Raw genomic sequence first — 57,671 nt, 5'->3', positions numbered from 1 at the left:
AATTGACTTTGTTCTGGATTCAGAATGCCTACTTTTTCATTTTCTAATAATTTCAAACTCATTTTTATCGCTGAAATTGGCGTTTTTAATTCATGCGAAATCGTGGCGATAAAGTTGGTTTTGGCTTCATCTAATTCGTGAAAACGAGTAATGTTTTTCAGCAAAATTACTTTTCCTAATATTTTCTGGTTACTTTCTACTGTTAAAGTCTCTTTTGTAAAATAGCTTTCACGTTCGTCGGCGTAGATTTTTATTTCTTTATTTTGGTCTTTTTCATTCAAAAGTGTTCTCAGTAAATCGTTGTACAAAGCTACGTCTGGGGCGTATTTTCCAATCAAATCTTCTGATTTTACATTCAACATTTTAATCGCTACGATATTAACGAAAAGTATTTTGCTTTTTTCGTCCAAACCAATTACAGCATCGTTTAGATTGTTGATAATGGCTTCAATTCTACTCTTTTCAAAAAGTATTTTTGCCAGATTTGAATGTTCGTACTCGTTCAATTTTTCCGCCATTGAATTAAATGCCGAAGCCAATTCGCCAAATTCATCTTCCGAAGAAAAATGCAAGCGTTGTTCATAATTTTTATTGGTAATTGCTTGAATACCTTTTGTCAGTTCTTTGATAGGATTGGCAATGTAAGAGGGGAAATTGACGATAAAAGTAAAAGTCAATAACATACAAACGATAGCAACCATTTTTAAATAATTACTGGCATTTTCTGCAGTTTTCAAAGCCAAAGCATTTTTTCTGACAATACCTTGTTGGTTTAAATCGGCAATGTTCAATAAAGCTTGATTCAGTTTGGTAAAATGGGTTTCGGAACTATCTTTTTTAAATTCAAAATAGGCTTTCTGTAGATTTTGCGTAGCTTCAAGCTCGCCCACTTCCGTAATGTTGTGGGCTTGTTTATCTAACAAAATTTCAAAGGATTTTTGCTTGGCTGTATCAGCCGACCAAGTATTGAGTGTTTCTTCCATACCCTGCACATATCCCAAGGACTCAATATTATCTTTCAAGATTTTGCTGGAATCTGCCTGTAATTGATTCAGATAATACGTTCCCATCCCGCCCAACAAGACGATGACAGAAAAAAGGAAGAATAATCCCAGTTGAAGTTTTGCTTTGATTTTCATGGTAATTAGCTGTGAGTTGTGAGCAATGAGCTTTCAGCTTTTTTGATTGCCTGCCAATGAAATAATAGACAACCATTAATGAGTAATCTATTTAACTTAAAATCACAATATCAATATCCGAAGACGAAAGTTTTTTAAGTAATTGATTAAATAAATTTGTTGCCAAGATAATTCTGAATAAACTAAAATGTGGTTTTCCGATACAAATTGTTGTGATTTCGTACTTTTCAGCGATTTCTACAATACTTTTTGCGACCGAATCACTTGGTATTCTGATGACCTCTGCTCCTAATTCTGTGGCTAATTTCAAATTATTAATTAAATGTCTTTGTGTTGCCAAATTGATTTTATCTCCCGATTCAGAAGGCGTTTGCACGTACAATACAAACCATTTTGAATCATAATGCGAAGCCAACCGAGCCGTTTTGCGAATGATATTTTTAGAAGTATTGGCATTAGAACTGATACAAGCCAAAAATCTTTCATGCGTAAATTTACTGTTTGATACTTCGTTGAATACTTTTCTTTCTACTTGATGAGCTACTTCTTTCAAAGCTAATTCTCTTAACTGCAATAATTTAGCTGGTTGAAAAAAATTATTCAGGGCAGTTTCTACTTTTTTCAAATCGTAGATTTTCCCTTCTTTCAAACGAACAATTAGCTCATCAGCTGTTAAGTCGATGTTTACTACTTCATCAGCTTGTTGCAAAACCCAATCGGGTACTCTTTCGGCTACTTCTACATTGGTAATTTGTTTTACTTCATCGTTTAGGCTCTCAAGATGTTGAATATTGACGGCAGAAATCACATTGATGCCTGCATTCAAAATGTCCATGACATCCTGCCAACGCTTTTCGTTTTTAGAGCCTTCAATATTAGTATGAGCGAGTTCATCGACAATAGCAATTTCTGGACGTTGGTTGATGACCGCCTGTACGTCCATTTCTTCTAATTCTTTGCCTTTATAAAAAAGTTTTCGGCGAGGAATCACAGGAATACCTTCCAACAAAGCATGGGTTTCGGCTCGGTTGTGGGTTTCGATATAAGCAATTTTTATATTGACATTGTTTCTGAGCAAAGTGTGGGCTTCTTGCAACATCCTAAATGTTTTGCCCACGCCAGCACTCATACCAATATAAATTTTAAACTTCCCCCTTTTGGAGCTTTTGATTAAATCTAAAAAATATTGAGCCGAATGTTCCATGTGTTTTTAGCAATGAGTTATGAGCTACGAGCTTTCAGCCTTGAGCTTTGAGCAACGAGCTATGAGTATTGAGCTATAAAATATTGGGATACTTATTTAATAGTAAAGTAAAGCTGAAGGCTCACTGCTCATAGCTCGTAGCTCAAAGCTGAATAGCCATTGAAGTATTCAGCGAGAAATTATTGTTCACCGCTTTTCCTTCTTTGCTGAAAATTGCGTCTTTACTTTCTAATAATTTTCCTTCCACTCGCCAGAGTACTTGGTCACTTACTTTATAGTCGATATTCAATGAATAACCTTTTGTTTGAAAGCCATTTGGCGTATTGCTGGCGATAATTACCCCATTTTTATCTTGATAATACTCCCAACGCACCGCTCCTGACCATTTTGTGTTTGTGGTATATTTTAAAATTGCCACAGGACTATACCAAGTATTGTACTCAGACGAAGCCACCGCTTTTTGTTCTAAACCATAATCAAATCCTGCAATCAAACCCAATGTTGAAGACAGTTGAAAAATGCCATAAAGATTTGAAAAATATCGCTCTTGCTTTTGACTACTTGGTTTGTCATTTCCGATAAAAGTACTCCAATTCAGTGTGGTTTTTTCATTAGGTTTAAATTGAACTTGCGTTCCCAAAGCCATTGTTTGGTTTCCATCTGGTCGTTTGATTCGCTGCCAACCGTTCAATGCCAAAGCTGAAAGCGTCCAACGATTGTCTGCATTGATATAGGTAATTTTCGCTCCAGACTCATAATAGGGTGAGTTTTCCGCTAAAATACTTCTGGTGAGCGTCCAACAATCTTTTGAAATGGCACTTTCAAAACCAATGTGCGAAGGCATAATACCTGCATCCAACCAAAGGTTTTGTTTATTTGAAAGTTTCACTCCTACATTCGCTTCAAAAACGTGTTGCATCAATGAAGATTCGCTTGCCAAATTGTACTGGGCATAAGTACCAGCCATCAAAGCCAAATTCGCTCGTGTATTTGCTGAAAGATAAGTGCCTTTAATAAAACCGAGATTGAGGTTGAACTCATTATGTCGGTTATGATTATACATAAAACTCGGACGCTCGTGGCTGGCAGGTTGGTTGAAATCATAGACATAATACGTTTCCAAATAGCCCGACCAAGTGATACTTGGTTTACTTTCAGTTTGTCCAAAAATACTTGTTTGAAAAACGAACAAGGCAATCAATGTTAAATAAATGGTTTTCATGAGATTGTGTGAGCTGTTAGCTTTGAGCTATGAGCTTTGAGCTTTGAGCAACAAGCTATAATAATTTATTCAAATTTTTGGGAATACTACTTACTACTCATGGCATGACTTTGAGCTTTGAGCTATGAGCTGTAATAATTTATTCAAATTTTTGGGAATATTACCCCCTACTGATGGCATGACTTCTAGTCATGCCATCAATAAAAAAAGCTTAAAGCTCATAGCTCACTGCTTAAGACTCAAAGCTTCTAAAGCAATATTCAATTTCAGCACATTTACTTTTTCTGTTCCGAACAAGCCTAAAAGTGGTTCTTCGGTTTGGGCATTCACTAAAGTGATTAATTTTGCTTTTGATACATTCATGATTTTAGCAATTCTGTCAACTTGTACCAAAGCAGCTTTTGGCGAAATATGTGGGTCAAGTCCACTACCAGAAGCAGTTACTAATTCAGAAGGAATTTCTGCTTTGGGTACTGTTGGATTATGTACTAAAAAGGTATCAATACGAGCTTGTACTTGAGCCAAATAATCAGGGTTGGTAGTTCCTTTGTTTGAGCCACCAGAACCAGCAGCATTATAATTCACTGCCGAAGGACGACCATTAAAATACTGGTCTTGGTCGAATTTCTGACCAATGTTGGCTGCTCCAACAACCTTACCTTTGTATTCAACAAAAGTAACTTTTCCTTTATCGGGAGCGAGTTGAGCAAATCCCAACACGATTAAAGGATACACAAAAGCAAATAGCAATACACACAATAAAGTGAGTTTAAGTGCTGGAAAAAATTGAGTTTTCATCTTCTTGTCTGTTATCGGTTAACCGTTAATTGTTATCTGTTAATAGTTAACCGTATATTACTTTAATAAACTTTCTTAATTTGGGAACTTTTTAGCTCAAAAAGAACTCCTTGATAACCGATAACCGATAACCGATAACCGATAACCGATAACCGATAACCGATAACCGATAACCGATAACCGATAACCGATAACCGATTTAGAAAAACATTCCCACCGCCAAATCAAGTACTTTGATGCCCATAAAAGGAATAATCACACCACCGAGTCCGTAAATCAATAAATTTCTTCTTAATAAAGCACTTGCTCCGATAGGCTTATAGTCAACCCCTCTTAAAGCCAAAGGAATCAAAGCTGGAATGATAAGAGCATTGAAAATCACAGCCGATAAAATAGCACTTTCTGGCGAATGCAAGTGCATAATATTCAAGCCTTGCAAACTTGGAATACTGGCAATAAACAAGGCTGGCACAATAGCAAAGTACTTAGCTACGTCGTTGGCGATAGAAAAAGTAGTGAGCGTGCCACGAGTCATTAATAATTGTTTACCGATTTCCACAATCTCAATCAATTTCGTTGGGTCATTGTCCAAATCCACCATATTTCCCGCTTCTTTGGCGGCCACAGTTCCAGAGTTCATGGCTACGCCTACATCTGACTGAGCCAAAGCTGGGGCATCGTTTGTGCCGTCGCCCATCATCGCTACTAATTTTCCACTGGCTTGTTCGGCTTTGATATAATTCATTTTATCTTCGGGTTTTGCCTCAGCAATAAAATCATCTACACCTGCTTTTTCGGCAATATACTTGGCTGTCAGAGGATTATCGCCCGTTACCATTACCGTTTTAATGCCCATTTTTCTCAAACGTTCAAAACGTTCTTGAATGCCTACTTTGATAATATCTTGCAATTCGATAACACCCAACACTTCTTCATTTTGAGTTACCACCAAAGGAGTACCACCATTACTGGCAATAAATTTCACTTTGTCTGCAATTTCGGTTGGGAAAGTATTGCCTGCACTTTCTGCAAGGTTTTTCATCGAATCAAAAGCACCTTTACGAATACGAATACCATTTGCTAAATTCACACCAGACGAACGAGTTTCTGCCGTGAATTTTATCAGTTCAACATCATTTTGTAGTACTGGAATCTTCAATCCGTGACTACCTGCCAACTCAATAATAGACTTACCTTCGGGTGTATCATCTGCTAAAGAACTTAATACTACGGCATTCATAAAAGTCATATTATCAGTGCCATTGGCTGCATAAAAATTGGTTGCTTTTCGGTTTCCAATCGTAATTGTTCCTGTTTTATCCAACAACAATACATCAATATCGCCTGCTGTTTCTACGGCTTTTCCTGATTTAGTAATTACGTTAGCACGCAAAGCTCTGTCCATCCCAGCAATACCGATTGCAGATAATAAACCGCCAATTGTGGTAGGAATCAAGCAGACAAAAAGTGAGATAAAAGCGGCAATCGTAATCGGCGTATTAGCGTAATCTGCAAAAGGTTTAAGGGCTACGCAAACGATGATAAAAATTAAAGTAAAACCTGCCAAGAGTATCGTCAGGGCGATTTCATTCGGCGTTTTTTGGCGAGAAGCTCCTTCTACCAAAGCAATCATTTTATCTAAAAAACTCTCACCGGGTTCGGTCGTAACGATTACTTTGATTTTATCAGAAAGTACTTTTGTACCGCCCGTTACTGAAGATTTATCGCCGCCCGACTCACGAATGACTGGAGCAGATTCTCCCGTAATCGCAGATTCGTCAATCGTCGCCAAACCTTCGATAATTTCGCCATCAGTAGGGATTGTGTCGCCTGCTTCGCAGATGAATACATCTCCTTTACGGAGTTGGGCAGAATTTACGATTTGAATTTCGTTCAAATACATTTCACCTACTTGTTTGATAAGCTTTGCAGGTGTTTCTTCACGAGTTTTACGCAAAGAATCTGCTTGAGCTTTGCCTCTGGCTTCGGCGATGGCTTCGGCAAAATTGGCAAACAATAGCGTGAAAAATAAGATGATTAAAACCGTTAGATTATAAGCGAATGAGCCTTGGTCTGTATGATTGATGCTATAAATCGTAACGAATAACATCACAAGCGTTCCTAATTCAACCGTGAACATCACTGGGTTTCGGAACATTATTTTTGGATTTAGTTTTACAAACGAAGCAGCGAAGGCTTCTTTCACTAAATCCGCTTGGAAAAGCGAAGTTGGTTGGGTTTTCATAAGAGTAAGCTTTAAGCTGTGAGCCTTGAGCTATCAGCTTTGAGTTTTGATATGAGAAATGAGCTACGAGCTTTGAGCAATGAGCTTTGAGTGTTTATTTAAAAAAATCTCACAGCTCGTAGCTCAAAGCTTACAGCTGTAAGCTGAAAAATATTCCGCAATCGGTCCTAATGTCAGTGCTGGGAAGAATGACAGGGCTGCTACGATAAAAATTACGGCAAAGACCATCAAACCAAAAGTACCTGTGTCGGTTTTTAAAGTACCTGCACTTTCAGGAATGTACTTTTTATTGGCTAAAATTCCTGCAATGGCTACTGGCCCGATGATTGGTAAAAATCTACTGAGAACCATCACGATACCGCAACTAATATTCCACCAAAGCGTATTGTCGCCCAAGCCTTCAAAGCCCGAACCGTTGTTGGCTGCCGAAGAAGTATATTCATACAACATTTCTGAAAATCCGTGAAAAGAAGGATTATTTAACCAACCAATCTCTGGATTTTTTACAAAAATGAAAGACGATAAAGCCGTAGCTCCCAAAATCATCAGCGGATGCAGTAGAGCGATAATCGTAGCAATTTTCATTTCTCTTGCTTCGATTTTTTTACCCAAAAACTCAGGTGTTCGTCCGACCATTAAGCCAGAAATAAATACGGCTATGATGATAAAAACATAGAAGTTCAAGAAGCCAACGCCTACTCCGCCATAAAGTGCATTAATCATCATGCCCAAGAGCGTAAACATTCCCGTGAGTGGCGTGAAGCTATCGTGCATGGCGTTTACAGAACCATTTGAAGTAACCGTAGTGGATATACCCCAGTAGGCAGAAGCGGCAGAACCAAAACGTACTTCTTTGCCTTCCATGCTACCAAGCTGTTGCGTAATTCCCATACGCTCAATGGCGGTGTTGCCATTCATTTCTAAATAAATAGAAGGTATCAAGAACAAAAGGAAACCTAAAGTCATTACGCCAAAAATGGTGTAGGCTAATTTTTTACGTTTCAGATAATAGCCCAAAGCAAAAACCATCGCTATCGGAATCAATAAAATACTGCCTACTTCTACAATATTGGTTAGGTAATTGGGATTTTCGAGTGGGTGAGCAGAGTTTACGCCAAAGTAACCACCGCCATTTGTCCCGATTTGTTTAATGCCAATCATAGCAGCGGCTGGGCCACGAGAAACCTGTACGGTATCACCTTGCATAGAAACAAAAGAAGCTTTTCCTTCTACGTTCATAGGCGTTCCGTTGAACAAAGTAACCAAGGCAACGACTAATGAGAGTGGCAATAAAATACGAGTACAAGATTTCAAGAAGTAATTGTAAAAGTTACCTAATTTGTCGGTGGTGCGTTCTTTCATGGCATTAAAAACCATCGCACAAACCGCCATTCCTGCTCCTGCGGAGATAAATTGAAATAATGTCAAACAAGCAATTTGTCCTAAGTACGACATTCCACTTTCGCCAGAGTAATGTTGCAAATTGGTATTCGATAAAAAGGAAATAGCAGTATTAAAAGCTAAATCTGCCGACATCGAAGGGTTTCCGTCTGGATTCCACGGCAACCAACCTTGGTTCATCAAAATAAACATTGCCCAGAAAAACCAGAGTAAATTGATGGTTAGCAAAGCTGTAAGATGTTGCTTCCAAGTCATTTCCTGCTTGGGATTGATGCCCGAAATTTGGAAGAAAAGTTTTTCGATAGGATTAAAAACGGCATCCAGAAAAGTAGCTTCTCCACCGAAAACTTTGGCGATATATTTCCCCAACGGAATAGCACAAACGACGGTGAGGATAAACGTGAGGATTACTCCTAAAATTTCAGTATTCATTTTTTAGAATTTTTCAGGTTTTAACAAAACATAACACAAGTAGCCAAACACGGCAATAGATAGAGCAAAGAGGGCTGTCATCATGGTTATAAAAGAATCATTCGATTCGTTGAAGGTTAAATGTTTTCAAAAAAATCAATGGCTTTAAAAAAGAAAGCAAAGCACAAAAGCCCAGCGAGTAAAAGAAGGATTGTTATCATCGTTTTAATTTTTTGTTCGATGACCTTGTGCCAAAATATAAGCCAAGAAAAAAGAAAAGGGTGTTACTTATTGAAAATCAATGCACTAGAGATTTGAGCACATTTTGGAGCAATATAAAACCCTTCCATTTTGGAAGGGTTTTTATCAGAATGGAAAGGATGGGATTTGAGATTTTATTGATTTTTTCAATAGGGTCGGGTTTAAACCCGACCCTATTGAAAGTATTATCTTACCTCACAATTTCAGAGTCTTAGTTCACATAAACTGTATTGTAACTCACTTCTTGTGAGTTACAATACAGAAAAAGCGAGTATCAATACAGATAAACCGACCTGCAATACAAGGTTTGTGTCTGCTAATAGAGTTTTTGTGAGTACCAGCTCACAAAAACTGAATGCTTACTCACAGAAATGGAGCTACAATACAGAAATTGTGAGTTACAGCTCGCTTTTTCTGTATTGAAGCTCTTTAATGATGAGAATATACACTCCTGACTATTTTACAAGGTCGAACGCATTTTTTGCCAAATGGCAAATCCCGAAAAGATAACTTTGACTAACTTGCTACAATGAAAGAATTGATAGCATACATATTACGATTTGGGAATTTAAACCCACAACAAATTGACTTCGTGGCTGAGAAAGCAAAGGAAATAGTGATTCATAAAGATGAATATTTTTCAGAAGCAGGTAAAACGTCTCGACAAGTCGGCTTTATTGTAGAGGGCATTACCCGTGTTTGCTATTACAACAATAAAGGCGAAGAAATTACTAAATATTTCATTGAAGAAAACAATCTTGTAGTTGACTTAGAGAGCTTTGACAATGAAATCCCTTCAACGGCTTATGTGCAAGCCATTACTGATTGCAGATTGATTGTTTTTTCAAAAAAAGATTGGCAAGAATTGCTCAATACCATTGTTGGTTGGGATGCCATTGTACATAAAATTATTTCAAAAGCACTAATGCTAAAAGTAGAAAGAAGAAGCCCTTTAGTTTCGGAAGATGCTACAACACGCTACTTGAAGTTTATAGAAATATATCCTACTGTTGTTAACCGTATTCCGCTTTCTTATATCGCTTCATATTTAGGCATTACGCAATCGTCATTGAGCAGAATTAGAAAAAACATTCGCTAAATCGCTTTTTGCCAAATGGCAAATGATTTCATTTTTAAACGAGGCAACTTGCATCATCAATTTAAAAACAAGAAAAATGAAATCAGTATTAATTACAGGAGCCAACAGAAGTATTGGTTTAGAAACAGCAAAACAACTTTCACAAAAAGGATTATTCGTTTATTTAGGTACTCGTGACCTTGCAAAAGGAGAAGCTGTTGTAACAGCATTAAATGAAGAGGGGTTTCAAAATATCAAAGCGATTGCAATTGATGTTACTAATCTTGATTCCATTTTGTCTGCCAAAAATAGTATCGAAAACGAACAAGGTAAATTAGACATTTTGATAAATAATGCAGGAATAAGCGGAGATTTCCCTCAAAATGCTTCAGATACATCTGTTGAAGATATTCAAAAAGTATTTGATACCAATTTTTTTGGAGTTATCAGAGTTACACAAATCTTTTTAGCATTGCTTAAAAAGTCTGATAGTCCACGCATCAGCAATATTACTTCAGGACTTGGCTCTTTGACATTACATAGCGATCCGAATTGGAAATATTACCCTTTTAAATCGGCAAGTTACGGAACATCAAAAACTGCTTTAAACGCTTTTACTGTGGTATTGGCTTATGAACTAAAAGATTTGCCATTCAAAGTAAATGCGATTGACCCAGGTTATACGGCAACCGATTTTAACCACTATAGTGGCCCAGGAACAATAGAAAGTGCGGCTACTTTTATCGTTAAACATACACTAACGGACGAGAATGCTCCGACAGGGCAGTTTTTCAGTAATGATATTGAGGATGAAACGGGAGTAAGTCCTTGGTAAAACCTATTTTTTTCATTAGGGCGATACTTAAGCCCTAATGAAAAAAAGTCACTTTTTAGCTGTCAAATACTTTCTGATAGGTTTGTCCACAAATTGCATTATCACGATTGCAAAAAGTACTAAGCCACAAGTTCCGAGTACAATTACCCAAGTAATTTGATTGATGTCTGGCTTAAAATGAGCTAAATAACTGGCAAAAACCCATATAAAAGCATAGTGGGTCATGTAAAGTGGATAAGAAAGTTCTCCTGCGAACTGACAAAACTTTTGTGTGAAAGCCGATAACTTCGTTCCCGCTCCTAAGGCAATCAATAGTGGGAAATAAAACCCTACTATTAAAAATTCTATTAGCCAATTATTGGCAAAAACGGGCATCATCAAAGCCGCTAATATCATCAGTGTTAAACCGATAAATCCTAATTTATTCTGAATAATCCATTTACTTCTATTGACTAATAATCCTGCTAAAAAGGAATATGCCAAGCGTACTCCACCGTCCCAAAAATTGTTTTTACTCCAGCCCCCCATCAAATTTCCAGCACGATAACTGACTATTCCAAGGGTTATTGCGGCTAAAATAACAAGAATACTTAATAAATGACGACTGATTTTATGCAGGAAAAAAGCGTACAAAATATTGGCAACATATTCCCAGAATAGCGACCAAGCAGGGGCATTAAAACCGAATAGATTAAAGTAACGGTCTTCCATCAACGGAAGTGGAATCACCAACATTGAGCCAATGGCTAACAATACAATATTGACCCAAGTATAATTAGAAGCAACACTGGTCCAAGGACTCCAAAGAAAACCGATAACACCCAGCAAAGTTCCTATCACGACCAAAGGATGTAAACGAATTAGTCGAGTTTTGAAGAAAGCTAAAGTTCCCATCTGCTTTATTCTATCATCATAAGCATAAGCGATAACAAATCCTGAAAGGCAAAAGAAAAAATCTACAGCTAAAAAGCCATGACCAATAAAATTTTTACTATAATCGGGATATACACATTCTGTAAAATGAAATATTACCACGCACAAAGCAGCAACTCCTCTCAATCCATCTAATATTTCAAAATGAGGTTTATTTTTAATCATTGTTTGTTGACTTAGCCTTTAAAAGAGATTATCGGAAATATATTACTCTAATCTCTTCTATTGTTTCTTCTAAATTAATTCAAGACGCAATATAAGCCCAACTTTTACTTTATTGTGTGGGTTTCTATAAGCTTTTAATAGCTGTTTGATTTTTCTGTTGTCGAGTTGGAAATTCGACTTATGGATTGAGTTTTTTGTAAGTTCTTCAACCCGACCTAAATAATCCCATATTCCTCAATCTTACGATAAAGCGTTGTCAAGCCAATATTCAAAAGTCTGGCGGTTTCTGTTTTGTTGCCTTTGGTATGTTGAAGTACTTTTTGGATGTGTTGCTTTTCGATGCTTTGTAAATCGAATGAATTGAGATTTTTTGAAGATAAATTTTCAGCAGGAAATTGAATCGCAATCGGTAAACTTTCTACGGTTAAATGTCCGTTTTCGTTGAGAATAATGGTTCGTTCAATCACATTTCTGAGTTCACGGATATTCCCTTGCCATTCGTAATTAGTCAATTTTGTAAGGAAATCTTCTTGTAAATCAGCTATTGAAATATTGAATTTTTTAGCGAAATCTTTGGCGAAAAAACGAGCGAGTACTTCAATATCAGTCTTGCGTTCACGCAAAGGCGGTAAAGCAATCTGAAAAACAGAAAGTCTATAAAACAAATCCGAGCGGAAATGTCCTTCGTTGGCTTCTTTGCTTAAATCACGATTTGTTGCCGAAATAATCCGCACATCTACTTTTATCAACTTGGTATCGCCAACTTTGATAAATGTTCCAGTTTCTAATACTCTTAATAATTTAGCTTGCAAATCCAGCGACATTTCTCCTATTTCATCCAAGAAAATCGTTCCGCCGTCTGCTTCTTCAAACAAACCTTTTTTATCTTTGGTCGCCCCAGTAAAAGCACCCGCTTTGTGTCCGAACAATTCCGATTCCAGAATTTCTCTTGAAAAAGTAGCACAATTTACTGCTACAAAGTTTTGAGAAGCCCTTTTACTTTCTTGATGAATGGCGTTGGCAAACACTTCTTTTCCAGTGCCCGTTTCGCCTGTTAGCAGAACGGTGGTGTCGGTTTTAGCTACTTTTTGAGCTAAACTGATTACTTCTTTAATCTGTTTAGATTTCCCCAAAACCTTTTCAAAACCATGATTTTTTGGCTGAATACTCTGCGTTTGATTTTGCACTTTATCCATTGCTAAACTTAGCATGGGTAATATTTTTTCGTTGTCGTCGCCTTTTACCAAATAATCAAAAGCACCATTTTTCATGGCTTTGATGCCGTCTTGAATTGTTCCATAGGCGGTCATTACAATAATCTCAAGACTTGGATATTTCTCTTTGAACTTTTGGGTAAAGTCCACGCCATTGCCGTCGGGCAATTTTACATCAGAAAGTACTACTTGAATCGCTTGATTTTCAAGGATTTTCCACGCAGATTTTAAGTCGCCAACTTCCCAAACCGTATAATCTTCCAACTCAATAATTCGCTTGAGTAATCCTCTTAATTGTTTTTCATCATCAATAATCAGTACTGTTCCTTTCATCTTGAATTAATTTCTACAGCCATGTAGGCTTTATCTTCGGCTAAATTAGTAGATGTTTTAAGAATTATTGCATTTCAACTCATCATCTTCCATATGACAAATTTCAATACCATGCCTTATCTGGTTTTAAGACAGCAATTCAGTATTTCAATTATTAATAAAGTAATGAAATATGTAAATTTGACAAGAAATGAGTCGCTTATTCAAATGACTCATACTTGAGTTCAGTTTTTCAATAAATTACTGAGTACAACAGATTTAAAAAATTATGCAAAAAATCTACTTATCCTTGGCATTTTTGGCAACTGCCTTATTAACTGCTGCTTATTTGCCTGAGCAGGATAATCCTTCCAATGAAAATACTGGTTGGACAGAGTATTTGGGAGGACCCGAACGGAATCATTACTCTAGCCTCACACAAATCAACAAGACCAATCTTAATCAATTAAAAGTTGCTTGGGAATACCATACATTGGATTCTGGACAAGTTCAGTGCAATCCGATTATTGTAAATGGAATACTTTATGCAGTAACAGCAACGAATAAACTTTTTGCGTTGGATGCTGCCACAGGCAAAGAATTATGGACATTTACCAATACTGGAAGCACCGCTTTAAATACTAATCGTGGCGTTACTTATTGGGAAAGTAAGGATAAAAACGATGCCGATGTTCCAAGAATCATCTTTGCACTAGGCTCTTTTTTATATGCTGTTGATGCCAAAACAGGAGAGAAAATCAACACCTTTGGCGACAATGGAAAAGTAAGTTTGAAAGAAGGTTTGGGCAGTACTGCCGTCAATAAATTTGTGATTTCAAATACGCCTGGCACTTTGTATGAAGATAATATTGTCATGCCTTTGCGCCTTTCGGAAGGAGCAGATGCCGCTTTGGGAAACGTTCAGGCGTTTAATGTTCGTACAGGAAAACTCTCTTGGGTTTTTCATACGATTCCGCATCCAAACGAATTTGGTTACAATACTTGGCCAAAGAATACTTACAAAAATACTGAAATTGGCGGAGCAAATAATTGGTCGGGCATGGCTATCGACCGTAAAAGAGGAATTTTATTTGTACCAACAGGTTCGGCAGCTTCTGATTTTTATGGAGGAAATCGTAAAGGACAAAACCTTTTTGCCAACTGTTTAATTGCTCTCGACGCAAAAACGGGGAAAAGACTTTGGCATTTTCAGTTCGTTCATCATGATATTTGGGATAAAGACTTACCAGCGCCTCCGAACTTGGTGACAATTAAACGCAATGGAAAAAGCATTGATGCAGTAGCACAAGTAACCAAAACAGGACACGTTTTTGTGTTTGATAGAGTAACAGGAAAACCTTTATTTCCTATCAAAGAAACCCCTTTTCCAAAATCAAGTATTCCTGAAGAAAGTGCTTGGGCAACACAGCCAATTCCAAGTTTGCCTGCTCCTTTTGCTCGACAAACAATTACTGAAGCAGACGTAAATCCATATTCTGATGAGAAAGAAACATTACTTAAAACCATCAAACCGGCTCAAAAAGGAGTATTTCAGCCACTTGGCTTAAAAGAAACTTTGGTATATCCGGGTGCAGACGGCGGTGCAGAATGGGGTGGTGCAGCGGTTGACCCTGATGGAATTATGTATGTAAATGCCAACGAAATGGCTTGGCTATTTAGCTTAAAACCAACGCCAAAAGCTGATGAATTAGCCCATTTAAGCAAAGGACAAAAACTTTATGCAAGTACTTGTATGGTTTGTCATGGCAAAGACCTCAAGGGAAATCCTAGCAGTGGCTATCCGTCTTTAGTGAATATTTCTGACAGAAAAGACCGTGAGTATGTTTCAAAAGTTGTTGCTTCGGGCAAAGGAATGATGCCCGGTTTTGGACATTTATCAAATACCGACCGACAAGCGCTAGTTTCATTTTTATTTGGTGATGAAAAAGTAGAAGCAAGTGCTGAAAGTACTAAAGGAAAAACGCCTTTTATTCCCTATCAATTTAATGGTTATCATAAATTCATCGATTCAAAAGGTTATCCCGGTATTCGTCCGCCTTGGGGAACACTTACTGCCATCGACTTAAACACAGGTAAACATCTTTGGCAAAAACCATTTGGCGAATACCCAGAATTGAAAGCGAAAGGTATTCCAACAACGGGTTCAGAAAACTATGGCGGACCTGTGGTTACAGCTAGTAGTTTACTTTTTATTGCTGCAACGAAGGATGGAATGTTTAGAATTTTTGACAAGAAAACTGGGGAAATTCTCTGGGAAACAAAATTACCAGCAGCAGGTTTTGCCACACCAAGTACTTATTTATTGAACGGAAAACAATACATCGTTATCGCCTGTGGTGGTACTAAATTAGGAACAAAAAAAGGAGACAGTTACATAGCTTTTTCTTTGTAAATACTTCGATAAGTTTTTAGATAAACAGCGACAAAATGAATTAATCTTAATGTCATTTTATCGCTGTTTTTTATAGTTTCTTGCAAATCACAAAATAATAGTACAAATAATTCATTTTATTTTTATATAAATATTACATTTACATTAGTTGTATTTTTTATGTCTAAATGAAAATCTGCTCATGAAATGGACTTATAGCATAGCGCAAAAGTTAAAAATTGCAAGCATATTGGGTGTAATTTTTATTCTATTATTTGTTAAGAATGTATCCGATAAAAACAGTTTTATCGCTTTGGGTGATACTTTTTCTGACGTTTATGAAGACAGATTACTTGCAGAAAGTTACATTTATGAATTTTCAGATCATCTTTCTCGTAAAAAATTATTGATTGACGATAGTAAAGATATTGAAGCTTTAAAACTTCATAATAATGCTATTAAAGAACATCATACTAGTATCCAACAACTACTTGTAGCTTTTGGAAAAACGCAACTCACACCGACAGAAGAAGTATTGTTTCGGGATTTAAAGAAAAAAATCCAACAAGGCATATTACTTGAGAAGCAATATATTACAGCAATGGAAACAGGAATTTCTACTGAACAAAGTAAAAAGCTTTTAGATGAATCTTTTTATGCAACACTTAGTAATTTGAACCATTTATCTCATATTCAAATTACTGAAGGGCAAAGACTAAATCAAGCTTCTCAGAAAATTGTGTTTGGTTCAGCATCTCAAAGTCAATTTGAGCTTTCACTTTTAATGGTGTTGGGCATTGTTATTTTAGTATTGATTGTTTCTTCAAAATCTGCTATTTCTAAAATAGCACAAAATTCATCGCTGAACTGAACCCTAAGTAAAGCTTCTCAAATATAAATCCAATCTTTAGCTATTGTTTAAAAGGTTAAAGATTGGATTTGTTTTGAAGTATTTTTTCTAAACTTATCTCAGAAGATTAATGTTAGCTTTTTGTATCAAGCCCATTTTACATTATCATCAATGAAAAATATTCCTGCTAAAATTTTTGCTCGACAATACGAAATAAGAGACGAGTTTCTAAAAGAAATCGACAAGCATTTATTGGATTTAACCGAAGGAAGAACCCAAGAAATGTTTGAAATTAGAGATTTCGCATCAATTATGAATATCCATCCAACACATTTAAGTAATACAATTAAAGTGACGACCAATAAATCCCCTTGTTATTTCTTTGAAGAAAAAATACTTGATATTGCCAAAGGCATGCTTGCTAAAAACGAAATGTCAATTGGAGCAATCGCTACTTTACTTACTTATGACCCTTCCAATTTTACCAAATTCTTTAAAGCATACACCAAGCTTACGCCCAAGCAATATCGTGAACAATGTTTGCTAGAGCAATTTGTATAAAATACTGAAGTACTCACCATTTTCCCTGAAACTGTCACCATAAAAAAGCTATAGGCTAAAGTTAATTTTGTTGCATTAATTAAAACAAACAGAAAGATGCCAAACAAAATAGCTTTAGTAACAGGCGGTAGCCGTGGATTAGGGAAAAATATGGCTTTAAGCCTTGCCCAAAAAGGGAATGATGTCATCATAACTTATCAGTCTCAAAAAGAAGAAGCTGAAAAAGTAATAGAGGAAATCAAACAATTAGGACAACAAGCTGTCGCTTTACAATTGGACGTAGCTAACTCAAAGACATTCGATAGTTTTATCGAGAGTTTGAAAAGTGCTTTATCTGAAACTTTTAAGGCTGACAAAATAGACTTCCTTATTAATAATGCGGGCATCGGTACTCATGCGTCATTTGCAGAAACGACAGAAGAACAACTTGATACTTTGTATTCAATTCATTTTAAAGGAGCTTTTTTATTGACACAAAAAGCCTTGTCAATTTTAGCCAATGGTGGTGGAATTATTAATATTTCGACAGGTTTAGCCAGATTCTCGTTTCCGGGTTATGCTGCTTATGCTTCGATGAAAGGGGCAATTGAAACCCTGACGAAATATCAAGCCAAAGAATTAGGACAAAGAGGAATTAGAGTAAACGTTGTTGCTCCGGGTGCTATAGAAACAGATTTCGGTGGTGGAACTGTACGAGACAATGCACAAGTAAATGCTCATATTGCTTCTCAAACAGCCTTAGGAAGAGTAGGCTTGCCAGACGATATTGGCGGTGTTATTGCCTTTTTATGTAGTGAAGAAGCTCGTTGGATTAATGCTCAACGCATAGAAATTTCTGGCGGGATGATGTTGTAGGAATATTTAAACCTTTGATTTACAAAATTGATATGTGTTTCTATTATGAGGACAGAAAAGTTTTTACTTTTTAAGACTCTATAATAGAAACATGTTAAAAAAAAATAAGGGATTGCTTATCATTTTGGTGTTAATTTGTTATCAAGGTGCTACACAAAGCATAAGAACAATCTTGGTAGCTGATTCAAAACATCCTGATTTAGGCAAAACTTATGAACGAAACCTCTTCATGATGGATTCTGTTTTTAGAGAAATTGCTAAAAATATACATTATGATTATTTACCTATCGCTGTCCACTCTCATGATTTTACTGAAAAAGATTTAGATCGTGAGATACTCCATTTGCCAATTAATACTGACGACATCATTGTATTTTATTATACAGGACGAGGTATTTCTTCATCACAACCCACAGATTTATTCCCGAATATTCTGATTAGAGACAAATATTTATCCATTGAAAATATTCATCAAAAATTAAGCAATAAAGGTGTAAAACTCAATATTAGCCTAGTAGATTGTAATAATCAACTCACTCCACGACAAACTTTGATAATTGAGAAGCCTTTAGTTACTCGTTCTATTTTTGTTGAAAATGATATTTTAAGAAAATTATTCAAAGAAAGTACTGGTAACATCCTTATTTCAAGTTCAAAGAAAAACGAAAAAGCATTCAGTAGTGCTCATAACGGCACTTATTATACCATTGCATGTTTAGAAGCACTTTCACAAGCTGAAAATAATAATATTCACATTACTTGGGATTCTCTTCTGAAAGATGCTGAATTAAGACTTCAAGAAAAATTAGCTCAAGATAATAAAGCCAATCTACAGCATTCACAATGGAAAATTACTGCTGATATAAAAGAGCCTATTACTCCGACTCCACATACACCAACAGTAAGTTTTAACGATACCAATCTGTTCCTCAATACGTTGGCTGATGAAAAATTAAAATATGAGAAAAGAGAAAAATTGATGGTAACTCAAATGAAGAAACTTTTCAATATTGATGCAGAGGCAAATGAATACATCAATGTGATTGAAAACAATATGAGTGCTATCCCTATTGAAGACTTTTTGAATAAAATTCTTATTAATGCCAATCTTATTAAACAAATAAACGTAGTTGAAAATCTATCCACTTTTAGTCAGGATGGTCGATACCAAATCATTACAATTCAGGAAATTAGATAAATTACGCTATTATGAAAAATATCATTTATTACTTTATATTCTGGTGTATTCATAGTTTGTTTTTCACTGTAAAAACATTTGCTCAACACTACGACCCTAGTCCTGAACAGCTCTCAGAATTCAAAGAACTTACCTTAAGGAGAGTCAATGATTTAACCAATTATATTAAACAGATTGGTGATAAATCTTTACCTGAGCGACCTAGATTAAAATCCATTCAATTGGCAATGAGTCTTTTTGATACTGTTTATTATAATGCTGATGGCAAAAAAATTACCAGAATGCCAACAGTACAAGTATCAAGAAAAGATGGCAGTGTTGAAAATATTCCTATCCGCCAGTATTTTAACAATCTTTTTAAATTACCACATTTTCCAAAAGTAGAAATTAGTTCTTACGACGTATCGTATTGCTCCGACTTTGAAAAAGGTATGGATGGGAACTATCACGCCACTGCATTTTATTATCAAAGTTTTAAAGGTTATGATCAAAAGGGGAAAGTATCTTATGAAAGTAAAGACAGAAAAGCCATAGAAGTAACCGAAAAACCTAATGCAAAAGGAAAATTCACAATTTCATTTGGGAATATTAGTGTGATAGAAACAACAGCTTTAAGCCCAAATTGACAAATGAAAAGAATACTTATTTTTATTTTTTGGGGAATAATTCATAATTCTTTAGCCCAAAATTCAGAGGCTAAAAGTACATCAGATAGCATTAGTGCTGTTGTTTTCACCAAACAACCAGTAGAATCTTTTATGTTATGGCAGATAAAAAGTATCAATGAATTTATTCATCGTTTTAACTATGAAGTATTTATTGATGGCGAGAAAATGAACGATTCTTTACAAATTCTTTATCCAAGAAGTCAATATATCTTGAAACTATTTAATGAAGATGATGAACGTTTAAAAATGACAGAAAAAACACAACTTTATTTTATAAAAGTTAATCAATTCATATCGATGATATGCGAAGAAGACATTAAAATTGACAAACAAGCGAAGTTGTCTGCTAATGTAAAATTGGAAGCATTTTATAAAGAAAAAAATGTCATTTTAGACATTCTTTTACAAAAGCAATATTTAAAAAAAGAGGGATCAGCTAGATGGCAAATAACGAATATCAGTTTACCCAAAGAAATAATTGAAGAGCATCAGCGTCTCATAGAAAGAAAAGATATTACAACAACAGATTCAACGTATATAGAAGAAGGTTTAAGTCCTAATGCACAGGATATAGCTTTTTCTCCTCTGGTAAACGCATTTAATCAAGGAAAAGACATTGTTTCACTTTGCAATCAAACAATCTTGAAACACCAAGAAATATACATTCTTGAAAAAATTTTACGACTAAGCTTGCTAAAAGTAAAAGGTACGAAAGACATCTCATTCAAAATTAGTGTTCACAAAAATTATCAAATAGAAATAAGAGAATTTATGAGAGAAAAAGAAAATTCTGGTTGGCTAATTACAGATTTAAAACTGAATTAAATAAAAAGTTTTTCGATGTAACTTTTCTTCTTCTATGGTGATTTAAAATTTATTTAACGATGAAAACAAAAAGGCTATTTACAGAAATGATTAAAACACAAAAACTATTTAATGAATCTATCTAAACTTAACTCTATGAAAACATCAATTTTTCATAAAATAAGCCTATATATATGGGTGCTAATTTCATTTATCTGTTTATCAAGCCTAACCCAAGATAGTATTCCAAAACCTCATAAGAAGGCTCTTGATAAAATGCTGAACGCTTATCAAAAAGAGCTGATTAGAATGGTACCAATTTTGGTTAAAAAGCCTTCTGTTCAAAAAGAAACAACATTTATAAGTACTTTTTTTACGACAGATAGTGTGAAAATTGTCAATCATTTAATTCCAGGAATGATTAAAACAGACTCTAATGTTGATAATTTAGTTAGCAAATCTCCATTAGAGGCATCTGAATTTATCAAACTAACTGTAGGTACTTACAAGATCGCCTTTAACTATCACCTCCGTAATCAAAGTACTAGTTTATTGAGTATAGATTCCCTCTTGTTGAAAAAACAGAAAGTTTACAAATATAAACAAACGATGTGTTTGGCATTTACTGGTAAACCTCATGAAAGAATGGCTGTTGAGATTAATGATACTTTAAATTTTATTACTGAAATAGTAGAAGATTCAAAACTAAATATTTTATCAACAAAAATTAGTGGTGTTAATCATAAAAACACGGTTTCTACCATCTCTGATACTACTAATAAAGAGCCTATTACAGTTAACAGTGATAATATAATTGATTGGAGTCCTGAAAAAAAGGTAAAAACATTTCTGGGTTACCTTACAATACTAAAGGATAAAAATGAGAAAGATTCAACCTCAATTAATAAAATGATTCTTGAGAGTAATCTCATTTTTGATACAAGTGGCTATGTTAACTTGACTACAAAAGATGGCAAAAATGTCCAATTAACAAGAGAGAAGTTTCTACAACAAGTTCTAGAAAATAAAAACAGTTATCAATTCAATTATGCAAAAATCAGCTTGTACGATAATTTTAGAAAAAGCGAGTTTGATAAATGGTTTTGTAGAATCACTACTTTTCATGAAGTTGTTCAGTTTGAAGGTGAAAATCCAGTTACAAATAAAGTAACCTCTGTATCGAGTATGCCAGTCAATGGAGATTGTCTTTCCACAAAAGGAGGCTACTACCAACTTGCAGAATTAGGGCTAAAAGAGCTTTAAGTTTAACGTTATAACCGAATTTAAAAATCAAAAAACAAGAATATGAAAAGCTCAAGATTAAGCCGAATCCTTCTTTTAATTTGTGCTGTAGTACTTTGCTCACAGTCTATCACCGCTCAAAAAAAACGTAAATTAGGGCTTGTCAGAGATGACAAAAAATATCTCCATCTACCTAAGCGAAGCAAGAATTTTTCTTTGATGAGAGGTATTTTACCATCCACATTCAACTTAAAATCTTTTGTTCCACAAGTTGAAGACCAAGGAGATTTTAGTACTTGTGTGGGTTGGTCAACGGCATATTACATGCGAACGATTATGCAGGCTAAAAAGCTAAACATCAAAGGACCAGAGACTATTAGAGCCATCGCATTTTCTCCAACCTTTGTTTTTGAACGTATCAAAAGCCCAACCGACTACCAATGTCAAACAGGCTCGAGTATTTCTGATGCACTTGACATCATGAAAGAAAAAGGCGTTGCAACTTTAAAAAGTGCTCCTTATGCTTGCGGTAATAAATATACAATGCTTGAAGAGGAAGCGGCTGCCAACAAAATTGAAGGCTATACCACTCTTTTTGATATTCCAAGTACAGCATCGGTTGAAGAAAAGATTTTATCTATTAAAACAGCTTTGGTTGAAAGTCAAAATGCAGTTTTGATTGGGATGTGGATTCCTAATTCCTTTTTTCAAGCCAAAGAAGTTTGGAAAGCTGCACCTGCAGAAACTATCAAAAATGCAGTAGGTGGACATGCAATGGCAGTCATTGGCTATGACGATACTAAAAACGCCTTTTTAATTGTAAATAGTTGGGGAAATAAATGGGCAAATAATGGGTTTGTATGGGCTAGTTATAAAGATTTAATAGAGTTTACTCCTTATGCTTACGAAGTACTATCACCAATAACACCCGTTCCAGTACCTACTCCGGCACCAGTAGTACCTTCAAATAATACAACAACGGATGTTGTTCCGCCAGCTCCAGTACAACCTGTACAAGAGATATTTTTAAAGGGAAGTATCAAACCACTTTTAGCAAATGGTGATCTTATGCCTGTTTCTACTTCAGCGGAAAGAGGTTTAGATGTAACAAACGATGCTAATATTGATATGATTACCTATAATGTCACTAAAGAATATCCATCTGGAACATCTTTCAAAACCGAAATCATCAATAATATATCAAGCTATATGTACATCATTGCCTCAGATGATAACAATAGAGTAACCAAATTATTTCCTTATGATGATGAAGTAAGTGCTTTGATTCCATCTAATAATATTGCCATGTTGCCATCAACAAATAGCTCATTTACGATGGATAATAAACCTGGTAATGATTATTTCCTAGTATTGTATTCAACCAAAGAACTAGATATTGATAAACTCAAAAATGATATTGCCAATGCTCAAGGCGAATTTAAACAGAAAGTATATTCAGTAATAGGCAAAGATTTAGTGTCAGCTGATACTATCTTATACGAATCAAACAATATTGCTTTTGAGCTGAAGGGCACACCTAACGGGACGATTGTTCCATTATTACTTAAAATAAAACACATGAAGTAACACCTTATTTAGCGAAAAGATACCTATTAAATCCTCTTCTCAATAATTGAGAAGAGGATTTTGGACATCAAAAAACAGCATTCTCTTTTCTTTTTATCAAAATGAATATAAAAAGCAGCTTCATATTACTATTCTTATTTTTGATATATTCAGCAATATCGAAGTCTCAAAAACTATCAAATAAATCGAATAATCAGATCGAACTCACTCAAAAAAGCATCAAAATACTCAAAAAAACTAAGGCTTCATTACAAGTGTTTTTCAATGCTAAAACGGATGATGATGAAAAAAATGCTTGGCGGCAGATTGCTTCTCATTTACTTGAAGGAGTAGTTTTTGAAAATGATTTAAATCCAAAAGGTTTTCTAAAAGATGATAGTAAAGATTTACCAATTGAAGAGTATTTACAATTGGTTCAAACAAGATATCCTAATGGCTTAAATTTTAATATTGATTTTAGTAAAGCGAGAATCTTTTTTAAGAAAAACAAAGAAATTTATGTGTATGCACATAAGTATATGCAAGGCGATTGGTATTTTGATGGTAAAAGAAAAACCTTCTTAAATAATTATCAATGGTGTAGAATAGCGTTAAGATTAAATGAAAAAGATAATAAAGATCAAAGAGAAATTAAAATTGCATACCTAGATAACGACCTAAGCGAATTTAATAAAGCAACAACCATTGAAGACTACACTAATAACCTTCAACAAAGAACTTTAGAGGATGTTGCCGAAAAATTAGCAGGAGAACTTAGTAAGGTTATTCCAAAATCTGAAACAGAAGAGATTAATATTGAAAAAACTTCATTTGAAGGAAAAAACATTGTGAATACTTTTTCTACAATGTTTACAGGTGAATTAAAAACGATGTTGAGACTTGCCCACCCAAGCCTAAAGATTACTTTACCTACTACAAGTCGTTCAATGAATAGAATTCTAAGTTTAAAAAGCGATTATAAAATAATTGGAAAATACTTAGAGATTAATGCCACACTTATCAATACAGAGGGAACAGAGATTATCAAAATTTCGGATAAAGTACCCATTAATAATGCTGAAAGCTGGTCAAAAGACATTATTCCACAAAAAGAGCATTTAGTTGAAGTAGAAAATATTAATAAAATCGTTAAAAACACTCCTGAAAACTATGACTCCAAACAATTACAATTTGATATAAGAACAAATAAAGGGAATCAGGCACAACGTTTTACAGAAGGAGAGAGTCTCTCTATTTTTATCATGGCTAATCGCCCTTGTAAAATAAGATTAGTTTACAGAGATGCTATAAATAATCTTTTGTTGATGAATAATAATGACATTGAAATAAAAGCTCAAGACATTAATAGACTCATAAAAATTCCAGAAGAATTTTTATGTTCAGCACCTTTTGGCATTGAGGCCTTGATCGGTTTCGCCACTACTGGTGATTTTGGAATATTACAGTCAGAAAAAAAACAAGGCATTACTTATATTTTAGATTCATTAGAAAAAATAAAGAGTAAATCTACTTCTGAAAAGACAGTAGAAAGAATTATTCAAATAACAACATATTCAAAATGATGTAACATTTCATGATGTGGCGGTATTCATATGTAAGAATTAAACAGAGGAACTCTACCTTTTTCTTAACATAGGTTTATGAAAACACATAAGAACAAAACACAGTCTAATGATATTCGCATTGGAGCTGAGATTTACCCAATTTCAGACATAGTAATGCTGGAAGCATCCATCAATTACACTTTCTTTTACTTAAATAATGGAAAAAAAATTATGTATGCCAAAACAATAAAGTCGTTTGAAGAACAATTTATCAGTCATGGCTTTTTAAGGGTACATCGAGCATATATTATCAATAGTGCTTACATGGAAAGATATTCAAGACATAAAAATTATATATTAATGCAAAATAACCTAAGAGCTAGTATCTCAAGAAGGAGAAAAGAATTCTTAGATTATTACTTATTCGATCAAAAATCATCTTTTCCACATATTTTTTAAGTATTTACTTCATTTCTCAAATAAACTATCATTGTTACATTGCTGAATTACAACCATTTATCAAAAAATTTATAATGACTTTACATGAAGAAGTAATATTAGCCTTAAAAAGTAATGATAAAACAGTTCAGACTAATGCTATTCATAACTTTAGAGCAATGTATAGTAAGCATCTGAAGAATCATGCTAAACAAAAGTATCTGTCTGATAATGAAGCAGAAAAAGAAATTGATAATGCCTTGAAAATGATATTATCTGCCATTATTGAGTATGACTATTTACCAAAAGAAGATGATTTAATAAAAAGGCTTAGAAAAACTGTATCATTAACGCATTATGAAAGTCGGTTAGCTGAAGAAATGCTCAAGTTCATTAATCAACAAGAAACAGATTACTTGAGCATTGAAAAAAAAATCCGTAAAATATTAAACCCTTTTTTACAATTATTTAACTCGACAGAAAACAACTACATACTCATCAATGTCGCTAACCAACCATTAATGACAGATTGGATAGCACAGCAAACATTTGATTATTACATCTATAGAACTTTAGGGAAAGATGAAAAAATTACTAGAAATAGACTAGCTAAATTTCATCATATTATTCATGAAACATATTTAATCTTTACAATTCGTTATTCTCAAAATGAATCAGCAAAGAAAAAAGCCGAAAACAAAATTAATGAGCTTTGCAGGCTATCTTTTGCAGAAAAGAGGAGTACTGACGATGACTTGTTTTCAGAAAGTATGGAATTACTTTTTAGTGAATTATCTCGAAAAGATTTTATTCTTAAAACAAGCATACAAAAGTATTGGCATGGAATCTTCAATACTTTATTAGATAAATCTAATAGAGAGAAAAGCAGTTCTAAAAGTATAAAACATTTAAAAGTACCTGCTGATAAATCATTTTGTTTAGAAGAAGTTTTTCTATTTATTCAAGATGGACTAGATGCCATTGAAAAAGTTCATGCTGGAAATGCTAGAAGGCTTTTATTAACTGGACGTAAATCTCATTTTATCAAACTCGTAATAGAGGCTATGCTTAGTGAAGCCTCAAGAGGTTTTTTGAATTCAGGCAAAAAATATAATTATAAAAATAAACAATCAGAAGCTCAACAACGACAAGATTGCAAAAAAGCCTTGATTGATTGGATGCAAAACGAAATCAATCATCCCGAAAGTACTTGGGCAAATGCTAAAGGGAAAGCTATATATCAATTTATCTGTAATGAAAACCCATAACTTCAAAGCAAAATATATTATATGCAAGAAGATAACTATAAAGTATTCGAAGAATACGTAAAGGGTGATTTAGATGTAAATCAACTGAAAAATTTCTTGAAAAAATTACAAGAAGACGACGGTTTTTATCAAGATTACCTAATTTGGACAAAGCTTGATAATTGGCTTGATGCAATTACTTATTTTGAAATAGAAAAAACGATTGATGAAATAACCATTAAAGAGAACACAAAGCCTATTATCCCATTGTTTCGCCTAAAATTCATTGAATTAGCAGCCTGTTTGATTTTTATGTTTTCCTTTAGCCTAATCATTTATAAACGCTTTTATGATTTAGATAAACTACAAGGTAGTTTTAGTTATCAAACAAAACTTTATGAAAATAGCTCAAACCCTTCTAAAGAGTCTCATAAATTTTCTACAAAAACCTTAGCATGGGAAGTTATCAAAGCATCTCAAAAGGATACCACTTATCAAATGGTTTATGAAGACGCCAACCTGCGTAAAATTGTACTCAAATTACCTAAAGTTGGTGTTGATTTTAATAAGAATGCCAAAATATATTTCGATGATACTACTAACAAATTTGTATTAACATTGGGGAAAAAGAAGTTCATACTCATCAAATCAAACAAATGGGAAAAGCTAACTGCTGAATTATAAAATTAAAAGAAGAAGATGTAACATTTTTAAATTAGCGGGAATAAATATATTGACAAAAGGGGTCATAATTGTTGAAAAAGCACACCTATTAAAAAATACCCCATCTATAAACATAGATGGGGTAAATAAAGAGTACATTTAGAGATAAACGACAGCATGTTTATGGACGGCCATTGCCAGTTGAAGCTGGAGGGTCATCACTCACCTTTTTTACAGTTGTTGAATCCGATAAAGTAACATTTTTAGCATTAGCTACTTTAGGCTGAATTACTGATTCGTCTTGGCAAGCAGATAACAAAAGTCCCAAAACAAAAATGCTTAATAACTTATACATGAGCTTAGGCGTGTTGGTGGATGTTTAGCGCAACACAACTCTACATGTATCTGAAATAACCTTTTTGATTTTAGTGCTTAATTTTAAAGGAAATAAATTGAACTAAAAGAGACGGTATATTCATAAAACCAATTTTATTTTTAATGATAATCGTTAATTTTCAACTTTCTCTCAGCTATCTTTAAGTACTGTTTTGTATCAAATAAATTTTCAAACAGCATATCCTTACCTTCCTATTTTTTAATATAAATAATTATGAATCAAAGATATAGCCCAAGTGATGTGGTTGATATACTGAGAAGTAATAACCACACAGAGATTAATAATGTGACTGTATTTTTATATCGCTCTTTTAAACCAATCATAGCATCACATATTTTTAAACAAGGTGGTAATTATGATGATGCTAAAGATATTTTTCAAGAAGTAATTATTATTTTTTTTCGTCAAGTACGACATTTAAAGTTTGAAGCAAAGTCTTTAAAGGAAATGGAAGGCTATTTCATACAAATCGCCAACAACAAATGGCTTAAAAAAAAAGAGGCTGATGGAAGGCGTTTCAGAAGAGAACAAGAATATTTGACTCAAAAAAACGTTTACACTCAGGAACCAATATCTAGTGCAATAATAGAAAACGAAGAAGAAAATAGTTTTCTTCCCAATATACTTGAACGATTAGGAGAACCTTGCCGAAGTATTCTGATGGCATATTATGGCGAGGACCTTTCAATTAAAGATATTGCACTACGTTTCAATTTAGGGAATCCAGATGCAGTAAAAGTTCGCAAATTTAGATGTTTAGAAAAACTTAAAACACTTCTACTTAAACCATGAATACACAAGATGATTACCAACGTTTAGAAACCATTGAGCAATATTTCAATGGCAGTTTATCAGTTGACGAAATGGCTAACTTTGAAAATGCCTTAAAGAATGATTTTGATTTTTCAAAAGAAGTATCCGATTATCAAAAATTAACAAATATGATAAAAGAGATAACAATTGAACAAAACATAATAGCAACTTTAGATAAATTAGAACAAGAAGAGCCTATAACTCCTTTAAAGAAAAAGGCTTCTTTCGTAACACTTTTCCCTTATTTAAGCGGTCTGGTTGCAGCTTGTTTAATTTTTGTATTGTATGCTTCATTCTCAGTTATTCAACTACCTGGTTCGGAAAATGACCTTACAATTGTTAGGGATGTAGATGTTTCTATTCTTTCTCCTGTAGAAAAAAAAGTATTTGATAGCTTTTATGCTGGACAAAGTTATTTAGCTGAAGGGCAGTTTCAAAAAGCTGTTCAAAGTTTTCAAGTTGTATTAAAGAATAATAATCTTCGCCCATACTTTAAAGAAGCGACTCAATGGCACTTGGTTTTGGCTTACTTAAAAAGTGGTCAAATACAAGAAGCCAATCATTTATATGATGAGTTAAGTTCTTGTAATGATTGTGTGTATCCAATTGGAAAAATCGATAAAGCTAAACTTTGGTGGCAAATTTTTTGGGCTAAAATTTTCTAGGCTTCTTGACGTATTTTTTGAATAAAAATATGATTAGGAGTAAAAAAACTGTTATTCCAACAAAAAGGTAAATACTTGAAAAGCTGTTCTCAACTATTGGGCTAATATTTCCTGTAATTGTTAGATTTGCCCAATAAAAAGGGTGATTTAATTCATTACCAAGAGGTTCATTTAAAAAATCTATTTTTGCCTTTTGTAAAGCAATGTCTTTCGTTACTCCCTCTTTAAGATAAGTATAAAATCTTGCAGTAATGAATTCACTCGAACGATCATGTGCTTGCCATTGAGCAGATAATACTGCTTTGCAACCTGCTTTATAAAAAGCATAACAAAGAGACATTACTCCTTCTTGAGGTTCAATATGTCCATTGCCACTATTGCATGAACCCAACATTAACAATTGACATTGCTTCATTGGTAAAGTCAAAATTTCATGAAAACCTAATTTCCAAGATGATGAAGATGGATTAAAATAAATGTATGAGTCTGCATACTTATTGGGGTCGGAAACGGAATGACACTTAAGATGGAATACATCATACTTATCCGAAAGCTGAATAAAATGATTTTTAGTTGCTTTAGCATCCCGTAAAACATCATTATTTTCTATTTTCGAACTCGCAGGCAAAGCCATTAGTGTGTCATCAGCAATAATTTGTTGCTTAGTAAAAGGGGCAATCGTTAAAAGCTTAGGTTTTGAATTAGTCTTTAACTCTTGTTTTAGTAGATAAGTAAGTGCATTATATTGATATGAAATGGCAAAATAGCGAACGAGATAATCATTTTTATTTTTCCCTAATTCTAATACTTCAAAAGGTAAATAATTTAAAATGCCATCTCTACTGATAATTAAGCATTTTGTTCCTACTAATACTTGTTCTATAGGATTTATTAAAATCTTATACAAAGCTACAGCCTCTGGACTTCCTTGGTAAGCAAATAAAGTAGGGTTTTCTCTTAATGAAAATATTAATTTTTGCGTTTGATGTATAAAGTTAGAGCCTATATCTAGTTTTTTAATGATTACTTTTTGATGATTAACAGCCAATACAAATACTTTAAAATCAGAGGTTATTGTATAACTGATATAGGCGCTTTCGGGACTTAAATTTGCTATAATTTCTTTTATTGATATATCAGCATTAGAGTATTGGCTATTACGATGTGGCATATACGACGCCAGTTTATTATTCAATTCATAAAGTTTTAACTCACTGTCTGTCAACAATTTTCGTAAACTATCCAAGCTTTTAGTATTAACTTTATTATCAAGCATAGCCTGTTTTAATCCAGCATTATAACGTAATTCTTTCTGTTCTTCATCTTGAATAGGCATTGCTTTGGTTGAAATTTTTACTTTATCAATTGCTATTTTATCATTTAGTGCTATGGCTTTTGTGCTTTCCATAATTCTCAAAAATAAATTAGCATTAGCAATGTTAGGCTGTAATTGGTAAAACTTATATCCTAAATGAATAGCTTTTTCAAACACTAGCTTATTATCTTGATTAAATCTCAATTTATCTTCTTGATAATCAATAGCTTTTCGATGCTTTTCTGCTAATAACACAGCTAAATAAAAACATCTAACACTCTTTTCAAGTATTTCCTCTTGGTGTTTGGTTGCGTAAAAATCACTCAAAATTTCACCTTTAAAAGCTAACAATTGAAATAGGCTTTTTTTATCTAAAATAGTTTGTGAAAGCAACGGGTTATCAGCTATAATATTACTATTAAATTCAAGCACAAGTGCCTGAAGTCCTTTTTGAACTTCCTGTAAAGCTTGTTGCTTTGCGCCTAAGGCATATAAATTCTTAGCTTTTTGTAAATGGGCTAAACTTAAATACTTATCTTTTTTAATTTTACTCTTCCAATAAAAATCAATTACTTTATCAAGATATAAATTACTTTTTTCAAATGACGTACTCAATGAATAACAAACTCCTAAATCAAATTTTATGAGCATTTTATCTCGTTCATTATGAACGAGAAGTTTCTCTTTAACAAGGAATTGATACATTGTTAAACCTTTTTGAAAAAAAACTTCCGCTTGGGCATATTCTTTTCTACGTAAGGCATTCCAACCCATTGATATGAGCGTTTGTAAACCATTATAATGCTTGGGTATTCCGATTTGTTGGATTTTTTGATATATCAAAAACGCATTTTGATAATCTCCCATCCAATCATAAGTATTGGCAAGATTATTCAGAAAAGGAAGTTCATATTGATTTAAGTGGTGTTCTTTACAAACCAATAAACCTTTTTGGATATAATGAATCGCCTGTGTATAATTTGCTTTACGAGCATAAAACATCCCTTGATGATCCCAATGATTGGCAACATAATTAGGAATTTCAACAGTTAAATTAGGGCTTTGTCTTAGTAAATTATTGGCTTTGCTAAAAAAATAATCCGTTGAATCACTTTTATACAAAGTAAAATAGTTCGTAGCTAGATTCAGATATACTTTAAAAATACATTTTTCATTAGACTTATTAATATTAGGCAAAAGCTGGAGAACTTCTCTACCTACTTTGATGGAGGCTTCATGTTGAGCAAGAGCATATAAAGATTCTAATTCATCTAGTTTTTTTTCTGCTAATTCCAAATTTTTATCCTTGGATAATCTCATTGAGATTCCATCTTGAATCAAGAAGAAATTTATTAAAAAGCCTAGTATAAAATATTTCATGTATAAAAAGCAAGGAGTGGTTAAGTAAAAGACATTATTTACATTCTGAATGTAAATATTACTTAGGAAAACACTATGTTAATATAAATAAATTATTTAGAATAATCAGACAAATAACCTCTTCAGATTAAAAAGAATTTGATAAACCAAGAAAAAGCCTTTTAGAAGAGAAAGAAGGAGAAATACTCTAAATCAGAATTTTTGAGTATGTAAATAGCTCAATTAGCCTGCATCAATGCGGCAAAAGCCAAAAACTTATTTTTCGGTCTGCTTCTTTTTTAAACGTCGTATTTTTTTTACAAACGCTTTAATTTTTGAGCTAAACTGTAAACGTATATTCTTTGTAGTTAATAGAAACACTTGGATTGGACTTACTTAAAAAAGTTAATTATTTATTTATTCCTATATTTATGACTCAATGTTATGCAATTAGGTCATCAAAGAAAAATTTAACCGTTGAAAAGCATCGTTAATCTTTTCAGCGTTTATCCCACAACACACAACTAACATATTATCAAATAGATTAATATTCCGTTTTGCAATTTCATTGTACCCAGAAAGAAACAAAACTCATCAATTCCTTGATTCAAGATTAATATATTGAAGAACTTACTTATTAATAACCTATAAAATTACAAACACTTGGCACAATCTATTAAAATCAAGCAGCCTCTTCACTCGGACTTATATGATGCAATTAAGAACGGGGAAACATGGGCTTTTGAGTATTTAGAAAAAATACTCTATTCTGGGCATTTATTCGAATTAAAAGGAGACTCAAATACTGCGTTTGATCTTTATCATGATGTAATTATTGAACTTTATATTCGAGTAACTGAAGGTAAAATAGAAAAACTAAATAATGATAATTCAGCGATGATTATTGCATGGGCCAAAAGGCATCTCGACTGGAAGAGAAGAGATTATTGGAAAAGTTGTGGTTATAAAGATGTTAGCCGACTTGATAACGTTACTGAACTTTTTGGCGTTGTTCAATCAGAAGCTGAGAGCATTTTATATTATCAGCAAGTTATTACATTGATAGATGGAATGCCAAGTAAATGCAGGGACTTACTTACTGATAAATTAATAAACGATTTGGAATGGAAAAAAATATATCAAAAATACCCTAATGACAACGAAGGAAGCTTGAGAGTACTTTTCAGCAATTGTTTAAAAATATTAAGAGACCAATTAGATGAATAGACATTTTTTACTTTGTGCTTGTTAAATAATTTTAAAAATATCATTTTTCTTTAGTTAAAAGGTTGGTAGCTTTACACTAAAATTTATATCAAATGAATATTACTAGTGAAGATACATTGAGGCTTATCAACCATTTAAGTGGAGATGAAACAGAACAAGAGAAGACCGCAATCATTGAAGAATTAAATTCAAACCCAAATCTTCTCCGTGAATATGAAAAACTTCAAAAACTACGTACTGCTCTAAAAGCCTCTATAATAAGTAAAAAACTAAAAGTAATACACGAAACTACCCAAAAAGAAGAATCAGGACAAACAGATTGATTTGTTTGCAAATTCCTTTTTCTATTAAATATACCTTCTTTACATTTTTTCTTTCTTAAAAATTACAAAATAGACTACTATTCTATTTAGTGATGGCATGAACCATTAATTTCTCCCATCATGAAAAAAAATATATCAATTGCTACTTTTCTCAGTTTAGCGGTATCTTATTGCTATTTTTCTGACTGTCATTTTTGCTTTTTTAACCCTTCGAATCTAAGGTTTATACAACCTTAGATAATTTTAATCCTTGTGTTTTAATCGTTTTTTATAAAAGCTAAATCAACATATTCAGGATGGAAAATCATGGGCAAAAATCAGTTTTTTATAAAATTTTAGCACTATTAGCCATAGCTTTCGTAGTTATTATTTATAGAATAAAGGCTAAGAACTGGGATGTCAGCCAATATAAAGATATACACTTAAATTCAGATACGCTGTATATTGGTTCTACTGAAGAATATGTTGATCATGAAATGTTACTATTCCGTTTTCAGCGGTATTATAAGGCTAAAATCAACACAGAAAAATATAAAAGTAGGACTCTGAAAGAACTATACCGACTCCTAAAAGACGATAAAATTAATTGTTTAGTTATTTCGGCAACCAATATGGATACATCATCTATCGTTTGGAGTGAGCCTTACGCAATAGACAATATTGGAAAAAATGGACTAAGGATCGGTTTGCCTAAGACAAAGCATAATCAATTTCTAATTAAGCAATTCAATCATTTATGAGGAAAATATACTTTACTCTTCTTTTACATCTCTTTGTATTTTCAGTGTTTTCACAAAAAATACACATTATTGGTTTGATAGATTATCAAAGTGATGAAAGAGTGTATGGAAATAAATATATAAAAAATCAGCTCATTGAGTTAGAAAACATCTTTAGAAATACAGATTATGAGGTAGATACTATCTTTTTCTTAAAAGAAGAACTGGCTGATACAAATTTTGTAATCCGCAAAATTAAAAATTTACAAGTAAATCAAAATGATGCCATTTTCTGCTACGTAGCCGCTCATGGTTATAACAAAAATAATGAATTGTATCCTACTGTAAGACTAGGGACAACGAATCAATCGGACATTTATTTGGGAAGTTTAAAGCAACTTCTAACACAAAAACAAGTTCGGCTTTATGTTCTTTTGAATGAATCCTGCAATGTACTTTATAAAACTCAACAGCTTTTTAGTAGGAATACTCCACGGACAAATCTTAATAAAAAGACAATAAAGGCATTGTTCAATGATTCAAAAGGGTCATTTGTTATGATGTCTTGTAATGTTAGTCAACGTTCAATCATTACTGATGAAGGAGGAATTTTTGGTCAATGTTTTTTTAATACATTAAATGAACAGTTTTATTCAGAGCTACCGCATTGGGAAGTAATTGCTCAAAAAACGGCACAATTAACCCCTAAAAAAGTACTAGAAAATGATGCCAGTTTTATACAAAATCCAGTTTATGAAAACAATATTCAATACGTTGAATCTAATAAAACTCAAGAAGAAATTGAAAAACAGATAGTTATTGATGTTAGTACTAATACTTATCGAATTGATGATTTTGAAATTGAGATAAAAACCGATAAGGGTCGAAACGATATAGTTTATTACAAAAGTGATACAATAAGATATTGGTTTAAAACGACTAAACCCTGTTTTTTAAGACTAATTGATATTTGGCCAGATAATCGTATCTGTTTGTTATTAGATAATTACGAAGTAAAACCTGAAGAGGTTTCAAAATGGGTTGAAATAAAAATTGCAAAAGGCAAATCTATTATCTGTGTTGCTCCTTTTGGAGTAGATTATTTAATGTCTTTTGCTTCTACACAACCTTTTTGCAAACTAAACCTTATGATATACAAGGGTACAAAATTTGTCAAAGAAGATTTGAAGGATGTCTTGAGTTGTTCCAGGAACTCACCTAATAATATTGTTTTAGAAGATAAATTATTAATTACCACAAAAGATCGGCTATCAATCGCCAAACCTAAATAAATTGTATTTAACTAATAAATAATTACTAAGATGATTGCTCTATTTTTTAATAAAATACTCAAGCTATCCTTTTTTTTAACCTCTAAAAAGAAAGCGGTACTTTCATTCCTTTTCTTGGTTTTTGCATTACAAACATCAATAGCACAAAATAGGTCGTTTAGCCCAAATCCGACAGGCGAACGAAGAATTGCTCTCGTTATTGGGAACAAAGATTATACTGGTGTTTCAAAGCTTAGAAACCCTATCAATGATGCTATTGATATGACAAACTCCTTGAAAAGGCTAGGCTTTGAAGTATTTACTTTAAAAAATGTTGATTATAGAACTTTTATAGATTCTTTAAACATCTTCACTTCTCAACTTAGGAGTAGCGATGTAGTTTTGTTCTATTACTCGGGGCATGGTGTAAGTTATAACAACGTTAATTACTTATTGCCAACTGATACCAAAATTCGTTGCCTAGAACAAATTGAATCTTCTGGTATTTCACTCAATCGTATCTTAGTAGATATTGCTTCAAAAAGTGTAAAAAACAGCTTCGTCTTTCTTGATGCTTGTAGAGATTTTCCACATTTAATGAGTTGTGATGCCAGTAAAAGAAACATTACTGCTCCGACAGGGCTTGTACGTCCTACCAATAATCCACAAGGAAGTATGGTTGTTTACGCTACTCGAGAAGGCAGTACAGCCGATGATAATATCAACGAGCGAAATGGAATGTTTACAGGGACACTTCTAAAGTATATTGAGATACCTAATATTGGTATCAGAAGTATTTTAGATAGCACAACAGCTGGAGTAAGAACAAAAACAAATTATCGTCAATCACCTGGCCGTTATGATGAACTAGAAGGAGATTTTTATTTCCTAAAAACAAGGACAGTCATCAGCTATGATGATGTAAATAAGTCTATTCAAGAAGGAGAAGCCGCTTTTGAACAAAAACAATATGATGATGCCTTCAGATACTATTTTCCACATAAAGAACATACCCTTTTTAAATCACTTAATCAAGGACAGCTTGGTTTTATGTACGACATGGGTTTTGGTGTACGCCAAGATTATTCTGAGGCGATGAAATGGTATCTTAAAGCTGCTGAAAAAGGTGATGCACGTGCTGAATATAATCTTGGCATCTTTTATGAAAGAGGATTAAGTAATCGTCAAGACTATAAAAAAGCCGCAGAATGGTATCTTAAAGCCGCAGAGCATCATTTAGCAGATGCTCAGTTTAACCTAGGTTTTTTATGTGAAAAAGGATTGGGAGTAGCACAAAACTACCGGGAAGCTACCGAATGGTATCGTAAAGCGGCCGAACAAGGAGATGCCGATGCACAAGTAAACTTAGGCTTTATCTATGAAACTGCTCAAGGACTTCCACAAGACCTCAAAGAAGCAGTAAAATGGTATAAAAAGGCTTCTGACCAAGGTGATGCTGAAGGTTCATATAATTTTGCTAGATTGGCTAGCAATTCTTTATCAAGCCAAGATTTAATCAATATCTACACTCAAGCAGCAAAACAAGGGCACATTGAGGCACAGTTAAATTTAGGATACATTTATGAAACAAGTAAAGGGACTCTTCAAAATACTTCACAAGCAATTAATTGGTATCAAAAAGCAGCTAATCAAGGACATCCTGTGGCGCAATTTAATCTAGCAGTAATGTACGACGCAGCTAAAAATGGTTCAAATCAAAATTATGATGAAGCAATCAATTGGTATCAAAAAGCAGCTAAACAAGGGTTGCCATTGGCGTATTATAATTTAGGAATTATATATGAATACGGAAAAGGTGTATCTAAAAATAGCAGTTTAGCAAAAGACTACTATAAAAAAGCAGCTAAACTTGGAAATGATTCAGCACAAAAAGCCCTCGGACGTTTTGGGATAACTTGGTGAGTCTCATCAGGCATTTACAAAATTTCATTGCTTCAAAATTAAAATTTATTTAAAAACTTACTCATGAAAAAAGCGCTCTTTACCATATTTTTTGTTTCTTTAATATCCACAATCAATGCCCAATATACTGGAATATGGCAAACGAATAATAATGCTGGCGTCAGAGAAGCACAGATGAATCCATCTAGTATTTCAGACTCTAGGCTAGCTTGGCAAATTCACTTGGGATCAATGTATTGGGTCGGTACAGAGAATACGTTAAATAATCCTTGGGCATCCCCATCATCTACCACTGTTGATGTTGGCGAAAAAAAGTGGAGAACTAATTATGAAGATTGGGCTGGACCAGGTTTGATGATACAACTTTATAATAATCATGCCATCGTATTTGGTACTCGCCTTCGGACTTGGCAAAGTGAAAATGGAAATCTAAACCGTTTATTCGGAACAGACCCTATTAGTGTTGATACATTTCTTTTCAAGAATCAAACTTACAATACAGCCACAGTCAGAGATTACAGTTTAGGATATGCCTTACCAATATTCATCAGAAATCAGCATTTTTTGAAAATTGGTGCGACCATAAAATGGTACAGAACAACCAATAATCAAGCTTATAGCTTTGATGCTGATTCATCCAAAATAAACTTTACTGGACAAAGACTCTTTGGCGATATTGATCATAGCTATAATAATATTATGGCTCAGCATGATGGAACAGGTTTTGATTTAGGTCTAACCTATGAATTCAGACCTAATTATCAGCAATATCATTACAAAATGGATAAATATGACCGTTCTGATGTTGAAAAAAATAAGTATCGCTTGAAATTAGGACTTTCTCTCTTAGACTTGGGCAATTACAGAGTTAATAATGCTAAAAAATTACTAACTGGGAGTATTGCCAAAAGTAGTATTAACAGCAAAACATTTAATGGGCTTGCCTTAGACCCTATCACAGAAAGCTTTAATCCATATTTTAAAGATACTATTGTAGATAACCTTTCTGTTTTACCTTCTACCCTCATACTTCAAGCAGATGCTTATCTAGGAAAAACCTGGTATTTTAATTTGATGTACCGAAATGTGAAAAAGAGTAATAGTTACTCTCAACCATCTATGGTTTCTGCAGCTTTTAGAGCAGAATCTGGTGATGGAAGTTGGAGCATGCCAATTTCATATAACATTGACAATAAATCTATAGGTGTTGGTTTCCATGTACGTCTTGGCTCATTAATTTTCGGAACAGAAAATATCAATTTTCTTTTTGACCAGTCGAAAGGAATTAAGCCTACTTTCTATGTTGGAATATCAATATCAAAAAAAGCTAAACGAATTAAAGATAATGATAATGATGGTGTATCTAATCGCAAAGACAAATGCCCAGATAATCAAGGCTTAGTTGAATTTGACGGGTGTCCAGATAACGATAATGATGGCATACAGGATAAAGATGATGCTTGTCCAGATAAAGCAGGAACGATTAAAACACACGGGTGCCCTGATAGAGATGGTGATGGTATTCCTGATGATAGCGATAAATGTCCTGATCAAAAAGGACTTCCAAAATTCAATGGTTGTCCAGATTCTGATAACGACGGTATTCCTGATGAAAAAGATAATTGTCCCAACGAAGCAGGACCAAAAGAAAACAAGGGATGTCCTATTAAATAAGGAATATAATATTGATTCAAAAGACTGTTAAATATGAAGCAAATAAAAATTCAAATATCAATACTTATTCTTATTACTTTAAGTCATTTCGGATTAGGCCAAGTCAGCAAAAAGCGTTTACCTAGTCCGATTAACTCCGAGTTTTTAGAAGATTCACCTTCAATAAGTGCAGATAGAACTAGTTTTATTTATCAATCTAATAAATATAACCCCAATAGAGAGGTATCTTACATTGGAGATTCTATCATAAATCCTCACATTATTGGAATATTCGAGACGAAGCTCCATCAAAGAGGTGAATATCAACCACCGCAAGCTATTGAAAATATTAATAATTTTTTTCAACCATCACGTATTGTAAACCATCCAAATATTAGTTATGATGGTAATAGTATATTTTTTTCTGGCATTAATAAAATTGGAAAAGGAAGTGAAGATATCTACTTTTCTACCAGAATTAACGATAATTGGAGTATTCCACAAAATGCAGGGGAAGCTATCAATACAGCAGCTTTCGAAGGTTCACCAAGTATATCTCCAGATGGCAAAAGGCTTTTTTTTATTCGAGAAATACCTAATCAAAAAATAGGGAATCAACAATGTTATAAAATCCTGCTATCTGAACGTGAAAGTATTAATGACCCTTGGGAGCGCCCCATCCAGCTACCATATCCTATCAATCAAGGCTGTGAATGTGCTCCAAGGATTCATGCTGATGGTAAAACACTATTTTTTTCGTCAATCAGAAAAGAAAGTAAAGGCGATTTCGATGTATATAAATCAGTATTACAGGACGACGGGACTTGGCTAGAACCTGTTAATTTGAAGTTTATCAACTCAAGAAAAGATGATAAGTTTGTGACGATTAATCCTTGTGGTGATATACTTTACTTTGTTTCTGATGGAGATATTTACTCCTCAGTAATTCCAGAAGAATACAAACCACAAAAAAATGCTGTCATACAAGGTTTTGTGTTAGATTCTCTTTCTCAGGCTCCTCTTCATGCCAAAATTGATGTAATAGCGAAAACTTCTCCTAGTGAGATTTTCGCTACTTTCGAAACAAATATTTCAGATGGTAGATACACTGTTGTTTTACCAACTTATGATGAATTTACTTTAAATATTAAAACGGAAGGTTATATAAACAAAGGTTTATCTATCGGAGGAAATTCCTTCAATAACTGTGAATTAATTGCAAAAGATTTTTTGATGCAAGCAATTCCGAAACTGATTCCAGCTAGTACAATGAGTGTATCAACACCAACACCTAAAAACAATACAAAAACTAAAAGAATTGAAATTTTGAAAAATAGGCAATGATTTTATAAAAGCATTTAGTTGAATTGATGTGTATTACTCAAATGTCTGAGGTAGAGATGATTGTAAAGATAGGCGATTGTCCATAATTAATACCTGTGGTTTTAGATTGTCTATCCAAAATTCTCTTTACCTCCTTCATTGTCCTATTTTTTATTTGCTCCCAGCTAGTATTAATATTATCGTTAGAAGTACATTCATAAAAAGCTTTCCTAAACATTTGCTGAAAAATACTACCAGACTCCACACTATATGAATACTCACCACGCTCTGCAGCACAAATTAATATTGTCTTTTTAACATTAGAAGCTCCAAAATCCCAAAATAGTTTTTTAACCAAATCTTCATCTGTTGGGTTAGCTGTATTAGGAATCTGCGACATCCCTTGAATAAAATTATTACAACAATCAGCAAGGATAAACCTTAATCTAGGATTACAAGCTCCAATCATTGCATTTAGTTTATTCATCGCAAGCACTTCGTTTCCAAACGAAAATCGTGGAAAAATTTCGTCTCCAAAATTTGCACCATGTCCTGAAAAGTAAAAGACAATTCCGCTATTCTGTGGTTGATTTTTAGTAATATCTCCTATTTTATTAATAGTTTCAATTAAATGTGTAGGAGTAAAACTTGCATTTAAAAAAGTATGAACTTGAACATTCATCCCTGCCATTTCTCCCTTAGACCGGAAAAAAAAATCCATTGCTCTGAGGTCAGCTAATCTATCTTTTTTCCTGTTTTCTTGACTTAAATCAATTGCTAACAACACATTTAAAATTGGTTTTCCAATTTGTAAATCGACTTTTGGTTTCTTCAAAAAAGTAAATAACCCAAACTCATATAACTTCGTAAGGAACATTCTTCTTTTCATAAAATTTCTCTTTATTTTAATGTATTTGTTTTACAACTGCATCCGTAGGAAATATTTGCCTGAGATAATTTATCATACGTTCATGGGCAATATCAAAATCTTCTTCTTTATTCAGATTATGCCCTACAAAACGCCAAACATCACAATCCAAACAAATTAAGACTTGCACTATTTGAGTACCTTTTTTAAACTCTAATCCTAAAATTGGTGTAAACGTGCAATTTTTCATCAAGTTATCAAATGCGTAATTTCTATCAGAACAAATTATTTTCTTCAAACTAATTATTTCATTTTGTGTAAGTAAGGCTCCTTTTTTACGGACTGTATAACCTGCAAAGGTCTCACCATCATGTTTAAATGGATAAAGAAGAAATGGTATAATCTGTTCTGCTTGTACAATGGTTTTACTAGCATTCATTCCTAAAAAATGTCTAAATCGATTAAAACCCTTAAATACTTCAGAAGTAGAATCTGTATTTTCAAAAGTATTTTTATGATTGATGACTGCTATTTTTTTTCTCTCATTAAATAAAAGATTTGGATTCGACCATCCAGTTTGGTAAAAGGTAAACCACCAAAATAGAATATGTAATACTTTTATTTCCATGAGAGCCTACAGTACTTTGGGAATGGATGAAGGTATTTTACAAAGAGAGAATTTTCGCAATAGCGTATAATAGAATGTAAAAGCAATTTGTAAAAAGGCTGTTAATTGTCATTGCATTCTCTACAGCTTTTAACATAAATAAAGATGCCTAATTTCTCTACAATTATCCTCAAAAAAACAATTGATTGTAATATCTTTAGCGTCTCATTACTATCACCCAACATTAGTTATGCAAATTGATTTAAAATTTCTTCAGGAAACGTTTGGAAATGTTTTTGAAAGTGAGTTACTCAAAGAGTTGACTCTAACTGGTAATTTTATGACGGTTGAAGAGGGTTTTGTATTGATACGTCCGGGTGGATATATTCGTTCTGTACCAATTATTTTGCAGGGTTCTATCAAAATTCTTAGGAATGATAGTCAAGGTCGTGAAGCCCTTTTATATTATTTGGGCGGAATGGATTCATGTGCGTTATCTCTTACTTGTTGTCTTGACCGAAAGGTTAGTGAAATTACTGCTATCGCCGAAGAAAAAACGACATTAATCAGTGTACCTGTCGAAAAAATAGAAGAATGGATTACTAAATATTCCTCTTGGAAACATTTTGTTTTTGCTACCTATCAAAAAAGATTTGAAGATTTACTCAATGTCATTGACGATGTTGTTTTTCATAAACTTGACGAACGCCTGATTAAGCTTCTTCAAAGAAAGGCTAAACAAAGCGGGAATAACATTTTTAACATCACTCATGAAGAACTAGCCAATGAACTTGCTACTTCTAGGGAGGTGATTTCTAGGCTTTTAAAGCAATTAGAAAAGCTTGGTAAAGTAAAACTTTCGAGAAATAAAGTAGAACTCTGTTAAAATACAGATTTCTATGTAACATTTATCACGGTTTATTGTATTATAAAAACTGACATTTGTAGCATCAATTTATAAACAAAAAAGATTTATGAAAATGTTTGATTTTTTTAATGTAAAAAAGAGCTACGAAAATGTATCTGCGGATGCTTTTAAAAAATTATTTGATGAGCATCCGAATGCTGTAATTTTGGATGTTAGAACCAAAGAAGAGTTTAAGCAAGGTGCCCTCAGGGGTGCAGTAAATCTTGATTTGATTGGTGGGAGTTTCAAACAGGAAATTGCAAAAATGGATAAAGATAAAACTTATTTTGTGTATTGTAGAAGTGGAAATAGAAGCGGACAAGCCTGTAAATTGATGGGAGAGTTGGGTTTTAAAAATCTATATAATCTTTCAGGTGGCATTATGAATAATACATTTTAAGGTTATCATCATGGAAAATATATTTAAAGATTGGGGCGTTTTACGAATAATACGTCTGTTGATGGGAATCTATATCATTGTAGAATCAGTCAGGGAACATCAAATTTTATTGGGCTTATTGGGTGGATTTTTCCTATATCAAGCCATAATGAATACGGGTTGTACGATGGAAGCCTGTGAAGTAAAACCTAAACACTATACTCGAAATTCAAATAGTGAAACGGTAGATTTTGAGGAAATTAAATAGTTTTGAAAAAAATGGAAAAGAAAGAAAGTTTTTCAGAAATAATTCAAGGTTCAACACCTGTCTTGGTAGATTTCTTTGCGGAATGGTGCGGACCTTGTAAAACAATGTCGCCAATTTTAAAAGATTTTGCTACCCAAATGGGCGACAGAGTAAGGGTTTTGAAAATTGACGTAGACAAAAGCCCAAGTACTGCCGCAACTTATCGTATTCAGGGTGTACCTACTTTGATTTTATTTAAGGACGGAAAAATTGTATGGAGACAGTCGGGTGTAGTGCAAAAACAACAATTAACACAAATCGTTAATCAATTGTCACACTAAGCTTAGTTATTCGTTCTCAAAAAAGCAATTTAACGATTAATGGAAAAATACTTTGAAGCCTTTTACATGGGATATGCCAATTACTTTATGTATGTTTTGAACGAAATTTTACATCCAAGTTGGCATAATTACTTTTATTGGCTCATTGCTATTTCTTTTTTTGTTTGGACATTGGAAATTGTTTTTCCTTGGCGAAAACAACAGGCTACAATCCGACATGATTTTTGGTTGGATGTATTCTATATGTTCTTCAATTTTTTCTTGTTTTCGTTAGTTGTTTATAATGCCGTTTCAGATGTAGCAGTACTGGCTTTTAATGATTTTTTAGGACTTTTCGGCATCCAAAATCTAGTCGCTATTCAAGTAGAAAGTCTTCCTTATTGGTCACAATTATTGATTTTATTGGTTATCAGGGATTTTGTGCAATGGAATATTCATCGATTATTACACTATGTGCCTTGGCTTTGGGAATTCCATAAAGTACATCATAGTGTTGTGGAAATGGGTTTTGCAGCTCATCTTCGTTATCATTGGATGGAAACAATTACTTATCGAAGCCTTGAATATATTCCTTTAGCAATGATTGGCTTCGGCATTGATGATTTTATTATCGTTCATTTATTTACGTTGACAATTGGGCATTTAAATCATGCTAATATTTATTTGCCTTTAGGTCCATTCAAATACATTTTGAATAGCCCACAAATGCACTTGTGGCATCATGCTGAAGAATTACCAGAAGGTTATCCGAATGGCATCAATTTTGGAATTACACTCAGTATTTGGGATTATTTATTCGACTATGCTAAAATTCCTTATCAAGACAGCACTTTGAAATTGGGTTTTCCCAATATTCACTTGTTCCCAAAAAGTTTTTGGAAACAAGTAAAATATCCTTTTGAGAAAATCAAAGGCAAACATTAATCTTACTTTAATTAACAAACTTTAATAACATCCATTTCTAATAAAGCACCTAATTTTTCAATTTTACTACTGATGTGCCCAATGCCAATAGCACAATGATGTGCTGGTCCGTGGCTATTCCAATCGTTCACAAATTTTCTGGCTCCAATCGAAAACTGGTAACGACTATTAGTATTTCCAATTTCTAGGATTGGGCCAGCAACAGATTTTCCTTCAGCCACCAAAAGCATTAAACCACCACCTCTTTTTTCAACAACTGATAATAAAGTAACTGGACCATTTTTCACACTCATTTCTACAGAAACACCTTTCCCTACTTTTCCATGATATACTTTCAATGGACGAACCTTCGTTTTTCCTTCAGCAATAGCGATGTGTCCTGGACCATCATGTCCCATCAAAACTACGTCATCTTTAAAATCCATCGCATAATATTCTGTAAATGAACCGCCAGCACCAAAACTATCCATAATTTTCATGGCTTGTGCATTTTTAATTTCGTACTCTCCTGCTACAGGAATTCCATTGGCTGTTAGCAACGAATTTCCTAAAATTATTGAAGCTATTGCCTCTTCATTTTCAGGATTTCCAGTGCCTTTATAATAATATGCCATAGAACCCAATTGATGTTTTGCTACTAATTTATCAAGCGCAACAGAAGTAATTGCCGCTTTTTCAAGTTCATCAACAGGACAATCTGACTGAATATCAAAAGTTTCATAAAAGTAATTGAGCCTATTTTGCATTGCTTCAGCACTTACTTCTTTTCTTAACATTGCCAATTCTTCTACTTCTAGCAATTCAATATGTCCGCCAAAATGTGCGTACTGTTGGGTTAAATCTGAATAAATATCTAGCATTCCGCTATAATAATGTCCCATACAAGCCATTCGATTATACGCCATAATGTATTTTACTTTAGCAGCTTCTATCCATTCGCCGATTTGGTTCCAACATTCAGGATCATCGTGCAACATTCCTGTAATTTGGTGGAAAGTAACACCTACTCTATTAAAGACATTCGCAATTTCTGGCACTGGACAAGCTGAACAATACGCCAACCATTCGCCCGTCATTTGGGTGCGGTCAGTCATGGCATTAAATTGCTGATAATTAATGGCTGATTCAGGAGCAAGATTCAAAATAATCACAGGTACTTTCGCTCTTTGAACCACTGGCAAAACAGTCGAAGAAAGTGCATAAGTAGTGATATACAAAAAGATAATATCAACATCTTCTCTCCTGAAAGTTTTACCTGTTTCAAAAGCTCTATCAGGCGTATCCACCAAACCAACGTTGATTATATGAGGATGAATCTTAGCTATTTTTTCTTCTACAATAGTAAGGTAACCTTCCAAACGTTCTTTTAATCCTTCAAACTGTGGCCAATAAGTATCTAAACCGATACCGAATAAGCCGATTTTAAGGGATGAAATACTGTCTGACGTTACTCCTGTTTCTTTTACTATAATTGACATTTTGGATGGGTTTTTATCGGGATAAAAACGATACTCTATTTAACATATCAAAATATACATTATAAGATCCGCCATTATCCACCAATTTATTTATTTTTATTATTTTTTTACAAAATAATAGTATTAATCAATGCAATTAAATACCATTTATGATTCATTCTTTGCATTTTTTGATACTACATATTAATGTTTCAAGAAATAATGTTCCATTTAAAACATCTATTTTTGTATAATTATTTCAATAAAAAGATTTAATATTTTGGTGATACTATATTTTTTTGTACTATTGTATCATAATGATAAAATAATATCAACAAGCATCCATTAGCGATGTTTTTATAAACAAAAGACAATCAATCAAAAACACAATAATACATTTTATTACTATTAATCCGATTATTACATGAACCAAAGAAGAGACTTTCTCAAAAAAATGGGACTGGCAAGTGCTGGCTTACTGATGGCACAATCAGATTTACTCGCTGCACGTTCCTTTGCGAAACCAAAACAAATCGGTTTGCAATTATACACGCTTCGTGAAGAATTAGCGAAAGATGTAAAAGGAACCATCAGTAAAGTATCAAAAATTGGCTTCAACCATGTTGAAACTTTTTTTAATTACTCAGGAGATGTCAGCAAAGATTTATTCTGGAATTTAAAAGCGAGTGAATTAAAACAATTATTATCGGATAATAATCTAGTAACACACAGTGGACATTATCAATTGAATGATTTCCTTACGCCCAACAAAGGAAATGACGATGCACTAAAAACTCAAATTGAACTTGCAGCAACTTTAGGGCAAAAATATTTAGTTGTACCAGTACCTCCATTTGGTTTAATCGACAAAATGACTTTGGATGATTATAAGTTTATGGCAGCACAGTTTAATAAGGCTGGCGAAATGTGCCATAAAGCAGGTTTACAATTAGGGTATCACAATCACTTCTGGGAATTTAAAGTATTGCAAGATAATAAATCGGGCTATGATGTATTGCTAGAAGAAACTGACCCAGCTTTATTGAGTTTTGAATTAGATTTGTTTTGGACAGTAAAAGCAGGAAAAAATCCAGTTGAATTGTTCAAAAAATATCCAAAACGTTTTGTGATGTGGCATGTAAAAGACATCGACAAGCAATTTGCCAAAGCGGTGTATCCTGATGCCAACAAGAAAGGTATTTTTGATACTTTGCGTGAAGTAAAATTTACAGAAGTAGGAACTGGAGCTGTGAATTTCAAAGAGATTTTCGCTCATAACAAAGACCTTGAATATATTTTTGTAGAGCAAGACCAAATTTATAGAGAGGACAAATTTGAAAGTATTAAAATGAGTTACGACTATATCAAAGGAAATCTTATTTAAGATTTAAAGCAAAAAAGCATGTCATCAAAAATGGCATGCTTTTAATATTATTATCCAATTTTATTTAATACTACTCTAAATTTCCAACCAAGGTAATAATCGAGCGAGCTGGAACTGTAATCAACTGTTTAGTAGAGGTAGATGGCAAAGGCTTTAAATCTGCATCTTTAGAAGTAATGTAAGCTTTTACTGTACTTACTTTCATGTTTGAAAATGAAAGCTTTATATCAACAGGATTAATATCTGAGTTGATAATAACGGTAATTAATTGTTTTTGAGCAAGGTCTTTGTAAGATGAAACTTGGAACAAATTTTTCTGAGTATCTTCATTTTCAACCGTTGTGGCAATGCGTTCTGCATTTGGACGAACGAAACGGCTGAAATTACCGAAAGCCCAAAGCATTTTACTCGCACTAAAGTTTCCGTCTGTTTTATTTTTATCAATGTAAATCAATCCGTCTTTATAATCATAAGGCGAAATTGATAACCACCAATGCCATGCCGTAGCATTGCCATTCACTAAATCGTTGTGAATTGTTCTAGCAACATACAAAGCGGGATCTATACCAAGGTCTTTTTTATTGCCATCCATTTCGCCAGCATTATCGCCCAAAATACAGTATTCCGACATCCAATATTTTAGGTTAGGAATCGTGGCAACACGTTCAGACAATAACTTTCTTTTATCACGAGCTTGCAAAAATGGTGAACTCGTAAAATAACTATGGCCCGAAATGGCTTTCTCAAGATTCGGTAAATTTCCTACATAATTTGAAGAACTAGCTTCAAAAAAATCTGTGATTTGATAACCCTTCACTAGATTATCTTTCGCATACAAAAAATTCAATTCCCCGGCTTCAGCAATATTGATTTTGGTAGCAAGATTCGCTTTCAATAAGCTTGTACTCAGCGAACGAGTAATACCTGCAATTTCAGTATTGTTAAAAGGAGTACCTTCTTGTCCGCCATCGCTCCACTCCCATTGTGGCTCATTCACTGGGCTTACGTAATCAAACAGAATTCCAGTTTTATCTTTCACTCCTTTGATAACAGTCGCCAAAAAATTAGCGAAAGTATCAAATTTATCTGCACTTAAGTTCGACTTACCGTTACTTGCATACGCTTTTTTATTAACGGTAAATTGAATCGGTGGCGAATTAGTGAAAGCTAAAAAGTACTTTACATTTCTTTGTTTAGCAGCATTCAAAAACCAAATTTGTCCAGCTTGTTTTTCCCAATGATAACTTCCATCATTGTCAAGAAAAGATTCTGCTCTTCTCCACTCGTCTTTGATTCCACTATCGTCGCCAACAGCTGCACTTCCAGCTCCAATATTAAATCGCCATAATGATAAGCCTATGCCTTTCGGCTGTCCGCTGGCAGTTGTATCCTGACTAAATAATAAATCGGCAATACTATTTTTTTTACTTTCAGGCCAATTTCCAACAAATTGACAAGACCACGCATCCGAAGCTCCAAAATGTTCAATGGTTTGAAAGGTTTTTGCTGCATCAATGCTAATGTTTACTTGTTTGTTTTCCTGTGTTTTTACATTATCTGGAATTACTTGTGCTTTTGTACAACTAAAAAGTAAAAACAGAAAAGTATAAGCCATCAGCCATTTTCTTAGCAAAAAAGATTTGCTTACTTTAAAAGATGTTCTTATCATGCTTTCGAGGTATGTTTGAATAAAAAGATAGAATGAGGCACCAATATAGAAAGAAACCCTTTCATTCGAGTCATTTTGAATGAAAGGGTTTCAAGATTAATAACCGCTCGTTTGTGTTAATTTTCCATTAGAAGCTTGAATTTCAGCTCTTGGAATCGGTAAGAAATAATGTTTTTCTTCAAAACGACGACCTGTCAAGGCTTCTTTTTTATTGTAAGTAAGCGTGTTGCCATTTCTTACTACTTCAATACCATAAGCAGGGACATTTTCAGTAACATTGGCAATTTTCCAACGACGAACATCATAATAACGGTGTTCTTCAAAAGCTAATTCTACTTGACGTTCACGACGTATAACATCACGCATTTGTGCTTGTGTTAAACCCGTTTGAAGTGCTGGCATATTTACACTTGGTCTTTTTCTGATAGCATTAACGGCATCATAAACACTTTGGTCTGGACCAACCGCTTCGTTTTGCGCTTCTGCATAGTTTAACAGAATTTCAGCATATCTGAAGTAAATCCAAGGCTGAGTACCAGCAATATCCCAGGGGTTATCAATCGGTAAATTATCATTCATGAATTTCTTTAAATAATAACCCGTTTTAGAAGTATTCCAGTTTGATGGCCCATCTTTACTGTCTTTTCCACCTGGCAAGTACGATTGAACTGTATTTGTTCTGTAAGATGCGTTATTATAAAGAATTGTCATGTAAAAACGTGGGTCACGATTGGTGTATGGGTCTTGACTATTATAACCAGAAGTTGGTTCAGTAATAGGTTTACCATTGTTCATTTCGTAAGCATCCACCATGTTTTGTAAAGGTACATTTCCACCCCAACCGCCATAGCTGTTTGGTGCATTTGAAATTTCTAAACATACGTGGCGAGCACCTTGTGTGTACAATCTCTCAAAAATGATTTCTGAATTGTTTTCTGCCGTTAAAAATAGCTTATCATAACCATTTGTATAAAGGCTGTATTTACCCATATCCATTACATCTTTGGCTGCTTTTGCAGCGGCTTGCCAGTTACCACTATTATACAGTGGACTCGCTGCGTACAATAACAAACGTGCTTTTAAAGCCAATGCTGCTCCTTTTGTAGCTCTGCCCAATTGCCAATTATTACCATTATCTCTTGGTAAAAGCGTACTTGCTTCATCCAATTCAGCTACTACGTAATCGATACAATCTTTGATAGAAGATTTTGTATAAATGTCAGCATTGGCTAAATCTTCTCCTAATTCCATTACTTTATCCTTCATCAAAACCACACCACCGTAGTTACGAATAAGGTCTTGATAACGGAAAGCTCTTAAAAACTTCAATTCGCCTTTCAATCTATTTTTCTGAGTAGCACTCATTGGTACTTTATCAAGGTTTGATAAAGCATAATTAACGTCACGAATACCACGATAGCTTCTTCCCCAAATCGTACCCGCAATTCCTGTATTTTCTGGCGCTAATTGTCCTCTTTGTACTAACCAAGTATTGTCATCATTATTATAAATCGACTCGTCGGTCAATGAAGACCATAAGGCATATTCAAAACCTCTACCAAAACCAGGAGGAGTCCCTTCGGCTTCTTTTTCGGTAAGTCGCACGCCAACATAACGGTTAATGACATAAGATTCAAACAAAGAAGAATCTGAAAGAATAGACGCATCAGATACTCTATCGGTTGGCACTACATTCAGGAAGTCATTTTTACAAGCATTTACAGAAAGGAAAATCCCTGTGGCAATGACAAATATTGATATTATTCTTTTTGATTTCATGGTCGATAATTTTAAATATTAAAACTTAACATTTACACCGAGATTGATAATTCTCTGTTGTGGATAGAACTGTCCACTGTTACTGTTTCCTTCAGGATCGTAATCTTTTACCCCTGTAAGTGTCAGCAAGTTGAAAGCATTCGCATAAATACGTACTTGTTGTAATTTTATCGAACTTAACAATGTTTTTGGAAGCGTAAAACCAACCTCAACATTTTTCAAACGAACAAAAGAAGCATCATTTAACCAGAAAGTATTATTGTATAAACCACCATTGATAGATGATGAAGCTCTAGTATCTACACGTGGATAAGTACCATTTGGATTTGATGGACTCCAACGGTTATCAGCCCAACTGCTGTAGAAGTTTCCTACTTGTCCAGATTCAGGTAAAACGTATTGACTTACATTGGTTTGTCCAGAAACAACACATGAAAAATCGAAGTTTTTATATCCTGCATTAAACACTACACCATAAGTAATTTGTGGTACGTTACCGTATTCCGTTCTGGTTTGGTCATCAGCTGTGATTTTTCCGTCTTTGTTATAATCTTCCAAAATTAAATCTCCTAATTGTGCTCCTGCAACGTGAGGATAAGTATCTAACTCAGCTTTTGTTCTGAAAATACCGATTGCTCTGTATAATTGATAAGTATAAAGCGGACGACCAGTCTGACGTTGATAATCCAAAGCACCAGCGGCTTCGTCAATAAAAATTACTTTGCTTTTAGCATAAGTAAAATTGGCTGAAATATTGTATCTAAATTCTCCAGCATGGCTATAACCCAAACTTGTTTCAAAACCACTGTTATTTACTTTACCGATGTTCTCGTCAGGCACTAAAGTTCCTGAGCCATAAGGGTTCACAATTCCTGATACGTTAGGAATCGAAGCATTTCTGGTAGCAAGAATATTTGAACGTTGTTGTTGGAAATAGATAAATTCTAAAGTAATATTTTTGAAAACAGTAGTATTCAAGCCTAAATCCATCTTTTTCGCTGTTTCCCAAGTAATATCTGGGTTAGCTAATTTCGTTAAATCAATCCCTGAATGAATAGTATTCGCACCGATTACATAATTATTATTGAAAGAATAATTATTATAATATTGGAACTGACCAACATTATCATTTCCTAACGAACCATAAGAAGCTCTTAGTTTTAAATCATTTACTTTTTCAGTTTTAAACCAAGGCTCTTCAGAAACTCTCCAACCTACCGATAGCGAAGGGAAGAAACCATACTGTTTTCCTTCAGGGAAAATTGAAGAACCATCAACACGCATCTGCACTTCTCCAAGATATTTTTCATTGAAATTATAAGCGATTCTACTGATATAACTTTTTCTAGTAAAGTTGTAGCTACTTCCATAATTGTTTTTGTCGGTTGCAGCCGCACCACCTTGCGATAATTCAGGCGTTGAAACAGTAGGATAATTGATTCTTGAAGCACCAAATCTTTGTTGTGAATTTTTACTTTGCTCGTAAGCTACAAACGTTGAAAGATTGTGTTTTCCAGCATGTAATTCATAGTTCAATTTAATGTTTTGAACCATCGAAGAAGTATTTGTTTCATCTTGGCTCAAAGTTGCTGCACCCGCAGAACCACCTGTAATTACTCTATTATAGACATTATTATTTTTGTCATAAGAATACAAAGGATACGGAGTACTGAATGATTTTGAGAAATTATAAGATCTATCAGCCGAATAAAAACCGTCGATACTTACTCCTTTTACAAATGGAAGCTTATAACTTGCTCTTAAAATACCATTGAAAACAGTTGTTGGGTTCGAGTTGATTCCGCCTGCTGAAGTACCTAAAACTACTGGGTTATTATTTTCAACACCAGTTGATGGCAAGCCATTTGGATATACCGAAACAACCGTTGGATAAGCTCTATAAATAGAACGGAAAACATTACCAGCACTTGAAGTTGGATATTGTCTGTCTTCCTGACGACCCGCCAATGATAAACTTACTTTAAAATTATCTGTAATATTAGCTTCAACGTTCGATCTGAAATTATACTGTTTGTACTGCGTAACGCCATTTCTGTATAAACCATCTTGGTAAATTGTTCCGAGCGATAAGTAATATTTAGTATTATCCGTTCCACCATTGATACTTAAACTATGCTGATTTTGTAAAGCAACACTTTTCAATGTTTCTTTTTGCCAGTTGGTATTTGGGTAATTAATTGGGTCTGAACCATTGCCAAATTTAGTGATTTCATCTGCACTATAATGCTGATTCATTCCACCTGCTGGATTATTGTAATAATCAATTTCGTTTAAGATTGTGGCATAAGTAGCCGCATCCGCCAATTTTGGCAAACGAGTTGGTGAACTCAATCCTTGATTAAAGCTGTAAGAAATCGTAGGTTTTCCTTTTCCTCCTTTTTTAGTCGTTACAAGGATTACTCCATTTGCTGCTCTACTTCCATAAACAGCCGCCGAAGCGTCTTTCAAAATTGAAATACTTTCTACGTCATTTGGGTCTAAACGCTCTAAACCACCAATTTGTCCGGGTACTCCATCTACTACAATCAAAACATCGTTATTTCCTGTAGAAGCAAAACCTCTTACCGTATAGCTTGAACCGTCATAACCAGGTTCTCCACCTCTGTTGTTTGCCACAAAACCTGAAAAACGACCAGCCAAAGAGTTTGATAAATTGGGCTGTGGACTTTTCACAATTTCAGAACCTTTTACTTCAGAAACAGAACCCGTTAAAGTTACTTTTTTCTGTGTACCATAACCCACAACCACTACTTCTTCCAATGAACGAACATCTACTTTCATACTAACGTCAACAACTATACGCTTTCCGATAATTTGCTCTTGTCTGTCGTAACCTACAAAGCTAAAAACCAAGGCTTCAGCATCATCGGGTACGGTAATAGAATACTTACCATTGCTATCCGTTGAAGTTCCTCTTTGTGTTCCTTTGATGCTAATATTTACGCCCGGCAAAGGTTCTCCTTTTTCGGTATCAACTACTTTTCCAGTAATGGTGCGTTCTTCCTTCACTAATATGTCAGAAGTAATAGGGTCTTCATTAACAAACGAGACCGAAAGCGAGGGATTGGCATTTAAGATAATTTGTCCACCCAGTACTTTATAACCTACATTCATAGGTTTCAAAAGTGCTTCTAATACTTCTGATAAACGTTGTTCTGAAGAAGTAATATTTAACTTTCTGTCTGCTTTAATTGCCTTTGAACTATACACAAACTTTACTTGAGCTTGCTGTTCAATCTTCTCTAGCACGTCTCTAAGTTTTATGTTTACTGCTTTTATTGTAATGGATTTATTCAAGAATTCTTGTGCCTTAGTATCAAAGCCATAAGAAAAACTTGTAAAGACCATCGCCAAGGCAATTTGTATTACCGAAATTTTCATAGCAATCAGTAGCATCCTACTGTTTTGTCGATTTTTTTTCATAATTTGGACTGTTTTGTTAATTTTTCACATTTTTAGCATGACAATATTTGCCCATCGCTCTCTCAGAGCGTAGGTAATTCCTAAGGTTTGGCAATGGTGCGAACATTGCTAGACCTTTTTTTGTAATAAAATGTTTACTTTTTCATTTGAGAAATTTTTATGGTTGATTGTTATTGGACTGAATATTAAATTTAAAGTGAGTCACAGCCTTGCCCATTGATGAGTATCACTGTTCCTTTGATTTCGTAATTTCCATTAATTGCCGTACAAATAATTTCTAATTGTGTATGCAATGGTTGTTTTCTGATATCTGCCGTAAATGGACAATCATATAATTTTTCATTCTCTACTTCAATACGAATGCCGTAAATCATTGAAATTTTTTCTAATACTTCCGATAGTGGCGTATCGTGAAATTCAAAAATATTTGCATTGTCTTGCTCAGCAGCAATTTGTGGTTGAGGATTATCAATCAAGCCAGTCACAAAATGATGTTGTCCTTCGTAAAAAGTAACTTTATGATTTGGAGACAGCACAACTCCACTATTTGGTTGCGTATTTTTCTCAAAAACTGAAACTTTCCCTGTAATTACTTCAACTTGTACATTTGTTTCTTTATTAGGCGCTTTCACGAAAAAACTTGTTCCTAATACTCTGGTGACAATCTCGCCAGCATGTACTAAAAAAGGTTTATTAGGATTTTTTGCAATGTTAAAAAAAGCATCGCCCGTTAAATACACTTCCCTTTTGTCTGCTTCAAATTTTGCGGGATAACTTACTCTACTATTTTGATAAAGTGTAATTTTACTTCCATCACTCAGTTTTACCAGTAAAGGTTTTTCATCTTCATTAATTTTTTCAATTAATTGTATTTTTGAAGATGCCACCATTGATTCATACATCGGCGCAGAGTTACCTTTTTCATTATACTGTTGATAAAATAGCCAAGAAACGCCTAAACCAATTGTCAAAATTGCAGCAATTTTTATCCAATTTGCCCAAGGTAATCGTTTTGTTTTTGCTTTACTTTTTTCTTGTAAATCAATCTGCTGAATTTCATCCATCATCTCTTTCACATGACTTTCAATCTTTGAAGATGAAATTTCTTTAAAAGTTTTTACTTTGATAGATAAAATCAAACTTTTCGCTTCATGAAGTATGCGTTCTTTAGACGGATTAGCAATTAGCCAAGCCTTCCAGAAAGCATTATTTTCTGCATTGGGATTTTTTACCCATTGCACAAAATACTCATCCAGCAAAAAATCTTCTATTTCAAAATTGTGATATTCTTTCATTTCCATATTATCAAACTCAACACATACGCTTTATTGATAATATGCAAGTAGCTATTGGCATCTACTGTAATAATTATAAAATTTTATAAAAAAATATAATTAAATGTTTATTAATAGTTTTCACCGTCATTGTAAACAACTTATAATCAAATGGTTAATGAACTAAATGAAGCATTTTCGAAGTGTAAAAAAATATATAAATTTAAAATGAAATTATATAACACGCCAAGCAAAAAGCAGTAAAATGCAATTTACGTATTCGTTTGGCCATTCAGTTCTGAGCTTTCGGAGCGCTTCGTATAATAAATTATACACCGACTGACGGTTCACACCAAGTACTTCTGCAATTTGCTCGTTACTCAGGTTTTGATAGAATTTTAAATAAACCGCCTCTTTTTGTCTTTTCGGCAATTTATTTAAAAGCATTTCCATTTTTCCGATTTGCTCGCTTGAATGTTCTTGTTCTATCAGTTGAGTTTCTACCGAAAAATCTACCATAAAATGATAATCATCCGAAGCTTCTTCATGTTGAGCAAACCACTTTTTGTACTCTCTAAAAATTCTTCTTCTAAGTGATTTCAACAAATAATATTTCACAAAATCCGTTTCGCCAAGTGTAGCACGACGAAGCCAAATTTCCATAAAAACATCTTGAATGCAGTCTTTAATATAATCTTCATCAGGCACAAGGCGAATTCCATAACTAAAAAGTACTTTATAAAAGTCAAGCATTAGTGCCTCAAAAGCAGTTTCATCACCACTTTTGATTTTTAACCAAAGCGTAATCGCCTTGGCATCTAAAGAGCCTTCATTTAATGGAATATTTTGCTGATAAATCTTCATTAATAGTAACTACGCTTTCATTAAAAGCTTCAGTTGGAGGAGAAATAGTTACTCAAAACTGATATATTTAATTGTACAGAAACAAAAATTAAGGGAAATAACTGAAAAAAAATACTCAATAAAAACAATTTTTAAGCTTTTAATAAAGACTAAGTTCCCTAAATTACGTTTCAATTCTAATTGACAAATCTAATTAAAAAAAAATTATAATAATTATTTTCTAATAATAAATAGTATTTATTCCTGTTTTAACGGTTTTGGGGAATTTCGTACATTAAGACATGAAACAATTTCGGCAATATTTTACTTTCGCTTCCAATAATACTGCTGATACTTTAGGTATCAATGTGCTGAACCTTGGGCATAATATTCACCCTGTCAATAAACCATATCCAGATATTCAGCATCCTGATTCTTATTATTTCGAATGGGAAAAAGGCAGAAGTTTGAAAGAATATCAAATCATTTATATTTCTAAAGGAGAAGGTTATTTTGAAAGTAACGGTTTGCCGCCACAATTGATTGAAAGTGGAACGATAATCTTACTTTATCCGGGCATTTGGCATCGTTTTCGACCAAAGGAAGAAACAGGCTGGGAAGAATATTGGGTGGGTTTTTCGGGTGCTTATGCTAAATATTTGCTTGAACAGGAATGTTTTAATCCACAAAATCCGATTATAAAAGTGGGTTTTAATACAGAATTCTTAGAGACATTTTCAAGATTTATAGCCTTGGCAGAAGTACAGGAAGCATCATATTTAAAGCTTTCGTCCTTTTTACTTATTCAATTATTAGGCATTGTTTATACTTCGGTATTATTATCAAACCAAAAGAAATCTAGGAAAGAGGAAATAATCGACCAAATCAGAAATGAAATTCACCGAAAATGGAATAATCACATTGATTTTGAGGAGTTGGCAAAAAGAAATAATCTCAGCTATGTTTGGTTTAGAAAAACCTTTAAGGAAGTATTAGGTACATCGCCCAACCAATATCATTTACTTTTGAAACTCAGAAAAGCTGAACAAATCATTCAAGATTCAAATCTTACTCTTTCTGAAGTAGCCTATCAATGCGGTTTTGAATCAGAATTTTATTTTTCAAGAATCTTTAAGAAGAAAATGAATTATAATCCTTCTGAAATTCGGAAGAAAAACATGAGTCATCCCGAATTTTAAAATCACAAAAAAGCGGTCGAAAAACTAATTTCGACCGCTTTTTTGTGATTGATGGGCAACGAATTCCTACTGTTTGAGCGAAGCGAGTTTAGGA

Annotated in this window: 50 protein-coding genes (1 of these 50 running past the window's edge); 31 read left to right on the top strand and 19 right to left on the bottom strand. The window is 33.7% G+C overall.

Annotation, left to right across the window (positions count from 1 at the left end; all coding sequences use genetic code 11):
* The 7 genes from VB798_RS13795 to kdpF form a co-directional block, all read right to left on the bottom strand.
* On the bottom strand, positions 1-1,139 hold the 5' portion of the coding sequence (locus tag VB798_RS13795; RefSeq protein ID WP_323259255.1) for a sensor histidine kinase. The gene continues 541 nt to the left of window position 1, outside the view; only the first 1,139 of its 1,680 coding nucleotides appear in the window; the start codon lies at positions 1,137-1,139; its stop codon lies beyond the left edge, outside the window.
* A 91-nt stretch (positions 1,140-1,230) separates the two neighbouring features.
* Complete coding sequence (locus VB798_RS13790) at positions 1,231-2,343, bottom strand: sensor protein KdpD (RefSeq protein ID WP_323259253.1); 1,113 nt, start codon at positions 2,341-2,343, stop codon at positions 1,231-1,233.
* Between the two features lie 142 nt (positions 2,344-2,485).
* A complete protein-coding gene (locus tag VB798_RS13785; RefSeq protein ID WP_323259251.1) occupies positions 2,486-3,565 on the bottom strand; it encodes a porin in 1,080 nt (359 codons plus the stop codon).
* Positions 3,566-3,790: 225 nt separating this feature from the next.
* Positions 3,791-4,363: a K(+)-transporting ATPase subunit C gene (locus VB798_RS13780; RefSeq protein WP_323259249.1), complete on the bottom strand. Its 573-nt coding sequence runs from the start codon at positions 4,361-4,363 to the stop codon at positions 3,791-3,793.
* Positions 4,364-4,562: 199 nt separating this feature from the next.
* A complete protein-coding gene (gene kdpB, locus VB798_RS13775) occupies positions 4,563-6,608 on the bottom strand; it encodes a potassium-transporting ATPase subunit KdpB (protein ID WP_323259247.1) in 2,046 nt (681 codons plus the stop codon).
* Between the two features lie 123 nt (positions 6,609-6,731).
* On the bottom strand, positions 6,732-8,441 hold the full coding sequence (gene kdpA / locus VB798_RS13770) for a potassium-transporting ATPase subunit KdpA (RefSeq protein ID WP_323259246.1): 1,710 nt from the start codon (positions 8,439-8,441) through the stop codon (positions 6,732-6,734).
* Between the two features lie 3 nt (positions 8,442-8,444).
* Positions 8,445-8,522 carry a K(+)-transporting ATPase subunit F gene (gene kdpF, locus VB798_RS24375; RefSeq protein ID WP_407652867.1) on the bottom strand — a complete coding sequence of 26 codons (78 nt, stop codon included), beginning with the start codon at positions 8,520-8,522 and terminating at the stop codon, positions 8,445-8,447.
* A gap of 688 nt (positions 8,523-9,210) precedes the next feature.
* Here kdpF and VB798_RS13765 point away from each other — a divergent pair.
* Both VB798_RS13765 and VB798_RS13760 read left to right on the top strand, forming a co-directional pair.
* The gene (locus tag VB798_RS13765; protein WP_323259244.1) at positions 9,211-9,780 is read left to right on the top strand and encodes a Crp/Fnr family transcriptional regulator; all 570 of its coding nucleotides are present in this window, start codon (positions 9,211-9,213) and stop codon (positions 9,778-9,780) included.
* Between the two features lie 76 nt (positions 9,781-9,856).
* Entirely contained in the window at positions 9,857-10,594 is a 738-nt protein-coding gene (locus VB798_RS13760; RefSeq protein WP_323259242.1) for an SDR family NAD(P)-dependent oxidoreductase, read from the top strand.
* A gap of 48 nt (positions 10,595-10,642) precedes the next feature.
* Here the strand turns inward: VB798_RS13760 and VB798_RS13755 are convergent, their stop codons facing one another.
* Both VB798_RS13755 and VB798_RS13750 read right to left on the bottom strand, forming a co-directional pair.
* Entirely contained in the window at positions 10,643-11,692 is a 1,050-nt protein-coding gene (locus VB798_RS13755; RefSeq protein ID WP_323259240.1) for an acyltransferase family protein, read from the bottom strand.
* Between the two features lie 215 nt (positions 11,693-11,907).
* Positions 11,908-13,239 carry a sigma-54-dependent transcriptional regulator gene (locus tag VB798_RS13750; protein ID WP_323259238.1) on the bottom strand — a complete coding sequence of 444 codons (1,332 nt, stop codon included), beginning with the start codon at positions 13,237-13,239 and terminating at the stop codon, positions 11,908-11,910.
* Positions 13,240-13,507: 268 nt separating this feature from the next.
* Here VB798_RS13750 and VB798_RS13745 point away from each other — a divergent pair, with 268 nt between their 5' ends.
* From VB798_RS13745 to VB798_RS13685, 13 genes are all read left to right on the top strand, one after another.
* The gene (locus tag VB798_RS13745) at positions 13,508-15,631 is read left to right on the top strand and encodes an outer membrane protein assembly factor BamB family protein (RefSeq protein WP_323259236.1); all 2,124 of its coding nucleotides are present in this window, start codon (positions 13,508-13,510) and stop codon (positions 15,629-15,631) included.
* Positions 15,632-15,812: 181 nt separating this feature from the next.
* Positions 15,813-16,481 (top strand): MCP four helix bundle domain-containing protein, encoded by a 669-nt coding sequence (locus VB798_RS13740; protein WP_323259234.1) that lies wholly within the window; start codon positions 15,813-15,815, stop codon positions 16,479-16,481.
* Between the two features lie 150 nt (positions 16,482-16,631).
* A complete protein-coding gene (locus tag VB798_RS13735) occupies positions 16,632-17,021 on the top strand; it encodes a helix-turn-helix domain-containing protein (protein WP_323259232.1) in 390 nt (129 codons plus the stop codon).
* A 96-nt stretch (positions 17,022-17,117) separates the two neighbouring features.
* Complete coding sequence (locus tag VB798_RS13730; protein ID WP_323259230.1) at positions 17,118-17,876, top strand: SDR family NAD(P)-dependent oxidoreductase; 759 nt, start codon at positions 17,118-17,120, stop codon at positions 17,874-17,876.
* 91 nt (positions 17,877-17,967) lie between these two features.
* Positions 17,968-19,074 carry a hypothetical protein gene (locus VB798_RS13725; protein WP_323259228.1) on the top strand — a complete coding sequence of 369 codons (1,107 nt, stop codon included), beginning with the start codon at positions 17,968-17,970 and terminating at the stop codon, positions 19,072-19,074.
* Positions 19,075-19,085: 11 nt separating this feature from the next.
* Entirely contained in the window at positions 19,086-19,700 is a 615-nt protein-coding gene (locus tag VB798_RS13720; RefSeq protein WP_323259226.1) for a hypothetical protein, read from the top strand.
* A gap of 3 nt (positions 19,701-19,703) precedes the next feature.
* A complete protein-coding gene (locus VB798_RS13715) occupies positions 19,704-20,567 on the top strand; it encodes a hypothetical protein (RefSeq protein ID WP_323259225.1) in 864 nt (287 codons plus the stop codon).
* Between the two features lie 135 nt (positions 20,568-20,702).
* Positions 20,703-21,809 (top strand): hypothetical protein, encoded by a 1,107-nt coding sequence (locus tag VB798_RS13710; RefSeq protein WP_323259223.1) that lies wholly within the window; start codon positions 20,703-20,705, stop codon positions 21,807-21,809.
* 42 nt (positions 21,810-21,851) lie between these two features.
* Positions 21,852-23,375, top strand: a complete 1,524-nt coding sequence (locus VB798_RS13705) for a C1 family peptidase (RefSeq protein WP_323259221.1) — start codon at positions 21,852-21,854, stop codon at positions 23,373-23,375.
* A 101-nt stretch (positions 23,376-23,476) separates the two neighbouring features.
* Entirely contained in the window at positions 23,477-24,937 is a 1,461-nt protein-coding gene (locus VB798_RS13700) for a hypothetical protein (protein ID WP_323259219.1), read from the top strand.
* A gap of 78 nt (positions 24,938-25,015) precedes the next feature.
* Positions 25,016-25,378 (top strand): LytR/AlgR family response regulator transcription factor, encoded by a 363-nt coding sequence (locus tag VB798_RS13695; RefSeq protein ID WP_323259217.1) that lies wholly within the window; start codon positions 25,016-25,018, stop codon positions 25,376-25,378.
* A gap of 74 nt (positions 25,379-25,452) precedes the next feature.
* Entirely contained in the window at positions 25,453-26,625 is a 1,173-nt protein-coding gene (locus tag VB798_RS13690) for a hypothetical protein (protein ID WP_323259215.1), read from the top strand.
* Between the two features lie 21 nt (positions 26,626-26,646).
* Positions 26,647-27,288: a hypothetical protein gene (locus VB798_RS13685; RefSeq protein WP_323259213.1), complete on the top strand. Its 642-nt coding sequence runs from the start codon at positions 26,647-26,649 to the stop codon at positions 27,286-27,288.
* Positions 27,289-27,448: 160 nt separating this feature from the next.
* Here the strand turns inward: VB798_RS13685 and VB798_RS13680 are convergent, their stop codons facing one another.
* Positions 27,449-27,622, bottom strand: coding sequence for a hypothetical protein (locus VB798_RS13680; RefSeq protein WP_323259211.1), 174 nt, complete (start codon positions 27,620-27,622; stop codon positions 27,449-27,451).
* A 255-nt stretch (positions 27,623-27,877) separates the two neighbouring features.
* Between VB798_RS13680 and VB798_RS13675 the strand changes: the two genes are divergently transcribed.
* Complete coding sequence (locus tag VB798_RS13675; RefSeq protein WP_323259209.1) at positions 27,878-28,456, top strand: RNA polymerase sigma factor; 579 nt, start codon at positions 27,878-27,880, stop codon at positions 28,454-28,456.
* Entirely contained in the window at positions 28,453-29,142 is a 690-nt protein-coding gene (locus VB798_RS13670) for a tetratricopeptide repeat protein (RefSeq protein WP_323259207.1), read from the top strand. Before VB798_RS13675 ends, VB798_RS13670 begins: the two co-directional genes overlap by 4 nt.
* On the opposite strand, the gene VB798_RS13665 is transcribed toward VB798_RS13670, so the two are convergent.
* The gene (locus tag VB798_RS13665) at positions 29,129-31,837 is read right to left on the bottom strand and encodes a CHAT domain-containing protein (protein WP_323259205.1); all 2,709 of its coding nucleotides are present in this window, start codon (positions 31,835-31,837) and stop codon (positions 29,129-29,131) included. The genes VB798_RS13670 and VB798_RS13665 overlap by 14 nt on opposite strands.
* Before the next feature lie 642 nt (positions 31,838-32,479).
* On the opposite strand from VB798_RS13665, the gene VB798_RS13660 reads away from it, so the two are divergent.
* The 7 genes from VB798_RS13660 (at position 32,480) to VB798_RS13630 (ending at position 40,276) form a co-directional block, all read left to right on the top strand.
* A complete protein-coding gene (locus VB798_RS13660; protein ID WP_323259203.1) occupies positions 32,480-33,043 on the top strand; it encodes a hypothetical protein in 564 nt (187 codons plus the stop codon).
* Positions 33,044-33,135: 92 nt separating this feature from the next.
* Positions 33,136-33,366, top strand: coding sequence for a hypothetical protein (locus VB798_RS13655; protein WP_323259201.1), 231 nt, complete (start codon positions 33,136-33,138; stop codon positions 33,364-33,366).
* 296 nt (positions 33,367-33,662) lie between these two features.
* Positions 33,663-34,106, top strand: a complete 444-nt coding sequence (locus VB798_RS13650; RefSeq protein ID WP_323259199.1) for a hypothetical protein — start codon at positions 33,663-33,665, stop codon at positions 34,104-34,106.
* Positions 34,103-35,377: a hypothetical protein gene (locus tag VB798_RS13645; RefSeq protein WP_323259197.1), complete on the top strand. Its 1,275-nt coding sequence runs from the start codon at positions 34,103-34,105 to the stop codon at positions 35,375-35,377. The genes VB798_RS13650 and VB798_RS13645 overlap by 4 nt, the downstream gene beginning before the upstream one ends.
* Before the next feature lie 30 nt (positions 35,378-35,407).
* Positions 35,408-37,279 carry a caspase family protein gene (locus VB798_RS13640; RefSeq protein ID WP_323259195.1) on the top strand — a complete coding sequence of 624 codons (1,872 nt, stop codon included), beginning with the start codon at positions 35,408-35,410 and terminating at the stop codon, positions 37,277-37,279.
* 63 nt (positions 37,280-37,342) lie between these two features.
* On the top strand, positions 37,343-38,953 hold the full coding sequence (locus tag VB798_RS13635) for a thrombospondin type 3 repeat-containing protein (protein ID WP_323259193.1): 1,611 nt from the start codon (positions 37,343-37,345) through the stop codon (positions 38,951-38,953).
* Positions 38,954-38,986: 33 nt separating this feature from the next.
* On the top strand, positions 38,987-40,276 hold the full coding sequence (locus VB798_RS13630; protein WP_323259191.1) for a TolB family protein: 1,290 nt from the start codon (positions 38,987-38,989) through the stop codon (positions 40,274-40,276).
* A 37-nt stretch (positions 40,277-40,313) separates the two neighbouring features.
* On the opposite strand, the gene VB798_RS13625 is transcribed toward VB798_RS13630, so the two are convergent.
* Positions 40,314-41,144 carry a caspase family protein gene (locus VB798_RS13625; RefSeq protein WP_323259189.1) on the bottom strand — a complete coding sequence of 277 codons (831 nt, stop codon included), beginning with the start codon at positions 41,142-41,144 and terminating at the stop codon, positions 40,314-40,316.
* 16 nt (positions 41,145-41,160) lie between these two features.
* Positions 41,161-41,751, bottom strand: coding sequence for a hypothetical protein (locus VB798_RS13620; protein ID WP_323259187.1), 591 nt, complete (start codon positions 41,749-41,751; stop codon positions 41,161-41,163).
* A gap of 229 nt (positions 41,752-41,980) precedes the next feature.
* On the opposite strand from VB798_RS13620, the gene VB798_RS13615 reads away from it, so the two are divergent.
* The 5 genes from VB798_RS13615 to VB798_RS13595 all read left to right on the top strand — a co-directional run bounded on the left by VB798_RS13615 (position 41,981) and on the right by VB798_RS13595 (position 44,528).
* The gene (locus tag VB798_RS13615; protein ID WP_323259185.1) at positions 41,981-42,616 is read left to right on the top strand and encodes a Crp/Fnr family transcriptional regulator; all 636 of its coding nucleotides are present in this window, start codon (positions 41,981-41,983) and stop codon (positions 42,614-42,616) included.
* Between the two features lie 94 nt (positions 42,617-42,710).
* Positions 42,711-43,037, top strand: coding sequence for a rhodanese-like domain-containing protein (locus VB798_RS13610; protein ID WP_323259183.1), 327 nt, complete (start codon positions 42,711-42,713; stop codon positions 43,035-43,037).
* A 10-nt stretch (positions 43,038-43,047) separates the two neighbouring features.
* Positions 43,048-43,284, top strand: a complete 237-nt coding sequence (locus VB798_RS13605) for a hypothetical protein (RefSeq protein WP_323259181.1) — start codon at positions 43,048-43,050, stop codon at positions 43,282-43,284.
* 11 nt (positions 43,285-43,295) lie between these two features.
* On the top strand, positions 43,296-43,604 hold the full coding sequence (trxA, locus tag VB798_RS13600) for a thioredoxin (protein ID WP_323259179.1): 309 nt from the start codon (positions 43,296-43,298) through the stop codon (positions 43,602-43,604).
* Between the two features lie 39 nt (positions 43,605-43,643).
* Positions 43,644-44,528 carry a sterol desaturase family protein gene (locus VB798_RS13595; protein ID WP_323259177.1) on the top strand — a complete coding sequence of 295 codons (885 nt, stop codon included), beginning with the start codon at positions 43,644-43,646 and terminating at the stop codon, positions 44,526-44,528.
* 11 nt (positions 44,529-44,539) lie between these two features.
* On the opposite strand, the gene VB798_RS13590 is transcribed toward VB798_RS13595, so the two are convergent.
* A complete protein-coding gene (locus VB798_RS13590) occupies positions 44,540-46,006 on the bottom strand; it encodes an arabinose isomerase (RefSeq protein ID WP_323259175.1) in 1,467 nt (488 codons plus the stop codon).
* Positions 46,007-46,409: 403 nt separating this feature from the next.
* On the opposite strand from VB798_RS13590, the gene VB798_RS13585 reads away from it, so the two are divergent.
* Positions 46,410-47,369, top strand: a complete 960-nt coding sequence (locus VB798_RS13585) for a sugar phosphate isomerase/epimerase family protein (RefSeq protein ID WP_323259173.1) — start codon at positions 46,410-46,412, stop codon at positions 47,367-47,369.
* A 70-nt stretch (positions 47,370-47,439) separates the two neighbouring features.
* Here the strand turns inward: VB798_RS13585 and VB798_RS13580 are convergent, their stop codons facing one another.
* From VB798_RS13580 to VB798_RS13560, 5 genes are all read right to left on the bottom strand, one after another.
* Positions 47,440-49,038, bottom strand: coding sequence for a glycoside hydrolase (locus tag VB798_RS13580; protein WP_323259171.1), 1,599 nt, complete (start codon positions 49,036-49,038; stop codon positions 47,440-47,442).
* Between the two features lie 96 nt (positions 49,039-49,134).
* Positions 49,135-50,817 carry a RagB/SusD family nutrient uptake outer membrane protein gene (locus tag VB798_RS13575; protein ID WP_323259169.1) on the bottom strand — a complete coding sequence of 561 codons (1,683 nt, stop codon included), beginning with the start codon at positions 50,815-50,817 and terminating at the stop codon, positions 49,135-49,137.
* A gap of 18 nt (positions 50,818-50,835) precedes the next feature.
* Entirely contained in the window at positions 50,836-54,261 is a 3,426-nt protein-coding gene (locus VB798_RS13570) for a SusC/RagA family TonB-linked outer membrane protein (RefSeq protein ID WP_323259167.1), read from the bottom strand.
* 191 nt (positions 54,262-54,452) lie between these two features.
* On the bottom strand, positions 54,453-55,556 hold the full coding sequence (locus VB798_RS13565) for a FecR family protein (protein WP_323259165.1): 1,104 nt from the start codon (positions 55,554-55,556) through the stop codon (positions 54,453-54,455).
* Between the two features lie 213 nt (positions 55,557-55,769).
* Positions 55,770-56,399, bottom strand: a complete 630-nt coding sequence (locus VB798_RS13560; RefSeq protein WP_323259163.1) for an RNA polymerase sigma factor — start codon at positions 56,397-56,399, stop codon at positions 55,770-55,772.
* A 281-nt stretch (positions 56,400-56,680) separates the two neighbouring features.
* On the opposite strand from VB798_RS13560, the gene VB798_RS13555 reads away from it, so the two are divergent.
* Positions 56,681-57,577, top strand: a complete 897-nt coding sequence (locus tag VB798_RS13555) for an AraC family transcriptional regulator (RefSeq protein ID WP_323259161.1) — start codon at positions 56,681-56,683, stop codon at positions 57,575-57,577.
* Positions 57,578-57,671 lie beyond the last annotated feature (94 nt).

This window comes from Arcicella lustrica (genome assembly GCF_034930985.1).
GTDB lineage: Bacteria > Bacteroidota > Bacteroidia > Cytophagales > Spirosomataceae > Arcicella > Arcicella lustrica.
The sequence above is the reverse complement of the archived record's forward strand: the minus strand, read 5'-3'. Positions and strand labels throughout refer to the sequence as shown.

Excerpts from the sequence above, each read along its gene's own strand:
- VB798_RS13790 (WP_323259253.1), bottom strand. The coding sequence starts at position 2,343 with ATGGAACATTCGGCTCAATATTTTTTAGATTTAATCAAAAGCTCCAAA.
- VB798_RS13785 (WP_323259251.1), bottom strand. The coding sequence starts at position 3,565 with ATGAAAACCATTTATTTAACATTGATTGCCTTGTTCGTTTTTCAAACA.
- VB798_RS13780 (WP_323259249.1), bottom strand. The coding sequence starts at position 4,363 with ATGAAAACTCAATTTTTTCCAGCACTTAAACTCACTTTATTGTGTGTA.
- kdpB (WP_323259247.1), bottom strand. The coding sequence starts at position 6,608 with ATGAAAACCCAACCAACTTCGCTTTTCCAAGCGGATTTAGTGAAAGAA.
- kdpA (WP_323259246.1), bottom strand. The coding sequence starts at position 8,441 with ATGAATACTGAAATTTTAGGAGTAATCCTCACGTTTATCCTCACCGTC.
- kdpF (WP_407652867.1), bottom strand. The coding sequence starts at position 8,522 with ATGACAGCCCTCTTTGCTCTATCTATTGCCGTGTTTGGCTACTTGTGT.
- VB798_RS13765 (WP_323259244.1), top strand. The coding sequence starts at position 9,211 with ATGAAAGAATTGATAGCATACATATTACGATTTGGGAATTTAAACCCA.
- VB798_RS13760 (WP_323259242.1), top strand. The coding sequence starts at position 9,857 with ATGAAATCAGTATTAATTACAGGAGCCAACAGAAGTATTGGTTTAGAA.
- VB798_RS13755 (WP_323259240.1), bottom strand. The coding sequence starts at position 11,692 with ATGATTAAAAATAAACCTCATTTTGAAATATTAGATGGATTGAGAGGA.
- VB798_RS13750 (WP_323259238.1), bottom strand. The coding sequence starts at position 13,239 with ATGAAAGGAACAGTACTGATTATTGATGATGAAAAACAATTAAGAGGA.
- VB798_RS13745 (WP_323259236.1), top strand. The coding sequence starts at position 13,508 with ATGCAAAAAATCTACTTATCCTTGGCATTTTTGGCAACTGCCTTATTA.
- VB798_RS13740 (WP_323259234.1), top strand. The coding sequence starts at position 15,813 with ATGAAATGGACTTATAGCATAGCGCAAAAGTTAAAAATTGCAAGCATA.
- VB798_RS13735 (WP_323259232.1), top strand. The coding sequence starts at position 16,632 with ATGAAAAATATTCCTGCTAAAATTTTTGCTCGACAATACGAAATAAGA.
- VB798_RS13730 (WP_323259230.1), top strand. The coding sequence starts at position 17,118 with ATGCCAAACAAAATAGCTTTAGTAACAGGCGGTAGCCGTGGATTAGGG.
- VB798_RS13725 (WP_323259228.1), top strand. The coding sequence starts at position 17,968 with ATGTTAAAAAAAAATAAGGGATTGCTTATCATTTTGGTGTTAATTTGT.
- VB798_RS13720 (WP_323259226.1), top strand. The coding sequence starts at position 19,086 with ATGAAAAATATCATTTATTACTTTATATTCTGGTGTATTCATAGTTTG.
- VB798_RS13715 (WP_323259225.1), top strand. The coding sequence starts at position 19,704 with ATGAAAAGAATACTTATTTTTATTTTTTGGGGAATAATTCATAATTCT.
- VB798_RS13710 (WP_323259223.1), top strand. The coding sequence starts at position 20,703 with ATGAAAACATCAATTTTTCATAAAATAAGCCTATATATATGGGTGCTA.
- VB798_RS13705 (WP_323259221.1), top strand. The coding sequence starts at position 21,852 with ATGAAAAGCTCAAGATTAAGCCGAATCCTTCTTTTAATTTGTGCTGTA.
- VB798_RS13700 (WP_323259219.1), top strand. The coding sequence starts at position 23,477 with ATGAATATAAAAAGCAGCTTCATATTACTATTCTTATTTTTGATATAT.
- VB798_RS13695 (WP_323259217.1), top strand. The coding sequence starts at position 25,016 with ATGAAAACACATAAGAACAAAACACAGTCTAATGATATTCGCATTGGA.
- VB798_RS13690 (WP_323259215.1), top strand. The coding sequence starts at position 25,453 with ATGACTTTACATGAAGAAGTAATATTAGCCTTAAAAAGTAATGATAAA.
- VB798_RS13685 (WP_323259213.1), top strand. The coding sequence starts at position 26,647 with ATGCAAGAAGATAACTATAAAGTATTCGAAGAATACGTAAAGGGTGAT.
- VB798_RS13680 (WP_323259211.1), bottom strand. The coding sequence starts at position 27,622 with ATGTATAAGTTATTAAGCATTTTTGTTTTGGGACTTTTGTTATCTGCT.
- VB798_RS13675 (WP_323259209.1), top strand. The coding sequence starts at position 27,878 with ATGAATCAAAGATATAGCCCAAGTGATGTGGTTGATATACTGAGAAGT.
- VB798_RS13670 (WP_323259207.1), top strand. The coding sequence starts at position 28,453 with ATGAATACACAAGATGATTACCAACGTTTAGAAACCATTGAGCAATAT.
- VB798_RS13665 (WP_323259205.1), bottom strand. The coding sequence starts at position 31,837 with ATGAAATATTTTATACTAGGCTTTTTAATAAATTTCTTCTTGATTCAA.
- VB798_RS13655 (WP_323259201.1), top strand. The coding sequence starts at position 33,136 with ATGAATATTACTAGTGAAGATACATTGAGGCTTATCAACCATTTAAGT.
- VB798_RS13650 (WP_323259199.1), top strand. The coding sequence starts at position 33,663 with ATGGAAAATCATGGGCAAAAATCAGTTTTTTATAAAATTTTAGCACTA.
- VB798_RS13645 (WP_323259197.1), top strand. The coding sequence starts at position 34,103 with ATGAGGAAAATATACTTTACTCTTCTTTTACATCTCTTTGTATTTTCA.
- VB798_RS13640 (WP_323259195.1), top strand. The coding sequence starts at position 35,408 with ATGATTGCTCTATTTTTTAATAAAATACTCAAGCTATCCTTTTTTTTA.
- VB798_RS13635 (WP_323259193.1), top strand. The coding sequence starts at position 37,343 with ATGAAAAAAGCGCTCTTTACCATATTTTTTGTTTCTTTAATATCCACA.
- VB798_RS13630 (WP_323259191.1), top strand. The coding sequence starts at position 38,987 with ATGAAGCAAATAAAAATTCAAATATCAATACTTATTCTTATTACTTTA.
- VB798_RS13625 (WP_323259189.1), bottom strand. The coding sequence starts at position 41,144 with ATGAAAAGAAGAATGTTCCTTACGAAGTTATATGAGTTTGGGTTATTT.
- VB798_RS13620 (WP_323259187.1), bottom strand. The coding sequence starts at position 41,751 with ATGGAAATAAAAGTATTACATATTCTATTTTGGTGGTTTACCTTTTAC.
- VB798_RS13615 (WP_323259185.1), top strand. The coding sequence starts at position 41,981 with ATGCAAATTGATTTAAAATTTCTTCAGGAAACGTTTGGAAATGTTTTT.
- VB798_RS13610 (WP_323259183.1), top strand. The coding sequence starts at position 42,711 with ATGTTTGATTTTTTTAATGTAAAAAAGAGCTACGAAAATGTATCTGCG.
- VB798_RS13605 (WP_323259181.1), top strand. The coding sequence starts at position 43,048 with ATGGAAAATATATTTAAAGATTGGGGCGTTTTACGAATAATACGTCTG.
- trxA (WP_323259179.1), top strand. The coding sequence starts at position 43,296 with ATGGAAAAGAAAGAAAGTTTTTCAGAAATAATTCAAGGTTCAACACCT.
- VB798_RS13595 (WP_323259177.1), top strand. The coding sequence starts at position 43,644 with ATGGAAAAATACTTTGAAGCCTTTTACATGGGATATGCCAATTACTTT.
- VB798_RS13590 (WP_323259175.1), bottom strand. The coding sequence starts at position 46,006 with ATGTCAATTATAGTAAAAGAAACAGGAGTAACGTCAGACAGTATTTCA.
- VB798_RS13585 (WP_323259173.1), top strand. The coding sequence starts at position 46,410 with ATGAACCAAAGAAGAGACTTTCTCAAAAAAATGGGACTGGCAAGTGCT.
- VB798_RS13580 (WP_323259171.1), bottom strand. The coding sequence starts at position 49,038 with ATGATAAGAACATCTTTTAAAGTAAGCAAATCTTTTTTGCTAAGAAAA.
- VB798_RS13575 (WP_323259169.1), bottom strand. The coding sequence starts at position 50,817 with ATGAAATCAAAAAGAATAATATCAATATTTGTCATTGCCACAGGGATT.
- VB798_RS13570 (WP_323259167.1), bottom strand. The coding sequence starts at position 54,261 with ATGAAAAAAAATCGACAAAACAGTAGGATGCTACTGATTGCTATGAAA.
- VB798_RS13565 (WP_323259165.1), bottom strand. The coding sequence starts at position 55,556 with ATGAAAGAATATCACAATTTTGAAATAGAAGATTTTTTGCTGGATGAG.
- VB798_RS13560 (WP_323259163.1), bottom strand. The coding sequence starts at position 56,399 with ATGAAGATTTATCAGCAAAATATTCCATTAAATGAAGGCTCTTTAGAT.
- VB798_RS13555 (WP_323259161.1), top strand. The coding sequence starts at position 56,681 with ATGAAACAATTTCGGCAATATTTTACTTTCGCTTCCAATAATACTGCT.